56 protein-coding genes, 2 tRNA genes and 1 pseudogene (2 of these 59 running past the window's edge) are annotated in these 55858 nt (G+C 62.7%); 13 read left to right on the forward strand and 46 right to left on the reverse strand.

Going from position 1 to position 55858, the window contains the following annotated elements; translation table 11 throughout:
• The 7 genes from trbK-alt to MWU52_RS01510 all read right to left on the reverse strand — a co-directional run.
• A protein-coding gene (trbK-alt, locus tag MWU52_RS01480; protein WP_246948579.1) for a putative entry exclusion protein TrbK-alt crosses the window boundary here: on the reverse strand, positions 1-40 show its beginning. It extends 302 nt beyond the left edge of the window; the window shows 40 of its 342 coding nt (coding positions 1-40); it begins with the start codon at positions 38-40; the stop codon falls past the left edge of the window.
• A 6-nt stretch (positions 41-46) separates the two neighbouring features.
• The gene (trbJ, locus tag MWU52_RS01485; protein WP_246948582.1) at positions 47-823 is read right to left on the reverse strand and encodes a P-type conjugative transfer protein TrbJ; all 777 of its coding nucleotides are present in this window, start codon (positions 821-823) and stop codon (positions 47-49) included.
• A complete protein-coding gene (trbE, locus tag MWU52_RS01490; RefSeq protein WP_246948583.1) occupies positions 801-3368 on the reverse strand; it encodes a conjugal transfer protein TrbE in 2568 nt (855 codons plus the stop codon). Before trbE ends, trbJ begins: the two co-directional genes overlap by 23 nt.
• 3 nt (positions 3369-3371) lie before the next feature.
• Positions 3372-3656, reverse strand: a complete 285-nt coding sequence (locus MWU52_RS01495; protein ID WP_246948585.1) for a VirB3 family type IV secretion system protein — start codon at positions 3654-3656, stop codon at positions 3372-3374.
• Between the two features lie 66 nt (positions 3657-3722).
• On the reverse strand, positions 3723-4043 hold the full coding sequence (locus MWU52_RS01500) for a TrbC/VirB2 family protein (RefSeq protein WP_246948589.1): 321 nt from the start codon (positions 4041-4043) through the stop codon (positions 3723-3725).
• Positions 4040-4975, reverse strand: a complete 936-nt coding sequence (gene trbB, locus MWU52_RS01505; RefSeq protein WP_246948591.1) for a P-type conjugative transfer ATPase TrbB — start codon at positions 4973-4975, stop codon at positions 4040-4042. Before trbB ends, MWU52_RS01500 begins: the two co-directional genes overlap by 4 nt.
• 606 nt (positions 4976-5581) lie before the next feature.
• Entirely contained in the window at positions 5582-6766 is a 1185-nt protein-coding gene (locus MWU52_RS01510) for a restriction endonuclease (RefSeq protein ID WP_246948592.1), read from the reverse strand.
• Positions 6767-7109: 343 nt separating this feature from the next.
• On the opposite strand from MWU52_RS01510, the gene MWU52_RS01515 reads away from it, so the two are divergent.
• Genes MWU52_RS01515 through MWU52_RS01530 form a run of 4 tightly spaced genes read left to right on the forward strand, consistent with a single transcriptional unit; the run spans position 7110 to position 12534 of the window.
• Positions 7110-8612 carry a DNA cytosine methyltransferase gene (locus MWU52_RS01515; protein WP_246948593.1) on the forward strand — a complete coding sequence of 501 codons (1503 nt, stop codon included), beginning with the start codon at positions 7110-7112 and terminating at the stop codon, positions 8610-8612.
• Positions 8613-8619: 7 nt separating this feature from the next.
• Positions 8620-9174: a very short patch repair endonuclease gene (locus tag MWU52_RS01520; protein WP_281493879.1), complete on the forward strand. Its 555-nt coding sequence runs from the start codon at positions 8620-8622 to the stop codon at positions 9172-9174.
• A 37-nt stretch (positions 9175-9211) separates the two neighbouring features.
• Positions 9212-11266, forward strand: a complete 2055-nt coding sequence (locus MWU52_RS01525) for an ATP-binding protein (protein ID WP_246948595.1) — start codon at positions 9212-9214, stop codon at positions 11264-11266.
• Entirely contained in the window at positions 11263-12534 is a 1272-nt protein-coding gene (locus MWU52_RS01530) for a hypothetical protein (RefSeq protein WP_246948597.1), read from the forward strand. Before MWU52_RS01525 ends, MWU52_RS01530 begins: the two co-directional genes overlap by 4 nt.
• 239 nt (positions 12535-12773) lie before the next feature.
• Here the strand turns inward: MWU52_RS01530 and MWU52_RS01535 are convergent, their stop codons facing one another.
• The 11 genes from MWU52_RS01535 to MWU52_RS01585 form a co-directional block, all read right to left on the reverse strand.
• On the reverse strand, positions 12774-13202 hold the full coding sequence (locus tag MWU52_RS01535; protein ID WP_246948599.1) for a CopG family transcriptional regulator: 429 nt from the start codon (positions 13200-13202) through the stop codon (positions 12774-12776).
• An 11-nt stretch (positions 13203-13213) separates the two neighbouring features.
• Positions 13214-15229, reverse strand: a complete 2016-nt coding sequence (locus tag MWU52_RS01540) for a conjugal transfer protein TraG (RefSeq protein ID WP_246948601.1) — start codon at positions 15227-15229, stop codon at positions 13214-13216.
• Positions 15230-15343: 114 nt separating this feature from the next.
• Positions 15344-17077 (reverse strand): DUF3363 domain-containing protein, encoded by a 1734-nt coding sequence (locus tag MWU52_RS01545; protein ID WP_246948604.1) that lies wholly within the window; start codon positions 17075-17077, stop codon positions 15344-15346.
• A gap of 246 nt (positions 17078-17323) precedes the next feature.
• Positions 17324-18121, reverse strand: coding sequence for a lytic transglycosylase domain-containing protein (locus MWU52_RS01550; protein WP_246948606.1), 798 nt, complete (start codon positions 18119-18121; stop codon positions 17324-17326).
• A complete protein-coding gene (locus MWU52_RS01555) occupies positions 18121-18612 on the reverse strand; it encodes a S26 family signal peptidase (RefSeq protein WP_246948608.1) in 492 nt (163 codons plus the stop codon). The genes MWU52_RS01550 and MWU52_RS01555 overlap by 1 nt, the downstream gene beginning before the upstream one ends.
• An 11-nt stretch (positions 18613-18623) precedes the next feature.
• Positions 18624-19103: a DUF2840 domain-containing protein gene (locus tag MWU52_RS01560; RefSeq protein WP_246948610.1), complete on the reverse strand. Its 480-nt coding sequence runs from the start codon at positions 19101-19103 to the stop codon at positions 18624-18626.
• A complete protein-coding gene (locus MWU52_RS01565; RefSeq protein ID WP_281493880.1) occupies positions 19100-20173 on the reverse strand; it encodes a replication initiator protein A in 1074 nt (357 codons plus the stop codon). The genes MWU52_RS01560 and MWU52_RS01565 overlap by 4 nt, the downstream gene beginning before the upstream one ends.
• Positions 20174-20181: 8 nt before the next feature.
• Positions 20182-20469, reverse strand: a complete 288-nt coding sequence (locus MWU52_RS01570; protein WP_246948614.1) for a helix-turn-helix domain-containing protein — start codon at positions 20467-20469, stop codon at positions 20182-20184.
• Positions 20470-20575: 106 nt separating this feature from the next.
• Positions 20576-21109: a DUF2285 domain-containing protein gene (locus MWU52_RS01575; RefSeq protein WP_246948616.1), complete on the reverse strand. Its 534-nt coding sequence runs from the start codon at positions 21107-21109 to the stop codon at positions 20576-20578.
• A 25-nt stretch (positions 21110-21134) separates the two neighbouring features.
• Positions 21135-21437, reverse strand: a complete 303-nt coding sequence (locus MWU52_RS01580; RefSeq protein WP_246948618.1) for a DUF6499 domain-containing protein — start codon at positions 21435-21437, stop codon at positions 21135-21137.
• Between the two features lie 147 nt (positions 21438-21584).
• Positions 21585-21887 carry a DUF2285 domain-containing protein gene (locus MWU52_RS01585; RefSeq protein ID WP_348645514.1) on the reverse strand — a complete coding sequence of 101 codons (303 nt, stop codon included), beginning with the start codon at positions 21885-21887 and terminating at the stop codon, positions 21585-21587.
• A gap of 211 nt (positions 21888-22098) precedes the next feature.
• On the opposite strand from MWU52_RS01585, the gene MWU52_RS01590 reads away from it, so the two are divergent.
• Positions 22099-22314 (forward strand): helix-turn-helix transcriptional regulator, encoded by a 216-nt coding sequence (locus tag MWU52_RS01590; protein WP_246948620.1) that lies wholly within the window; start codon positions 22099-22101, stop codon positions 22312-22314.
• 110 nt (positions 22315-22424) lie between these two features.
• Here MWU52_RS01590 and MWU52_RS01595 read toward each other — a convergent pair whose 3' ends face one another.
• The 6 genes from MWU52_RS01595 to MWU52_RS01620 form a co-directional block, all read right to left on the reverse strand.
• Positions 22425-22748: a DUF736 domain-containing protein gene (locus MWU52_RS01595; RefSeq protein WP_246948621.1), complete on the reverse strand. Its 324-nt coding sequence runs from the start codon at positions 22746-22748 to the stop codon at positions 22425-22427.
• A 589-nt stretch (positions 22749-23337) separates the two neighbouring features.
• Complete coding sequence (locus MWU52_RS01600) at positions 23338-23790, reverse strand: hypothetical protein (RefSeq protein ID WP_246948623.1); 453 nt, start codon at positions 23788-23790, stop codon at positions 23338-23340.
• Between the two features lie 172 nt (positions 23791-23962).
• Positions 23963-24892, reverse strand: a complete 930-nt coding sequence (locus MWU52_RS01605) for a DUF2493 domain-containing protein (RefSeq protein WP_246948625.1) — start codon at positions 24890-24892, stop codon at positions 23963-23965.
• Positions 24893-25237: 345 nt separating this feature from the next.
• On the reverse strand, positions 25238-26296 hold the full coding sequence (locus MWU52_RS01610) for a toprim domain-containing protein (RefSeq protein WP_246948627.1): 1059 nt from the start codon (positions 26294-26296) through the stop codon (positions 25238-25240).
• 76 nt (positions 26297-26372) lie between these two features.
• A complete protein-coding gene (locus MWU52_RS01615; RefSeq protein ID WP_246948629.1) occupies positions 26373-28511 on the reverse strand; it encodes a ParB/RepB/Spo0J family partition protein in 2139 nt (712 codons plus the stop codon).
• 169 nt (positions 28512-28680) lie between these two features.
• Positions 28681-29877: a DUF932 domain-containing protein gene (locus MWU52_RS01620; RefSeq protein ID WP_246948631.1), complete on the reverse strand. Its 1197-nt coding sequence runs from the start codon at positions 29875-29877 to the stop codon at positions 28681-28683.
• 203 nt (positions 29878-30080) lie between these two features.
• On the opposite strand from MWU52_RS01620, the gene MWU52_RS01625 reads away from it, so the two are divergent.
• Together MWU52_RS01625 and MWU52_RS01630 are read left to right on the forward strand one after the other, a co-directional pair.
• Entirely contained in the window at positions 30081-30329 is a 249-nt protein-coding gene (locus MWU52_RS01625) for a hypothetical protein (protein ID WP_246948633.1), read from the forward strand.
• Between the two features lie 595 nt (positions 30330-30924).
• A pseudogene (locus MWU52_RS01630) lies at positions 30925-31350 on the forward strand (tyrosine-type recombinase/integrase); the annotation flags it as partial.
• A 159-nt stretch (positions 31351-31509) separates the two neighbouring features.
• Here MWU52_RS01630 and MWU52_RS01635 read toward each other — a convergent pair.
• The 6 genes from MWU52_RS01635 to MWU52_RS01660 all read right to left on the reverse strand — a co-directional run bounded on the left by MWU52_RS01635 (position 31510) and on the right by MWU52_RS01660 (position 37327).
• A tRNA-Glu gene (locus MWU52_RS01635) sits at positions 31510-31584 on the reverse strand.
• Positions 31585-31794: 210 nt separating this feature from the next.
• Complete coding sequence (gene recJ, locus MWU52_RS01640) at positions 31795-33546, reverse strand: single-stranded-DNA-specific exonuclease RecJ (RefSeq protein ID WP_246948635.1); 1752 nt, start codon at positions 33544-33546, stop codon at positions 31795-31797.
• Position 33547: 1 nt separating this feature from the next.
• Positions 33548-34507 (reverse strand): class II fructose-bisphosphatase, encoded by a 960-nt coding sequence (gene glpX / locus MWU52_RS01645; protein ID WP_246948637.1) that lies wholly within the window; start codon positions 34505-34507, stop codon positions 33548-33550.
• Between the two features lie 105 nt (positions 34508-34612).
• A complete protein-coding gene (gene mgrA, locus MWU52_RS01650; RefSeq protein ID WP_246948639.1) occupies positions 34613-35671 on the reverse strand; it encodes an L-glyceraldehyde 3-phosphate reductase in 1059 nt (352 codons plus the stop codon).
• A 7-nt stretch (positions 35672-35678) separates the two neighbouring features.
• Entirely contained in the window at positions 35679-36965 is a 1287-nt protein-coding gene (locus tag MWU52_RS01655) for a homoserine dehydrogenase (RefSeq protein WP_246948641.1), read from the reverse strand.
• A 68-nt stretch (positions 36966-37033) separates the two neighbouring features.
• Complete coding sequence (locus tag MWU52_RS01660; RefSeq protein ID WP_246948643.1) at positions 37034-37327, reverse strand: hypothetical protein; 294 nt, start codon at positions 37325-37327, stop codon at positions 37034-37036.
• A gap of 77 nt (positions 37328-37404) precedes the next feature.
• Here MWU52_RS01660 and MWU52_RS01665 point away from each other — a divergent pair, with 77 nt between their 5' ends.
• Complete coding sequence (locus tag MWU52_RS01665) at positions 37405-38025, forward strand: TetR/AcrR family transcriptional regulator (RefSeq protein ID WP_246948644.1); 621 nt, start codon at positions 37405-37407, stop codon at positions 38023-38025.
• On the opposite strand, the gene efp is transcribed toward MWU52_RS01665, so the two are convergent.
• Positions 37988-38551, reverse strand: a complete 564-nt coding sequence (gene efp / locus MWU52_RS01670; RefSeq protein WP_246948647.1) for an elongation factor P — start codon at positions 38549-38551, stop codon at positions 37988-37990. The genes MWU52_RS01665 and efp overlap by 38 nt on opposite strands.
• A 159-nt stretch (positions 38552-38710) precedes the next feature.
• On the opposite strand from efp, the gene MWU52_RS01675 reads away from it, so the two are divergent.
• Both MWU52_RS01675 and MWU52_RS01680 read left to right on the forward strand, forming a co-directional pair.
• Positions 38711-40012 carry a hypothetical protein gene (locus MWU52_RS01675; RefSeq protein WP_246948649.1) on the forward strand — a complete coding sequence of 434 codons (1302 nt, stop codon included), beginning with the start codon at positions 38711-38713 and terminating at the stop codon, positions 40010-40012.
• A gap of 245 nt (positions 40013-40257) precedes the next feature.
• A complete protein-coding gene (locus MWU52_RS01680; protein WP_246948650.1) occupies positions 40258-40587 on the forward strand; it encodes a DUF6280 family protein in 330 nt (109 codons plus the stop codon).
• A 100-nt stretch (positions 40588-40687) separates the two neighbouring features.
• Here the strand turns inward: MWU52_RS01680 and MWU52_RS01685 are convergent, their stop codons facing one another.
• The 3 genes from MWU52_RS01685 to MWU52_RS01695 all read right to left on the reverse strand — a co-directional run bounded on the left by MWU52_RS01685 (position 40688) and on the right by MWU52_RS01695 (position 43546).
• The gene (locus MWU52_RS01685; protein ID WP_246948651.1) at positions 40688-41380 is read right to left on the reverse strand and encodes a hypothetical protein; all 693 of its coding nucleotides are present in this window, start codon (positions 41378-41380) and stop codon (positions 40688-40690) included.
• Between the two features lie 122 nt (positions 41381-41502).
• On the reverse strand, positions 41503-42909 hold the full coding sequence (locus tag MWU52_RS01690) for a TolC family outer membrane protein (RefSeq protein WP_246948653.1): 1407 nt from the start codon (positions 42907-42909) through the stop codon (positions 41503-41505).
• Between the two features lie 10 nt (positions 42910-42919).
• Positions 42920-43546, reverse strand: coding sequence for an rRNA adenine N-6-methyltransferase family protein (locus tag MWU52_RS01695; RefSeq protein ID WP_246948655.1), 627 nt, complete (start codon positions 43544-43546; stop codon positions 42920-42922).
• A 159-nt stretch (positions 43547-43705) separates the two neighbouring features.
• On the opposite strand from MWU52_RS01695, the gene MWU52_RS01700 reads away from it, so the two are divergent.
• Positions 43706-43779 (forward strand) — tRNA-Cys (locus MWU52_RS01700).
• 86 nt (positions 43780-43865) lie between these two features.
• Here MWU52_RS01700 and MWU52_RS01705 read toward each other — a convergent pair.
• From MWU52_RS01705 to MWU52_RS01715, 3 genes are read right to left on the reverse strand one after another with little or no spacing between them, the layout of a single operon-like run.
• Positions 43866-44831, reverse strand: a complete 966-nt coding sequence (locus tag MWU52_RS01705) for a tyrosine-type recombinase/integrase (protein WP_246948657.1) — start codon at positions 44829-44831, stop codon at positions 43866-43868.
• Positions 44832-44878: 47 nt separating this feature from the next.
• Complete coding sequence (locus MWU52_RS01710) at positions 44879-45067, reverse strand: hypothetical protein (RefSeq protein WP_246948659.1); 189 nt, start codon at positions 45065-45067, stop codon at positions 44879-44881.
• A gap of 17 nt (positions 45068-45084) precedes the next feature.
• Positions 45085-45318 carry a hypothetical protein gene (locus MWU52_RS01715; protein ID WP_246948661.1) on the reverse strand — a complete coding sequence of 78 codons (234 nt, stop codon included), beginning with the start codon at positions 45316-45318 and terminating at the stop codon, positions 45085-45087.
• 80 nt (positions 45319-45398) lie between these two features.
• On the opposite strand from MWU52_RS01715, the gene MWU52_RS01720 reads away from it, so the two are divergent.
• Positions 45399-45833: a helix-turn-helix transcriptional regulator gene (locus MWU52_RS01720; protein ID WP_085892127.1), complete on the forward strand. Its 435-nt coding sequence runs from the start codon at positions 45399-45401 to the stop codon at positions 45831-45833.
• A 13-nt stretch (positions 45834-45846) separates the two neighbouring features.
• The gene (locus MWU52_RS01725; protein ID WP_246948662.1) at positions 45847-46131 is read left to right on the forward strand and encodes a hypothetical protein; all 285 of its coding nucleotides are present in this window, start codon (positions 45847-45849) and stop codon (positions 46129-46131) included.
• A 108-nt stretch (positions 46132-46239) separates the two neighbouring features.
• On the opposite strand, the gene MWU52_RS01730 is transcribed toward MWU52_RS01725, so the two are convergent.
• The 9 genes from MWU52_RS01730 to MWU52_RS01770 form a co-directional block, all read right to left on the reverse strand.
• The gene (locus MWU52_RS01730; RefSeq protein ID WP_246948664.1) at positions 46240-48756 is read right to left on the reverse strand and encodes an Hsp70 family protein; all 2517 of its coding nucleotides are present in this window, start codon (positions 48754-48756) and stop codon (positions 46240-46242) included.
• Between the two features lie 3 nt (positions 48757-48759).
• Positions 48760-49113, reverse strand: coding sequence for a hypothetical protein (locus MWU52_RS01735; RefSeq protein ID WP_246948665.1), 354 nt, complete (start codon positions 49111-49113; stop codon positions 48760-48762).
• Between the two features lie 17 nt (positions 49114-49130).
• Positions 49131-50996: a hypothetical protein gene (locus tag MWU52_RS01740; RefSeq protein ID WP_246948666.1), complete on the reverse strand. Its 1866-nt coding sequence runs from the start codon at positions 50994-50996 to the stop codon at positions 49131-49133.
• Between the two features lie 82 nt (positions 50997-51078).
• Positions 51079-51408 (reverse strand): transcriptional regulator, encoded by a 330-nt coding sequence (locus tag MWU52_RS01745; protein WP_085892323.1) that lies wholly within the window; start codon positions 51406-51408, stop codon positions 51079-51081.
• 1 nt (position 51409) lies between these two features.
• The gene (locus MWU52_RS01750; RefSeq protein ID WP_085892132.1) at positions 51410-51739 is read right to left on the reverse strand and encodes a type II toxin-antitoxin system RelE/ParE family toxin; all 330 of its coding nucleotides are present in this window, start codon (positions 51737-51739) and stop codon (positions 51410-51412) included.
• Between the two features lie 62 nt (positions 51740-51801).
• Positions 51802-53475 carry a DUF262 domain-containing protein gene (locus MWU52_RS01755; protein WP_246948667.1) on the reverse strand — a complete coding sequence of 558 codons (1674 nt, stop codon included), beginning with the start codon at positions 53473-53475 and terminating at the stop codon, positions 51802-51804.
• A gap of 102 nt (positions 53476-53577) precedes the next feature.
• Positions 53578-55101 (reverse strand): relaxase/mobilization nuclease domain-containing protein, encoded by a 1524-nt coding sequence (locus MWU52_RS01760; protein ID WP_246948668.1) that lies wholly within the window; start codon positions 55099-55101, stop codon positions 53578-53580.
• Positions 55095-55376 (reverse strand): plasmid mobilization relaxosome protein MobC, encoded by a 282-nt coding sequence (gene mobC, locus MWU52_RS01765; RefSeq protein ID WP_246948670.1) that lies wholly within the window; start codon positions 55374-55376, stop codon positions 55095-55097. Before mobC ends, MWU52_RS01760 begins: the two co-directional genes overlap by 7 nt.
• Positions 55377-55564: 188 nt before the next feature.
• Positions 55565-55858: the final stretch of a helix-turn-helix domain-containing protein gene (locus tag MWU52_RS01770; protein WP_246948672.1), read on the reverse strand. 570 nt of this gene lie beyond the right edge of the window; 294 of the gene's 864 nt are visible here — the last part of the coding sequence; its start codon lies off the right edge, out of view; its stop codon occupies positions 55565-55567.

Consider the following 55858-nt stretch of genomic DNA (forward strand, 5'->3'; position numbering starts at 1 on the left):
CCAGCCCCAGCGAGATCAGAACCTTCGGGAGACGCCGCATGAGGGATCAGCTCCCGCCGAACATGTCGACGGGGGTTGGCGTGTAGCCGGCACCCTGTGCGATGAAGCGGCGCAGCTGTTCGCGCGCCTGTTCCTGGCTCGCCGCCTGTCGGGCCTGTTCGAGCGATTGCGCGCGGCCCTGGGCGGCCATCAGGGCGGTGAGGTCGGCCAGTTGCTGCGATTGCAGGGCGACGAGTTGATTGCCCGCCTGCGCTGCCTGCAGCGCGCCGGTGGCGTTCTGGCTTTGGGTGACCAGGTCGGACATGGTGGTCCGGGTCTGGTCGAGATTGCCGACGACGCCGGCCTGGGTCTTCAGCGCATCCTCGAACCCCGCGACGGAATTCTGCCAGCGTCCCCGCGCGCCTGCCACCAGTTCCGGATCGCTGAGTCCGGTGAACCCGGCCGCGTAGTCGGTATCGAAGGCGTCCTCGATGCTGGCGACGTCGTAGGCGATGCGCTGCGCCTCGCCGAGCAGGTCCTGGGTGCGCTGCACCGATTGCTGGAGCTGTGCCAGCGAGGAATGCGGCAGGCTCGCGAGGTTGCGGGCCTGGTTTACCAGCATGGCCGCCTCGTTCTGCAGCGACGCGATCTGGTTGTTGATCTGCTCCAGCGACCGGGCCGCGGTCAGCAGGTTCTCCGCGTGGTTGGTCGGATCGTAGACGATCCCGCCGAAGCCACCGCCGAAGAGCCCCGCTTGTGCCGGGGGCGGTGCGATAATCGTCGTCACGGGAAGGGCGAGCAGGGCACCGGCGAGAAGGGCGCTAGGAAGGTGTTTGGCGGTCATCATCGTTCTCCTGTGATTGGTCCGGATCGGAAGGGGTCGGCCGAGCAGTTCCGCTTGTGAGTCCGATTGGCGCGGGGAGGGGATCAGCGCCGGAAACCTGCGTAGCGTCGCCATCCGGCTCGTTTGGCTCTTCGGGCAGCAGGTCGGCAGCCCAGCCGAGGCCGCGTTGGCGCAGCCAGGCGGTGGCGAATCCGGATCGGTCATGCTCCGCGACGAGATCGGAGATGGCGGTCTGATCGGCCTTGGACGACGCCGCGCAGAAGGCGAGCGCCACGTCCGAGAGCCCGAGCTCGAAGAGCCGGTTGCCGCGCCGCGACTGGCAGTAGTAATCCCGTTTCGGCGTTGCCTGGGCGATGATATCGATCTGCCGGGCGTTCAGGCCGAAGCGGTCGTAGATCGCGGCGATCTGCGGCTCCAGCGCGCGTTCGTTCGGCAGGAAGATCCGCGTCGGGCAGCTCTCGACGATGGCGGGCGCGATCGCGCTGCCGTCGATATCGGCGAGCGACTGGGTGGCGAAGACGACGCTGGCGTTCTTCTTGCGCAGCGTCTTCAGCCATTCCTTCAGCTGCGCGCCGAAGGTCGGATCATCGAGCGCCAGCCAACCCTCGTCGATGAGAATCAGCGTCGGCGCGCCGGTCAGACGGCCTTCGATCCTGTGGAAGAGATAGGCCAGCACGGACGGGGCCGCGGCGGTGCCGATCAGCCCTTCGGTCTCGAAGGCCTGGATGTCCGCATCCCCGAGCGCCTCGGTCTCGGCGTCGAGCAACCGGCCCCAGGGGCCGTCGAGCGTGTAGGGCTGCAAGGCCTGTTTCAGGTCCGACGATTGCAAGATGACGGCGAGGCCGGTCAGGGTGCGCTCTTCGACCGGGGCCGAGGCGAGGCTGGTGAGCGCCGACCAGATATGGTCGCGGGTGGCCGGACCGATCTCGACCCCCTCGCGGCCGAGCAGCCCGGCGATCCAGGAAGCGGCCCAGACCCGCTCGGACTCCTCGTCGATCCGCGCCAGCGGCTGCAGCGAGACGGGCAGGGCGTCCTCGCCCGAGATAGCGCCGCCGAGATCGTGCCAATCGCCGCCCATGGCCAGCGCCGCCGCACGGATCGAGCCCCCGAAATCGAAGGCGAAGACCTGGGCGCCTGGATAGCGGCGGAACTGCAACGCCATGAGCGCCAGAAGAACGCTCTTGCCCGCTCCGGTCGGCCCGACGATGAGGCCGTGGCCGACATCGCCGACATGGGTCGAGAAGCGAAACGGCGTGGCGCCCGCGGTCTGCGCGTGGAAGAGGGGCGGTCCGTCCAGGTGATCGTTCCGGGCGGGTCCCGCCCAGACGGCCGAGAGCGGGATCATGTGGGCGAGGTTCAGTGTCGAGATCGGCGGCTGGCGCACGTTCGCATAGAGATGGCCGGGCAGGGAGCCGAGCCAGGCCTCGACGGCGTTGACGCCCTCGCGGATGATCGTGAAGTCGCGGCCCTGGACGACCTTCTCGGCGATGCGGAGCTGTTCGTCCGCCACTTGGGGGTGCGGGTCCATCACCGTGAGCGTCGCGGTGACATAGGCCCAGCCGGCGATGTCCGCGCCGAGTTCCTGCAGTGCCTCGTCGGCATCGACCGCCTTGTTGGCCGCGTCCGAATCCAGGAGCGTCGAGGCCTCGTTGGTCATGATCTCCTTGAGGATCGCGCCGATGCCCTTGCGCTTGGCGAACCATTGGCGGCGAATGCGGGTGAGGAGCCGCGTGGCGTCGGTCTTGTCGAGGAAGATCGCCCGGGTCGACCAGCGATAGGGAAAGGCGAGCCGGTTGAGGTCGTCGAGGATGCCGGGGAAGGTCGCCGACGGAAACCCGATGATCGAGAGCGTCCCGATATGGTGGGCGCCAAGGCGCGGCTCCAGCCCTCCGGTGAAGCGCGTGTCGGCCAGCAGCGCGTCGAGATGCATCGGCGTCTCCGGAACGCGGACGCTCTGCGGAACCGGCGAGACGCAGCCGTGGAGATAGGTGAGCGTCTCGGCATCCGTCAGCCATGCAGCTTCCGGGAAGACGCCTTGCAATAGGTCGAGTAGCCGGTCAGAGCGGTCGACGAAACCGGCGAGCGCTTCGGCGGTCTTCGAGCCGGCCGCGCGGTCGCGGCCCTCGTAGAGCCAGCCCTCGGCGCGGGACGCGTCCTCGGCGGGCGGCAGCCAGACGATCGTGAGGACATACCGGCTCTCGAAATGGGCCTGCTCCTCTTCGAACTGCGCCTTCCGTTCGGCCTCGACCAATGCGGACACCGGATCGGGAAATGTGCTCTCGGGATAATCCTTCGCCGGAATGCGCCGGGCTTCCGTGAAAAGCGTCCAACCGGAGCCGAGGCGTCTGAGCGCCCCATTGAGCCGGGACGATGCGGCGACCAGTTCGGCGGGCGTGGCCGAGTCCAGATCGGGACCCCGAAACCGCGCCGAACGCTGCAGCGAGCCGTCCTTGTTCAAAACGACACCCTCACCGACCAGCGCCGCCCAAGGCAGGAAATCCGCCAGCAGGCGCGGCTTGGAGCGGTACTCGGCGAGGTTCAGCATGGCTCAGACCCGGAGATGCGCGGGATAGCGCAGATGGCGGCGCACCACGTCGACGAATTGCGCGTCGCGCTTCGCGGCCCAGACGGCGGCGAGATGCCCGGCCAGCCAGAGCAGGAGGCCGACGATCCAGAGGCGCAGGCCGAGCCCGACCGCCGCGGCGAGCGTGCCGTTGGCGATGGCGATGGTGCGGGGGGCTCCGGCCAACAGGATCGGCTCGGTTAACGCGCGATGCACCGGCGCGAAGAAGCCGGGGATGTGGTCGGACCCCTGCCATTCGCTACCACTCATGGCGTTTCTCCCTCGGAAGGCTCCACCGAAGCCTTCCGTTCAGCCGAGCTAAACCGGTCGTCACCATCAGATCAGGACCCCGCCGCCGAAGGAGAAGAAGGAGAGAAAGAAGCTCGACGCCGCGAAGGCGATGGAAAGGCCGAAGACGATCTGTACGAGGCGCCGCGCGCCGCCGGAGCTGTCGCCGAAAGCGAGCGTCAGGCCGGTGATGATGATGATCATGACCGCGACGATCTTGGCGACCGGGCCCTCGATCGATTCCAGGATCGCCTGCAGCGGCGCTTCCCAGGGCATGCTCGAGCCCGCGGCGTGCGCGGGCGAGGACATCAACGCAACGGTCAGGGCGGCAGATGCTGCGGCAAGATGATGGTTCAGTAAGCGGATCATGACGGATCTCCGAGAGGGGCAGGGACGAGGGGCGCGAGGGCATAGTCGCCGGTGGCCGTGAGACCGGTGACGGACGCGAGCTCGACGAGACGCCGCCTGCCGCCACGACCTTCGAGCATCGCGATGACGTCGATCGTCTCGGCGATCAGCGCCCGGGAGACCGTGACGACCGCCTCCTGGATGAGCTGTTCGAGGCGGCGCAGCGCACCAAGCGCGGAGCCCGCATGGATCGTGCCGATGCCGCCGGGATGTCCGGTGCCCCAGGCCTTCAGCAGATCGAGGGCCTCGGGACCGCGGACCTCGCCGATCGGGATTCGGTCGGGGCGCAGGCGCAGCGACGACCGCACCAGATCGGAGAGCGAACAGACGCCGTCCTTGGTGCGCAGGCTGACGAGGTTGGGCGCTGCGCATTGCAGCTCGCGCGTGTCCTCGATCAACACGACGCGGTCGGCGGTCTTGGCGACTTCGGCGAGCAAAGCATTGGTCAGGGTCGTCTTGCCGGTCGAGGTGCCGCCGGCGACGAGGATGTTCTTGCGGGACGCGACCGCCAGCCGGAGCGCCTCGGCCTGCTCGCTCGCCATGATGCCGGACCCGACGTAGTCCTCCAGCCGGAACACCGCCACGGCGGGCTTGCGGATCGCGAAGCTCGGTGCCGAGACCACGGGCGGTAGCAGGCCCTCGAAGCGCTCGCCGGTCTCCGGCAGCTCCGCTGACACCCGTGGCGCTCTCGCATGGACCTCGACGCCGACATGGTGCGCGACGAGGCGGACGATGCGCTCGCCATCCGCCGCCGACAGCGTGTCGTTCGTCGGCGACAGGCCCGATCCGAGCCGGTCGACCCAAAGCATTCCATCCGGGTTGAGCATCACCTCGACGGTCTCGGGATCGTCGAGGAAGGCGGCGACGGCGGGTCCGAGGGCCGTGCGCAGCATGCGCGCGCCCCGGCTCGCCGCCTCGGTTCGAAAAGGATGGATGCCCATGCGCGTCCCCGGAGATCAGACCGGTCGCGTCCTGCGTCCGGCGTTCGGGGTCGAGTAGAAGGGGCACGAAATGCGCCGGATCAACAGGAGGATGGCGGGGGTAGGGCTCTGGCGTGGAACGGCAGGGAAACGGCGGAGTTGGAGGCTTCAGTCACATGGGTTGCTGTACCGTGCGGTAGACTGGATCGCTTCTTACGTGCCCGAATTGGGCCGAAAGCGGACATGCATGACCGGCTGCACCAAATCAGAGAGCGGACACCGCGAATGAAAACGGTGCGCAATGGAACAGTCCTGTGCAATTCCAACGGTCGCTTTCGGCGGAATGCAACGCATTTCTCATTTCTGACATATCGGTTGCAATTCGAGTTTCATGCCACAACGCCGATCTATGCTCCTATCGACCGATAAATCCGCATTTACGAGACGATTGAGGCGCCGTATGATCTAGCGTATAATGTAAAGAAGTATGAATGACGTCGAAATATACGCTATTATATAACATTTTAGCACACGAACCGATAAATTCCTTGAAGACATTGCTCGTTAACAACGGTGAGCTCATCGTGCCTCTAGGGGATAGTTGATACGAAGCCACGCTAGAACAGCAGCGCGATTACCGTAGCCATGATTTTTGAGCAGCGCCACTATGTCGGCAGCCGCTATCACGACGATTGGATGTCGGTCCTCTTTGATTTCCTGATATGCCTGTCGGTCCACATAGCTAGTCGTAACCAAGATGCCGAACTGCCGGTGCCTTAGCCGCGAGATCAGTCTGGACATCGGGCGGACGCCCACGCTGCTGTTTGGCGCGTGGCATTTTGCTTCCAGCGCGAAGTCCACTAGGATTGCTGAAGGACCAGTGCCAATCCGCAGTTGTCCTATTGCGTCACGACCGCCGTCGCGTGAGGGCCTAGTCACATCGATGCTAGCAATATCGGGCATCATCAGTCTTGCCAGTCCGGCGGCGCAGTATTCGAAGTCGTATGGGTTATTCTGAAAATACTGGTGGAGACATTCGATCACATTGCGGCCTTCCGGGCTCGTCGGTAGCTGTTCATCCTTCGTTCTGTATTCAAGCGACCGGGTTGCCTGCAGCGGGCGGAAACTACCGCGATCCACCCAGTCCCGCCAGACCTGCGGAGCATTCGCGGAGTGGGCGTTGCCATTGATGATGTCGGTGACCCAGGCCCTGCTGATGACAGGTGCATCCAAAACAGTGAGCCGTGCCCGATAGTTCTGGAATCGCGCGCCCTCGGCGGTCTTCCAGACCGCCACCAAGTCCTCCGATGAAGTCAGGCTGGCCACGCCGGGAACAGCGAGGCCAACGAAACGGAAATCACGCCACTCGCCGGTGCTGGTGAAGATAAATATGGGAGGGACCTTCCGACGCTCCTCTGGACCGGCATGCGCCTGATCGAAGATCTGACGCAGGAGCTCGTTTCCGTTTCGCGGTGTCTCGTGGAGCGGACGTCCAGGCCGCTTATTATCACCGTAGTAGGTGAATACGCCGGTCTCCTGGTCGAGCAGGTCTGGCCAGTCCGGGTCCTTTAGCGACGAGGTCAGAGCGACCATTTCCAACGACTTGAGGCTACCACGATACCTAAAACCACCGCTGTTGCTAACATTGATCAGGCGCGGCAGAGGTTCGTCGCCGGCATTCCCCAGCCGGCCGCTCTGGTAGATCGCATCGACATGGAGGTCGACCTGCTCCAGTTCGGAAAAGGAGATGATCTCATCAACCACGTCTTAAATTCCTAGTTTTCAAGAGTTTCCTCTCGATCGTCGGTTGGTGCTCGAAGCTGGTCCCCGCGCCACAGCTATGCACAAAATTGCGTATCTCTGTTGAGTTCTGCACATGCTGTCTTATAGTACGGTACAAACGGAGGTAAGCGCAAATGGGCAGCCCAGTACGAATTCAGGTACTCATGCCGAAGGAGGAAGCGGACCGTTTCGGAGCTTATTGCCGTGAGAAGGGGTTTAAGAAATCACCGCTGATTGTGCGGCTCATCCGCGAACACATGGATCAGACTGATTACCGGACCCAACGCAGCCTGTTTGATGATAGTGGTAAGAGACGTTGACGGAGTTGGCGGACTCAGCAATTGAGCAGAAGCTGGCAAGACTGGGCATGGGGGCGGCTCCTAGGGTGCTGGATCTTTTTTCCGGATGTGGTGGGCTGTCTTTAGGTTTTCACAAGGCTGGTTTTGAAATCACTGCAGCGGTCGAGAGCAATCCGGTCGCAGCTGCCTCGCATGCACGGAATTTTCATGCAGGCGATAGTCGGCATGCTCAAGCGCTGGATATTACGCAAGTAAAACCGAGTCAGCTAGCATCCAGACTCGGTCTGGGCCGCGTCACAGACGCGGTTGATGTAATCATCGGCGGCCCCCCCTGCCAGGCATTTGCCCGGGTCGGTCGTTCGAAGCTACGGGAAATAGACGACGATCCGGAGGCCTTCCGTCACGATCCTCGCGCGAAACTGTTTGCCCCTTACCTCGACTATGTTCGCGCTTTCAGGCCGCTGGCCCTGCTGATGGAGAATGTCCCTGATGCTATGAACTTTGGGGGGAAAAACATTCCGCAAGAGGTTTGCGAGATTCTAATAAACCAGGGTTATATATGTGCTTACACCCTGCTCAACGCCGCCTTCTATGGGGTGCCGCAGATGCGCGAGCGGATGTTCTTGATCGCCTTTCGCCGCGAGATAGCGAATGAAATCGCCTTCCCGGCGCCTGTGAGTTGGATTGACCTGCCAGCGGGCTATACTGGCTCCCGAAACGTCGCGCTGAAGTTGATCACAGCGAAACGCAGGACTGATGAAGTCTGCAATTATGTTGACCCACCTGAGGCAGATGGTCTGCTGCCGTCCGCCGTCACAGCTCATGACGCTATTGGGGATCTGCCGGAGATCCGTGCACTCGATCTGCTTGGTTGCGGTGTTCTTAAGCGAGGAGCGCGCCGCCTCGATGAGCTCTTGGCCTATGATCCAGGGCGTCCCGTATCAGCTTACGTGCGGGAGATGAAGGAATGGTCAGGATTTGAGGCTGGGGCCGGGATTTCCGATCACGTCATTCGCTATCTGCCTCGGGACTATAAAATATTTGCTGGCATGAAGCCGGGCGATCAGTATCCGCAAGCTCGAGCCTACGCGCTTGCATTATTCGAGGATGGTGTCGCGGAGGCCAAACGGCGGGGGAGGAACATCAGGGCCGGCTCCGCCGAGTACGACGATCTTCGCCGAAAAACTGTTCCGCCATATGACCATACGAAGTTTCCCAACAAGTGGCGGAAAATGTGGCGAGACACACCGGCACGCACGATCATGGCTCATCTGGGTAAGGACAGTTACAGCCATATACACTACGATAGTGATCAGGCGCGGACAATCTCGGTCCGTGAAGCAGCTAGGTTGCAATCCTTCCCGGACGGTTTCGTTTTTGAAGGTGCAATGAACCAAGCTTTCCAGCAGATCGGCAATGCTGTTCCGCCACTGATGGCCTTTGCCTTGGCGAAAGTAATGAAGAATACACTCAGCGACGCGCGAAGCGTTCGCCGCGCAAACGAGCTCGTGCTCGGCGCGACCGGTTGAGGTGCGAATGACAGATGTGCACACGCCAGAGCGGCGACGGCATAACATGCAAAGCGTGCGAGGACGGGACACCAAGCCCGAAATGCTGATTCGGAGCGGCCTGCATGCCAGAGGCCTGCGATATCGGCTGCATCATAGAGGCCTGCCTGGGAAACCGGATCTAGTCTTCCCGAAACACCGAGCATTGATCTTGGTCCACGGATGCTTCTGGCATGGTCATGCCTGTCCGTTATTCAAGTGGCCGAAGACCCGACAGGAATTTTGGCATGAGAAAATTGAAGGTAATCGAACTCGAGATCGGCGCACGATTGAAGCGCTGCATCAAGCCGGCTGGCGAATTCTTATAGTCTGGGAATGCTCGATGCGTGGCCCAAAGCGGCTTGTGTTACAGGACCTTCTGAATGAGGCCGAACATTTCGTTGCGCAGAGTGAGCGGACGTTTCGATCTCTTGCAGGAAGTGAAGCTACAGGGGGAAGTAGCGAGAAAAGCTCTCGGTTCTCAATTAATGCTAGACCAGAAAGTATCTGTAGCGAGAAAGTGAGAAAAAATGGGACGAACTGAGACAGCTCCGTTCCGGCCACGCGCACGGTTACTTCAGTTGCTTGGCGATGAGCTAATCGGCACGCCGCGCTTGGCTGTTTTTGAACTTGTAAAGAATGCCTATGACGCTGACGCTTCGAGCGTTTCTGTAAGTATGAGATTGGACGCCTCACCAGCTCGAATCACGATACAGGACGATGGGACGGGCATGACTTTGGAGACGATCCGCGACATTTGGCTGGTCCCCGGAAACGGTCACCGCGGGGAACAGCGGAGAAATCTTCACCGATCGGAGCGCTACAATCGGCTCCCCCTTGGGGAGAAGGGTATTGGTAGGTTCGCGGCGCATAAACTCGGAGAGCGGATTGAATTGGTGACGCGCGCGAAAGACGCTCTCGAATGCCGGGTCGTTATCGATTGGACCAGACTGATTCGAAAGAAATATCTCGAAGATGCTTCAGTCAAGATTGCAGAAAGGGAACCGAAGGTCTTCACAGAAAACGAGACAGGGACCCGAATCAGGATTACCGGCCTGCGTACAACGTGGCAGCGCGGTGAGATTCGTAGGCTATACAACCAGATGCTTTCGATGACATCGCCCTTTGAAGGAGCTGGCGAGTTTCAGGCGGAGCTTGAGGTGCCTGGCTACGAAAACTGGATCGAAGATCTCTATGGACCAGATGATGTTATCGATGTCGCACCGTGGAAGTTCATGTTCGACGTTGATCAGCTTGGCCGCGTCATTTGGAGTTATTCGTTCCGAGGCATCCCAGGAATCAAAGTTTCGCCGAGATGGACTCGATCGCGAAAGCGCATGCCCATTCCTCTGCGTGGAGGAAATGAGAAATCGCGCAAGACTGCGAATGCCGACTTTATGAAAGGTATTGGGCCTGTACACGGCGTAATTTATGCATATGATCGCGATGCAAAAATAATTTCTCAGATGTCGAACGCTAAGTCGTTTACTGATTATCTCGACGACAATGGTGGCGTTAGGGTCTATCGTGATGGAGTAAGAGTTTATAATTACGGAGAAGCTGGAGACGATTGGCTTGGTCTTGATCTGCGGCGCGTCAACGCGCCTCAACGTAAGCTCAGTCGAAACATATTAATCGGTTCGGTTTCGCTCGACCTTCAACATTCGGGCGGTCTAATTGAAAAGACTAATCGAGAAGGATTCGTAGAGAACGACCGGACAGAGCGCCTTCGAGAAGTGGCATTAGGTGCAATTCAGATACTCGAGATTGAACGCTTCAAGGACAAGGAACTACTGCGCGAACGCACAAGCGCGAAGCCGGTGCAAGGACGGCCCGGTGTCGTCGGAACGATCGAAGCGTTGCGGGACCGTCTACGCGATGGCGGCGTACTGAAAACCTATGGCCCATACGTTGATAGCATAGAACACGAATATGAGACCATGCAGGAAGCTCTGCTTCAGGCTGGCATGGCCGGCGTGAACCTTGCCCTTATTTTCCACGAGGTGGAACGCGGAGTACGCTCCCTCGAAGCTCAGCTCGGTGGCGCAGATTCATCCGGCCCGTTTGGCGGGCAGGTACAAGAACTCGTGCACCTACTGCAGGGGTTTTCTGCACTTCTCAGGCAGGACAAGCGAGTTAAGCATGCGGCGAAGGATTTAATTGATAATGCTCGTTTGCGCAACGCTAGCCGCTTTCATGCTCACGGCATCCAGTTAGAATGTCCCTCCATGAATTTCACCGACCCGGGCTTCCACGCTACTTTCCAATTCGGATTAGTGATGGGTGCGCTCAATAATCTGATCGATAACGCGATCTACTGGCTTGACCTTAAGGCAGAGACCGAAGGTGCGGATTTTGTTTCGAGACTCTATATTGATTTCACGTACGATTTGCCTCAGGGCCCCGCGATCGTAGTGGCAGACAATGGTCCGGGATTTGGAGCAGATACGCCTCAGGATGTTGTCCGTCCATTCTTTTCTCGCAGGCCGGATGGGATCGGGCTTGGCCTGTATTTTTCTCGCATGGCAATGGAAAGTATGAATGGGGAATTGGTTTTTCCGGACCCCGGTCAAGTTGATCTTCCTCCAGGCTATGATGGGGCCGTAGTTGCGATAGTCTTCAGGAAAGCGTCATGAGACTTCCGCAGCCCCGTGTGCTCGCAATCGACAATGAAGATGATCATCTCCAACCGCTCGTGAGAGCATTGACCCGGTATGGTGCCGCTTGCAGACCGATTCTGTTCGATGGCAACATTGCTTCCATGGCCCCAGCGCCCTTGGCGCGGGTCATTTTTACAGACTTGCATCTGGACAGCGCGGCTACCTCCACTCAGTCCGGTAACCATTTTTCGATGATCCAGGCAATACTCGACCAGCTCGCGCCCGACGGCCCGTACCTTCTCGTCCTATGGACACGATTTGAGGATGACGCCCCAGGGTTAGCGACATACCTGCGGGATCGGATGCAGCAAGGCCGCCCCCCGTTTGCGATCCTCCCGCTTGACAAGACTACGCACATGCCGTCTCCCAATCAGTTCGGGCCCTTAGATGAAATCGTAAATGCCATCGATGCACTGTTTGACAATAATCCCCAGATCGCAGCCCTTCTTGAGTGGGAAGACCGCGTCAACGCGGCCTCTGCTGGAACGATCATAGGCGTTCTGAAAGCAGCCAAGTCGGAGGATGCTCCTGATCTCGGCAGGGTTCTCCACGATCTTGCTGAGGGTATTGCAGGTAAGGATAAAGCAGCAGGGCGGATTGGGCACTACGTGGCCGAGGCGCTGCTTCCGGTTCTTTTTGATCACCTACTCCGCGGCGATGACGCAGATGAGAAATTGTGGACAGCTGCAGTAAATGGGGCCAGAGATAGGAACAGTAGCGAGGATGCTGCGGCACACGCACATCTGAATGCGTTCAGCCATATCGATATGCAGCCATGCGAATGTTCCGCGCGCGGCGCGGTAATTTCACTTCCGGATCTCGTCCGGGAGCGTTTTTCTGATCATTTTGGGGATTTCGACGAGGCGACATTGGCTGCACAGTTTGGCGTGAAACCGGAGGAGGCTCCACTTGAAGAATGGCTACTTGTCCAGGTCCGCCCGGCCTGCGATGAGGCGCAGCCAAGACCAGGCCCGCTCCCCTATCTTCTCGCTCGAGAGTTTACATCTAATAGCCGGGCCAACTCGTTCGGCGGACTTTGGCGCTCTCCAGGATACATCCGGCAAGGAGCAGACGGGATCCGTGCTCTCGCCGTCAGTCCGAGGTTTGGGCTTAGTCTGCCTCCGGATCGGCTAAGCGGGGCAGTGGCTCGGTTTCGGCTACGCAACGAATTAGTTTTCGATCTCATTCACGCGGCAGGAAGCCATGTATCTCGCCCGGGTATCATTTCATATGGGAAGCGCTGAAGACAACGCAGTTCAATTGCCTGGGTCAGAAATGTCAGTTCTACTTTTGGCCCGGTGATGGATTTGACCCAGTGCGTTGCAGGAGGGAGCGCTTGTTTGATCCATACTTTTCGTTTGAGCCGGCAATTTTTGTGAACCCCGTCACCGCGAGTCTGCATCAATGATGGCTATCAGAATGAGTAATTGCGCATGCGTCTGTCGAGATCAGACTGGCCGAATGTCTGCTTTTCAATGGAACATCATCTAATTGCCTCATCCGATCGTGCGTCCAGCTCCTCCGCGACCTCATGCCGGTACACCGACCCTTTCGCCAGCCGCCGTCCAAGGGCTTCGACGAAGGCATCGTAGCGCTCGCCGCCCTTGGCCTGTGCGGCCTGCCGCTGCGGCTCCGGCAGGCTCGGCATCACGGTCAACCAATGGCGGACGAAGAGGGCGAGCGTCTCGAGGGCAATGGTCTGGTCGCGTTCCAGCCGGTCCTGGGTGCGGTTCAGCCGGTCGAGCCGTGCTGAGAGGGCCGCCTCGAGCCGTTCGCTCGCATCTGGCGTGACGAACGACGCGATGGCGGCTTCCGCGACAAGAGAGAGGGACCGGTCGCGCCGTTCGGCGTAGGCCGTCAGCGCGTCCAGGATGGCGGGCTCGAGATAGACGGAGAGGCGGGCCTTGCGCATCGGGCGTCTCCCTAGAGGTCGATCCCGTCGCCGGGATCGAGTGCCGCTTGCCGGGCCACGGCGGTGAAGCGCTGGTGCTCGCGGCGCAGGGCCTTCGCCCGGATCGCATCTTCATCGGCATCGTCCCCGGACGCGGTCTCGTCGAAGTCGAACTCTTCCCGTGCGTGAACGTCCTCTGGGCTGAGCGCGATCTCGACCGGCAAGTCGGGCGCGCGCCGAACGCCGCCATCCTCTTCCTCCGTTTCGGCCGTCTCTCCATCGTCCGGTCTCGCAGGGCGGTTCCGGGCCGCCGCGATCGTCGGGCGCGCGGTCCAGTCATCGGCCGGTGGGATATCGTCGCGCTTATAGTGCGCCGGGTCGGGCGGGGCCAGAATGCGCCGCTGCAACTGCCGGTCCTCGAAATAGCGCGCCTTCTTCGCCCGGATCGGCGGTGCGCCCGAGACGAGGATCAACTCGTCGGCCGAGGGCAGCTGCATGACCTCGCCGGGGGTCAGCAGCGGACGTGCCGTCTCCTGCCGCGAGACCATGAGATGTCCCAGCCAGGGCGAGAGCCTGTGCCCGGCGTAGTTCTTCATCGCGCGCATCTCTGTCGCGGTGCCCAGCGTGTCGGAGATGCGCTTGGCGGTGCGTTCGTCGTTGGTGGCGAAGGCCACTCGGACATGGCAATTGTCGAGGATCGAGTTGTTCGGCCCGTAGGCCTTCTCGATCTGGTTGAGGGATTGCGCGATCAGGAAGCTCTTCAGCCCGTATCCGGCCATGAAGGCCAGCGCGGTCTCGAAGAAGTCGAGCCGTCCGAGGGCCGGGAACTCGTCGAGCATCAGCAGGAGACGATGCCTGCGGGTCTTCGCCTCCAGCTCCTCCGTCAGCCGCCGCCCGACTTGGTTCAGGATCAGGCGCACCAGCGGCTTGGTGCGGGCGATGTCCGAGGGCGGGACGACGAGGTAGAGCGTCGCCGGGCGATCGCCTTCGACGAGATCGGCGATGCGCCAGCCGCAGCGCCTTGTCACCTGGGCCACCACCGGGTCGCGGTAGAGACCGAGGAACGACATGGCGGTGGACAGCACGCCCGAGCGTTCGTTGTCGGATTTGTTGAGGAGCTCTCGCGCGGCGCTGGCGACGACCGGGTGTGGCCGGTCGCCCAGATGCGGGGTCGACAGCATGCTCCGCAGGGTCGCCTCGATCGGGTGCGCCGGATCGGACAGGAACGTCGCGACGCCCGCTAGGGTCTTGTCTTCGCGCGCATAGAGCACGTGCAGGATCGCCCCGACGAGCAGCGCGTGGCTGGTCTTTTCCCAATGGTTCCTCCGCTCGATCGAGCCTTCGGGATCGACGAGGATGTCGGCGATGTTCTGGACGTCGCGGACCTCGCTGTCGCCCTGTCGAACCTCCAGCAGCGGGTTGTATGCCGCGCTTGCCGGGTTCGTCGGGTCGAACAGAAGGACGTGCCCGAACCGCGCGCGCCACCCGGCGGTCAGGTTCCAGTTCTCGCCCTTGATGTCGTGGACAATGGCCGAGCCCGGCCAGGTCAGCAGGGTCGGGACGACAAGTCCGACGCCTTTGCCCGAGCGGGTTGGCGCGAAGCAGAGCACGTGTTCCGGCCCGTCGTGGCGGAGATAGTCGCGTTCCCAGCGGCCAAGGACAGCGCCGTCGGGCGTCAGCAGATCGGCGGCGCGGATATCGGCCTCCGCTGCCCAGCGGGCTGAGCCGTAGGTCGCGACATCCTTGTCCTCGCGGGCGCGCCAGACGCTCATGGTGATGGCGACGCCGACGGTGGCGAAGCCGCCGGTACCGGCGATGATCGCGCCTTCGACGAAGACGCGCGGGGCGTAGGCGTCGTACCAATACCACCAGAGGAAGAAGGATGGCGGCGGATAGATCGGCCAGCCCCCGAGATCGAACCACGGCGCACCAAGCTGCGCTTGGAACCCAAGACGCCACGCCGTCCACTGCGTCGCGGCCCAGACGAAGAGAAGCGCGGTCAGGCAGGCCGTAAGGATCTGGCCCCAGAGAATCTTGGTCGCGTGCATGCGCGAGAGCAGACGCGAGCGGAGAACGGAATCAAGGAGGAAGATACAGACGTCGAAGTGCCGGGTAGCCGGGCGTAGAAAACGGATGGTACGGTAGGCCCGAATGCTGTCGGATCAGACCGATGGTCCCCTCTGGCGGCCCGGGGTCCAATCGATGCCGCCGGCCGCCGTGACCGTTCCGGACACCTGCTTTCCGATCCGGCGTTTCAGCGGCTGCGCCCAGGGCACAAGCTGGAACCCCAGCCCGTTTTCGATCATCGCGAAGCGCCCGGAGGCGAGCGTCACGCGGCGCGTCAGGAGGCCGGAGATGTGCTCGCCCCCTTCCGTGGCAAGCGGCGTCATACCCGTCTCCGTCCCGATCCGTTCCCTTGCGGCGGCGAGATCTCTCTGTCGAAGCGTCGCGATCAGGTCGCGGGAGAGGCGGAGCCGGTCTCCGCTCCGCGTCGCCAGGCCCTCTCCGGCGAGATGGTCGGTACGCGCGGCAAGGGCATTCCTGACATCCCGGCCGAACCCTGCACCGGACAGCGCGGCCGGTGCCGTTCCGACCAGTTGCCGGTCGAGCCAGGTCGCCCCGTTCGCGCGCTTCTGACGCTCAATGTCAAAGTCGGACCGCACAGCAACGACGAGTCTTGAATTGCCGCGCGTCGGTTGCGTCCAACGCGCCTCGACGATGCCGCCGATCGGCGCGTCGGAGGCCGCGTCGAGATCGGCGAGCGCGACATGGTGCGTCCGTCCGTCGACACCGTCGATCACGACGAAGGCCGAGCCGGTCAACTCGTCGTCGAGCCCACGTGCGGCCAGCCGCCCGAGGATCGATCCGTCCTTCGTCGGCCCGTCCGGCACCAACCCGGCTGTGCCGCGCGTCGCCGCCTCGGTGCCGAGCGCGTCGTGCAGCCGCGCGATGATGTCGCCGCGGCGCTGCAGCTTTCGCAGCCTCGGCTCCGCGTCCTGGGTCAGACGCCAGCGCCCGGAATCGATCGGGGCGGCGATCCCGAGGCGTTCGAGATGGCGGACGCGGCCGATCCGCAGCCGCGCGGTCTCGTCCTGAGGCTCGCCGAACCGCGGGCGGAGATCGACGACACCGTCGACCGCATCGCGTTGGATGGACCTGTCGAGGTCGGTCCAGCGGTCTGCCTGGATCTCGCGCTCCAACGCGGATCGGATTTCCAGATCGCTGCGCGGTCCGAGCTCGAGGGTCGCGCGTTCGGACGCCCGGCCGCGCAGCCCGCTGCCGATATAGTCCCGCGCGATGACGAGATCCGCGCCGGTATCGGTCCGCCCCCGAACGAGGACGTGGACATGCGGATGCGCGGTGTTCCAGTGATCGACGGCGATCCAGTCGAGCTCGGTGCCCAGATCTGTTTCGGCCGTCTGCATCAGATCCCGCGTGAAGGTCCGCAGGTCCGAGATCTCGGCCGCGTCTTCGGGCGACACGATGAAGCGGAAATGATGGCGATCATTCTCGCAGCGGGTGGCGAAGCCCCCGCTATCGACATCTACCTCATTCGCGTCGAATATCTTGCCGGGTTCGCCATCCCTGGTCACGCCGTCGCGCTTGAGATAGGCGAGATGTGTGGAGAGCGGCGCCGAGCGCCGATTATGGCGCACCACCCTGGCTTTCACGGCGACGCGGCGGGCATGCGGCCCGAGCCCGACGCCCGCGCGCAGGCTTGCGGCACCTCCGCGCCCGAAACTGCTTCTGAAGCCGGATCGCGCGCGTTCGCCGTGCTTGATCCCGCCCGCCTGGTTCGCCGCCTTCAGCGCCTGTGCCACGAAGGACTGCGTCCCTGCCGACCGGCCTTGGCGAATGCGGCCGGGTCGAATGCCGAACTCGTCCTCACGAGGCATGGGGAGATCCGTGCGATGTGCGGAAAAGATAGTATTCCGAATGCATTACGAGTGCGTGGAATGTGCAGGCGAAAATCGAACCTCGCGCAGTCTCTCGCAATATCAACGCGTCAGCGCCCGACCCATGCCCGCGCACCTCGCGGCTTTTATCTTGCCATCCATCACTCCCTTCTTCGGGTTCCCGCCCGAACGCCGAACAGCGCACGATTGCGGACGCTGGAGCACGCGCCGGGGCGAAAGCATCCCTCATCGCTGGTTCTCCGCATCGCGGCGGACGAAGAGACGATCTGAGGCCTCCGTTGCGCTTTCTTTTGGGTCGAACGGCGCAGGGCTTTCCGTGACGGATCGAGTGTCACGCCTGGACGAACCTTCGTCGACGGATCGTGGACGCTCCGCGTCCGGCGGGCCCGCGCGCTGCACGAAGATCGGTGCGTCGCGGTAATCCGACGGGCGATCCGACGGTCCGTCCGTTGCAGCGCCGCTGCCGATCAATGGCAGTATGGCGGCGATATAGGCGCGGGTCTCGCGGGGCAGGGGACGACCAGTCTGCAGCAAGTCGTCAACGCGCGCCGGTCCGGCATTGTAGGCGGCGAGCATCCCCGCGACGGTGCCGTAGCGATCATACATCTCGCGCAGATAAGCGGTTCCGGCGAAGATGTTGTCCTGCGCGTCGAACGGGTCGGGGCCCAGTCGATAGCGACTTCGAAGCTCCGCCCAGGTGCCGGGCATGATCTGCATCAGACCGATCGCGCCTTTCGGCGACACGGCGCGCGGATCGCCACCGCTTTCCCGGTGCATCACGGCCCTGATCCAGGCCTCCGGAATGCCGAAGCGCTGTGACGCGTCCGTGATGTGGATGGCGCGTTCGGTAGGATCCTCCGCTGTGGGAGATGCGGTCTGGGCGATCGTTGGCCAGACCGGTAAAACCACGGCCGCGACGACGCTCAGACCCAGTATCAAAGCAAACGCCGTCGATACGCGGCGCGGGCTCGTAGCGGGACAGGGCCTTGAGCCGCGAGAGATTGAAGAGACGAAGCGCAGCATTACGGTGCCCCCCAGGTCCGGATCGGAACGGCCCTACCGCGCAGCGCCGACATCGGCAGTGGCCCAAAATACCGCCCGTCAAGCGAGTCCGGCGCGTCCACATTCAGCAGCAATATCTGATCTTGCCGAAGTCGATCGCAGCCGGACCATCTCGGCAGCGCGCGTCCCTCCCTGTCCGCGGCGCGGGCCGCAGCAACCGCCGTCCCGTCGATCCGGACGATCGCACCGGTTCGGCAGATTGTCTGGCCCGGCAGTGCGGCGACGCGCTTCAGCATCGGCACGCCGTGCGGAAGATACCCGCGCCGATCCAGAAAGCGGGCCAGCTCCTCCGGTGGTTCGACGAGGACGAGATCCCCGAGCTGCGGCGACGAGGTCGGCAGAACGGCATAGAGACCGATGGGAACGCTGGCGCTTGCGTTCCAGATGAGTCGTGGGGCGACGTCGACGGTAACAGTCGACGCAATAGCGGCGCACAGCGTGGCGGAGAGCACATCGATAGTTCTCATGGCGTCACCGCGCGGCGCAGCAGCCAGGCGCGATGCCGATCGCGCGTGTAGGGCTCGGAAGCTCGGCCCAGGCTAAGGCGGTTGTGCACCTGCCGCCAGTGGTCCGGGCAAACACGCTCCGGCGCGATACCGAGCGCTTCGATTCCGTCGATGATCTGGAGCGCTGCCTCGACCTTCGACCAGCCGGAGAGGCGCAGAAGGGAGTGCGCGCCAAGTGTCACACCCGGGATCTCGACGCGTTCGGTGCACTCGCCGCCTGCGCGCAGGATGTCGATCCGGGAGACGACCGTGCCGTAGGCGTTGGCCTGCCACCGGACGTAGGCGAAGACGCTTCCTCCCGTAAAGCCGACGATCCGCCGATGCCGATCGACGACCCGTTCGTGCGCTACCTGACCGAAGCGGATCCACTGCTCAATGCGCCCTTCGTCCCAGATCAGCGCGACGTTCGTGAGTGCTGCGATCCCTGAAGCGCTCATTCCTTGCGCCTCTTGCCCGTCGGTGGGAGGCCGCGATCGGGGTGCGTCTTCCACAGGGCGTCGCTAGCCTTTCGGAAGTTAGATTCTCCTTTAGACTCTTTACGGTAGTCGTTCCGCGTGTCGTCCCAAAGGCTTGGCTGTGATCCGTGCGCCTGATCTGCCGATAGGGATGCGCCCGATCTGCCGATAGGGTTTGCGCCTGATCTGCCGATACTCCGCAGCACCGCGGCGACCTTATCCACAGGGCTTGCGGGCCAGAAGCGCAGCACCTCGGCCCCATTGGCATCGCACTCGATGGTGAGCGCGTAGCCGGGCAGGGGCTGCCGGGCGACGATCCGGCGCAGGTCGAGGGCGAAGTCGGAGGGCCGGGCCAGGCTGCCGGATTTTGCGTGGAGGTGGCGGACCTGGAACGCCCAGCCCCGAGGCTGGCGGCCCGCATGCTTGCGCGCCACGCGGTAGAGCCAGCGCTCGATCCCGCCCTTGAGCTGGAAATAGGCGGGGTCGATGGTCAGCACGAGGGAGCGGTCAAGGACCCCCCGGTAGAACCAGTCTGGCAGGACGAACTCCATGCCTTCGCAGCGCCCGGAGGCTAGCACCCGCTCTTCCCATTCGTTGATCCAGGAGAAGCGATGACGTCGCCATTGCGGGCCGTTGCGGATCGTCGTGCTGACGGCCGTCGATTGCAGTCGCGTCAGGGCGCGCTTCAAAAGGTGGTATTGCTGCTTGCCGGTGCCGCGTCCGACGGAGGTTAGAAGCTGGTAGGGCGTGAACCGGAAGAAGCGCGAGGTCGGCACGCCGGCATTCGCGGCATCGACGATCTGGCTGCCGGCCCAGATCAGGATATCGGCGTCCCAGATCGAGGCCATGCCGTGCTCTGGGACGGCGTGAACCTCCACCTCGACGCCCCCCGACCGGTAGAGGATCGGCGTCACCCGGCGGCTTTTCGACAGCGAGAAGAACGGCCGTTCCATTAGGTCGCGCTGGTCGCGGCGCGGTGGACCATCCTGCCGGATGGGCTCGAAGGGCAGGAGGAGCGATCGCTCACTGGACGCTTGTCGGTGCGAGGACATGGTGCGGCTCAGCCCCGGCGCGGCGCGCCAGCATAGGCCGCAAGCCGTGCCGGATGGCGCTTCGCGGGCAGCACCTCGTCGGCGCAGACATCCGAGGTCGACCGCTTCTGGCCACGGTCGGCCCAAGTCTGCAGATCTTCGACCGAATAGACCACGCGGCCACCGATCTTGCGATAGGCCGGGCCGGTCCCGTAGGTGCGGTGCTTCTCGAGCGTCCGGCCCGACAGGCTGAGGAAGCGCGCGGCCTCGGACGTCCTGAGAAAGCGGGGCGGCAATCCGGCGAGGGGATCGGGCATGGAAGTGTCTCCTGAGGGCTCTCGGCGCCTGCGGGACATCCGCAGCGCATCGAGGCGCACCATCGGAGACGGGCGACGGCGTGCTCAGGGTCGGAGTTGAAGGAGGCTAAAAGCGACCGTGCCGCTTGGGCGGACGCAGGAGGTCGCGGTAGTCCCGGGCGATATAGCGCGCCGCGTCGCGCAGGAGACGGCGCAGCGCACTGCGTTCGTGGCTCGACGCCCAGTCCGGACCCGGTATTGCGCCGAGCACCCGTTCCGCGATCGCGCGCTGGCCGAGACCGGCCGCGCGGAGATCGCTGGCGTAGAGCATGGCGGCGAGCCGTGCGTGATTGCGTTGCGGCCAGGAAACGCCGGGAGGCGATCGGGCGGTGGCCGGCTTGGCTATTGCCCGCCGGAACCGGAGCGCGATCTCCGCCCGCTCCCGCGCGTAGGCATCGGGCTGGATGTAGATGCCGAAACGCGTTCCGGGCTTCGGCGGGGTCGTTCGGTTCGGCAGCCAGAGCCGAGCCTGTCGCGCGCTGCCGACGTCGACGAGGACGTGAAGGCCATCGGCTGCGAAGAAGATCTCCGTCGGGCCGAGCCAGGTCGCGAGGTTCCAAGAGATACCGGACGGGTCGCCCGCGTGCCGCCGTTCCGGCACGAGACAGATGCAGTCGATCAGAAGTTCAGGCCGCCAGAGGGGCGTGGCCTCGTCCGCGCGCAGATGCCGGTCCGGTACGAAAATAGAGCCCCCACCGCGCGACGGCGTCGGCGCGGTGGGGGCTCTCCGGCTGTTTGCGGTGGATCCGTCGTGGGGGATCGGGCGACGGATCCTGGTCGGCGCCGATCTCGCCGCGGTTCCGGGACTTCTCGGCGTCTCTTCGGAACTCCGGATTGCGCCGCAAGAACTCCCACGCGAGATCCGCATCGTCGAGATCGAGCGCATAGCGATAGCTCGCGGGAATGCGCCAGGCTCCGGTGAGTGTCATCGGCTGTTCCCCACGGCTATGACCACACGTCGGGCGTGCGGTAATTGATGATCTGGAATTGAAAAGAAGTGGGGGAGAGGCGACCGCGCTATCGCCGCATAGGCAGAGGGCGATAACGCACGAAATTCGTATGTTAGTCGGCGGAAATCAGCTAGATCGCGCGTTTTGTAACAGCAACTTATGGCCTGCCTCGGTCATCCACTGCGCCCGCCTAAGGTGCGTATCATAGGCGCGACGGGCGGCCTGGGGCTCGTCGACCGGGTCGATCCCAAGCACGATTTGGGCGACTTCATCCCATGGCGCGCCCTCCGCGTCGGCATCGAGCATACGGAGATAGGTGATCAAGTGCGTGCGGTCGTAGAGCGTGAGATCTGGATCCGACGGAGCCTCCGGCGCGATCTCGGGTTCCAGCTCAAGTGGACCGCTGCTGTCGTCTCGAGATTTTGAGATGGTCTTAAACTCCTCAGCTACCTGAACGTCTTCTTAGCGCTGCCGGTCGCGATACTCTGATCCTTTCGCGGACAGAGTTCGCATCGTGATCACTGAGGTTGCACCAACTCTCCGCTACCATGATCACCATGCCTCGCTGACGATATCGAGGCAATACATACCATAGTTGATAAACTTATAATATGTAGGTTGCGACCGCTCGTGCATGGATATGCGGAGACTGGTCGGCCGAAACTTTGCCCGCTTGCGGCAGGAGCGGGGCCTCACACAAGAACAGGTCGAGGAATTGTCTGGATTCAGCCAGCAATATCTCAGTGGTCTCGAGCGTGGGAGACGGAACCCCACGATCATTACACTCTATGAATTGGCTCAGGCTTTGGGCGTCGATCACCTGGACTTGCTGAAGCCCGACGACGAAGCGCGCTGAGATGTCGGGTCATCCTTATTTACGCGAAGCATGTGCCTCCGGCGGGTTCATCATCGGGTTGTTCGCCTGCGTGGCCCCGCCCGATTGCGCGGGCGGGGCGGGGGCGATCCTCAGTCGCCGTTGGTCCGGCGGGCCCGGGACCAGATGAGGGAGTAGCCGTCGCCGTCCTCGTCGTCGAAGAGGTTGGCGTAGATCGGGGCGGTGAAGCTCGGATCGTCGAGCTTCAGGCCGAGATAGGCGCGGCCCTCGGTCGAGGTCTTGGACCAGGCGGCCCCGATCTCGGCGCGGCCGACGAAGACCCGGTGGGAGGGGGCGTTGTCGGAAGTGCGGCTGTCCTCGGGGACGATGCGGACGGCCTTGGCCTGGACGCTGAGGGTGACGATTTCGCCGGTATATTCGGTGCCGGACTTCTTGAAGGTGCCGATGGTCGCCATGTCTGTTCTCCTGATTGCTGTTGTTTCGAACCCGCGCCCATCGCGGCCTCGATGGTGATCGCCAGGGCCGGGACGAGCGCCGACGCAGTCTGCAAGACCCGCAGCATCGCGGAGGACGGGGCAGCCGGGGCTTTCTTGGACCCATCGGGTCTTCCGCGAGGAATTGCCGAAGGCCAGGGGAAGAAAGCTCCGGCGGAGCCGTTGCGGCCAAGGCGATCGAGGCGTCAGCCGATCCCGGCCAGATCAACACCTCGAGAGGTCCGCGTGTGGGCGGGTTCCGGGACGACACCCCGATCGGGAGACTGGCGGCCGTCGCTGCTCCGGTTCAAGTCCGGCGACCATACCGTCGCAGAAAGAGAAGCCCGGGCGTGCAGACAGCCTGGATCGCGCTGCGGAGATTTGCCGCGCTCCGAATGCCTTCTGCCACCGGATCGACGCCAGGCGCAGCGAGATTAGTCGGCACAGCAGGACCTAGACGGAGGAGAGCCACGCCCATCACGGCAGGACATTCCGGACCGCATTTCGCTCCATCCCGGCCCTTTTCGATCGGAAAGATGGCGACGTCCGCCGCTGGGCCCGGTCCTGCCAGTCAACGGGGAAGGGTCGCAGCCTCGTCCCCGACGATCGGATCGGGGCCAGTGCCGAAGAGATCGCCCATGCGGACCCACGCCGTGCTGCCGATGACGAGCCCTCCGATACCGCCGAGCATCACGCGAAAGAACTCGGTCTCGAACCCGATGCCGGACAGCCCATAGACGGCGTGGTATCCAGCGAAAGCCGCCGGGGCGGCGTAAACCAGCGCGACGCCAGCCTGCAGCCATGGATTGCGGAGGATGGCGACGAGGAACTGCCCGAGAACGAGTGATGCAACGCCAGAGAGCAGCCCGGCCGCCAGCGACTCGGCAAGGCCCGCACCGCTGTCCTGCGCGTACATCCCGACGGTCAGGCCGACGAAGAAGGGCAGCGCATGGATTGCGAGGGTAAAGAGGAGCCACAGCAGGATGCCGAGGCCGAGAAGACTGACGAGGCTGCTGATGAACATGATGCGTTCTCCCGTTCGGGCTGTCGAACGCGCACCCTCCACCGCCAAGCGCCTTAAGGCATCCTAGCAGATCATGGGCGGTCTTCGGAGGACATTGTGCGCAATTAGGGTGTTCCATCGGCGGGACGCGTGTTCCCGCCGATGGGAGTGTCGAGGCGGATCGAGGGTGCGCTTATGCGTTGCCCCGGTTGCGGAAGTCGAAGAGCGGTATCCCGAGCGTGCGGGCTTTGTCAGCCAGATTGTCGGTGATGCCCGTGCCCGGAAAGACGATCAGGCCCACCGGTAGGGTGTCGAGGAGGCTGTCGTTGCGCTTGAACGGGGCGGCCTTGGCGTGTCGCGACCAGTCCGGCTTGAACGCGATCTGGGTGACGCCACGATGCTCGGCCCATTTGGCGGCGATGAGCTCGGCACCCCTCGGCGATCCGCCATGGAGCAGCACCATGTCCGGGTGCTTGGCCTGCACCTTGTCGAGCACGGCCCAGATGCGATTGTGATCCTGACACTCCATGCCACCCGCGAAGGCGATCTTCGTGCCCTCGGGGATCAGCACCTTGTTGTCGGCGCGTCGCCTGGCCGAGAGGAAGTCCCGGCTGTCGATCGTGGCCGCGGTCAGATGCCGATGGTTTACCCGGGAGCCCGAGCGCGGTGTCCAGGGCGATCCGGTGAGCCGGAGATACCGGTCCGCGGCGCTGTCGCGGAAGACCTCCATGCTGTCGCGGCGTTGCAGGAGGGTCTGGCCGATCTCGATGAGGGTCTCGAGTTGGACCGCTGCGACCTCCGAGCCGTCCTGTTCGCGCTGCCCGCGCTTTTGCGCCTGTTCGTTGTCGTCGAGCTTGCGTTCGATCCGCAGGACGGCACGGTGGAACATATTGACGCTCGACCAAAGCAACTCGTCGAGGTCCCAGTCTAGGGCGGTCTCGGCCATCGCGGAGACGAGTACGGTCAGGATGTCGGCGGCGGCGCGGGCGGCGAGGTCGTCGTCGGGGCAGTCGCGCGGATCGGGCTCGGAGGCGGAGGGTCTATGCCCGTAGAGTTCGAGGTCGGCGAGCACCTGCGCAGTGGCGGAGGGGGCAGGATCGGCGATGTCGGGATGATCGGTCATGGGGTGGCTCCTCGTCGGGGGACCGCGCCTCGCGCGGCCTTCATGGCGACGGGAGGCGGCGGGCGGGATGGGCTTGCACCGGCGCATGCCCCCGAAGGGATGCGTTGCGGTGACCCCATTGGCGCGTCGGCCGGAGCGCAGTGGAGGATGGCGAGGGGCGGCTCTTTTGCCTCGCGATGCAAAGCGCGGCGCCTCTCGCCGCGCGGCGGAAAAGAGGGGCCCCCCGCCATTGCCGGACCGGCCCGCCTGCCGCAGACCACAGCCCCTTCGGAAGGCCGTGGGCGCGGCTCTCCAACGACCCTGGTCCCGCCACGCCAGGAACGTGCCGACATCGGCGCTTTTCGCTCAGCCGGTCCTGTCGCGCTGGACGCCGATCGGCAGGAAGCGCGCGACATCCTCGGGCGCGAGTTGACTCTGCAGGTGGTGCCGAAGCCCGTCCGAACCGAACGCCATCAGATCCTCGTTGAAATCCTCCCGCGATGGGATGAGCGGGATCAATTCGATGCCGAGGCTCTTGGTTCGAACGGTCAAGGCGGCCTCCGCGGCGTCGCCCGCCGGATCGACATCGCGCAGAACATAGAGGCGGCGGAGCGCGGGGGACAGGTCGATGGCGGCGAGATGCGCGGCGGAGAGCGCCGCGATGCCCGGCAGGTCTGGAAGGGCCTGTCGGACAGACAGGACGGTTTCGATGCCTTCGCCCGCGGCCAGGATATCGGTCGCGATACCGAACCGGACGCCGCCACCACGCAAGCGACCCAGGGCCCGCCGCGGCGTATCGACGGGCGCCTTGCCGAGGCTGGCGCGGCTGAACCCGTCCGGGTCGAGCCAGGTCCGATGCACGCCGGTGATTGTGCCGGTCGTATCCGTGACGGCTGCGATCAGGGCCGGCCAGGTCTCGGTCGGGCTGTGGCGATCCGGGCGATAGTAGCAGGTCGGATGGAAGCGCAGCCAATCGGTGCCCGCAAGATCTGCGATGCCGCGCGCATCGAGATAGGTCTCGGCCAGGGTCCCCCGGATCGGACGCGCCATGGCGAACAATCGTCGCGCGGCATCGGGTGATCCGGGCGCTACGCGCTCGGTCTTCGGTCGGCCCTCCGGCTTCGGCAGGTGCAGGAAGCGCCGCGCCTCGTCGGCCACATCCGCAAACTCGGTCAGGCGGCAGGTCTCGCGGATGAGGTCGAGCAGGTCGCCGTGCTGTCCCGTCGCGGCGTCGGTCCAGCGTCCTGCCGCGCCCGTGCCGCGGGCGGGCCCCGTCAGCCGGACGAAGAGGGATCGGCCGGGATGGTTAGCGAGATTTCCGACGAGCCAATACGACCCCTGCCGTCGGCCGTTCGACAGGTATTCCCGGCAAACTTCGTCGGCGTGGGCCGCGAGGTCGGCGGCGAGGTCTGACGCGCTTTGCATGGATCGGCCTCCTGTCCAGAAAAAAGAGGCCCACCGTCGGTGACGGCGGGCCCAAAGGGAGTGGGAGGGAGAGGCGTTACTCCGCCGCTTGGAGCGCATCCGTGGGCTCGTCCCCATCGTCGCCGACGTCCGCGTCGGGGTCGATGGCCAGTTCGCCGTCTTCCGCCGCCGTCTCTGCGATGTCGGGGCTGTCGGGATCGTCAGACAGTGTTTCCCGATCCTCGGACGGGATCTCGGCGTCATCGATCGACGTGTTCAACACTACCGCCTCCACGCGTGGCGTGCGCAGCGGCTCGGGCACCCAGCCGCTCTCGGCGAGCAGCGTTTCCGCCTCGCCGGCCATCTCCGGTTTCTTGAGGTGATCGATGAGTTGCGCCTGCGCGCTGCCCTTCGCCTCCACGACCGCTTGAAGGATCCGCGCCTTCGTCACCCGACCGAGATAGGTATCCACGGTCGGTCGCCAGCCCGCCGCCGCCATGTCGAGCCCGGTGGCCTGCGCGATCCGGTCCGCATGGGCGAGCGCGCCGGGACGGCGATGGTAGGCCTCGTCGACCGCATTCACGGTCAGCCCGACGCAATGGGCGAATAATGCGGTCCGGCTCTCCGCATCGAAACCCGCCAGCGCGTCCCAGAGATCACCGGACGCCTTCGGCAGCTGTGCCGCCCAGCTCTCATGCCGCGCGTCGATTTCCTGCGCCGACGCGCTTTCGGCGAGGCCGGGCGCCTGCGCGCCGAACCCGGCCGACTTCGCGTCGATCTCGAGGCAGGTATCCGGCGCGTAGCGGTAGAAGAGCTTCAGGCACATTGCGTGCAGCGCGGCGCGGAACGCCAGGTCCGGATCGCCCGCCAGCGCGTTGCGCAAGGCCAGCGTCCGATGGGCGGTCAGTTCGGCCACGAGCCGGTCCGGCAGCGGCTTGATGCCGTCTTCCTCGGGCGCATCGTCCGGCGCGGGCGTCTCGGCGTCGTGAGGCATCGTCGCCTCTCCGTTCGCCATCCGCGCCCCGGCATCGTCGGCACCTGCCTCCGGTTGCTCGATCGGCACCTCGTCTTCCGGCCGCACATAGCCGCGCTCGATCCGCAGAGTGCCGTCGTGGTCCAGGCTGACGAAGGCGCCCCCGCGGGCCATCTCCTCGGCATCGAAGGTCAGGGGACGGTCCCGGTAGGCCTCCATCGCGTCCTCGATCTCGCCGAGACGGGCATCGACCGCGTCGGGCAGTTCTTCGGCGCCGTCGTACTGATCCTCGAGTTGATCGTATTCCGCCTGCAGCGCCTCATAGGCGGCGGTCTCCTCGTCGGTCGGCTCCACGGGGTCGCCGATCAATCGGCGCAGGCCGAAGCTGTGGCCATAAGCGAAGTCCGGGGCGGTCTCGACCCATTTCCAGCCCTCGGCCGCGATCTCAGTCGCGGCGTCGCTCAGCCCTTCGGCGACCATCCGGTCGAGCAGCCCCGCATCCTGCAGCCAGCCGCCATCGTCGGATTGGAACAGGTCGCGCAGGATCGCGCCACCGGCCTCCACGTAGGCCTCCAATCCGACGAACCGGGCCCGTTTGTCGGACGCGCGCACGGTCGCCTCGGTCAGCATCCGCCGGATCGTGTAGGGCTCCTTCGAATAGCCCTGCGCGATGGCGGCCCAGACCTGTTCCTGGCGTTCGTGGTCGGGATTGACAGTGAAGGCCATCAGCTGCTCGAGTGTCATGTCATCCTCGGCGTAGATATCGAGCAGGGCTGGAGCGACCGAGGCCAGCTTCAGCCGCTGCTTCACGACGCCGGTCGAGACGAAGAACGCGGCCGCAATCTCCTCCTCTCCTGTGCCGCGCTCGCGCATGGCCTGGAAGGCGCGGAACTGGTCCAGCGGGTGCAGCGGTGCGCGCTGGATGTTCTCCGCGAGACTGTCCTCCTCGGCGATACCGTCCGTGCGCAGGATGCAGGGGACGGGGGCTGTCTTGTTGAGGCGCTTCTGCTTGACGAGCAACTCCAGCGCCCGGAAGCGCCGTCCGCCCGCGGGGATCTCGTAAAGGCCGGTCTTGGCACCGCTATCGTCCAGCAGGGGCCGCACGGTGAGGCTGGCGAGCAGCGTGCGTCGAGCGATGTCTTCGGCCAGCTCTTCGATCGAGACGCCGGCCTTGATGTGCCGGACATTGGCCTGGCTGAGCCGTAGCTTGTCGAAGGGGATGTCGCGCGAGGCGCTCAGGGTGATCTTGGTCTTGGCGGTCATGGACCTTCTCCGTGACGGATCGGCCGGGAGCCACCCTCCCGACCTTTCGAACCCGTCACGAAAACCCCCTCCACCCTCTTTCTCTCCGGCCGGGACCCGGCCGCGAAGAATACGCCCGGGATCGGAGGGCGAAAGGCGGAGGAGGCGACGCACCGGCTGGCGTCCGGGCTCAGGCCGCGCGTTCGAGCAGCGCCTTCGCCCGCCCCTCCATCGCGAGCCGCGCATCCTGCTGCGTCTTCGTTCCCGCGACCGCCGTGATCCCCTGCACGAAGTCGAAGACGCTCTCCGGCGGATGGCCTTCCTCGGTCAAGACCGTCTCGACGATCTTCGAGGTCTCCGCCTTGCCGAAACCCCGCTTGCGCAGGAAATCGGTCCGGTCTTCGTCGGTGCGGGCGACGATCCGCTCGCGCGCGGCCCGGATGCCCTGGATGAAGGGCGCGGGCGAGGACTCTGCGAAGGACGCGAGGGCAGGGGCCGCCTCGCGGGCGAAGCGGTTCGCGGCGTGCTTGGAATGTCGGATCCTGATCTCCTGGAAGTCCTCGACGCCCCAGAGATTGCGGTTCTGGCACACGGCGCGGAGATAGAAACTGGCGATGCCGAGCGTCTTCGCGCCGACCTCCGAGTTCCAGCAGTAGAACCCCCGGAAGAACAGGTCCGGTGAGCCGTCCGGCAATGTCCCGGCCTCGATCGGATTGCGATCGTCGACGAGAAACAGGAACACGTCCCGATCCGAGGCATAGAGCGTCGTCGTGTCCTTGGTCACGTCGACATTCGGATTGTAGATACCCGTCGACCAGTCGAGCACGCCCGGAACCTTCCAGCGCGTATCGCTGACGCCATCGCCCGCGATCCGCTGAACGGCCGACACCAGCTCATGATCGTAGATCCGGCCGTAATCGGGACCGGTGACGGCCCGCAGTTCGGCGCGTCCGTCGGTGGTCTCGAGCATTTTGACCTGTTCAGCGTGATGCGAGGTCAGGCCGTATTGCAGGTTGATCCCCGCAAGCGCCGCCGGCAGCTGGCGCAGATAGGTCGCCGGTGCACCCACGAGGCTCGTGAGCTGGCCGAAGCTCCAATGGGTCGGGGCAATCGGCCCGTCGGCTCCGGGCACGATCAGCGCCAGCGCCTCGGGGTCGTCGCGACTGGCCTCGACGCGGATCGCTGCGCTCTCGACGATGCGCGTCCGGCTCCGCTCTGCGCGCCCCTTGACCGCCGCCTGCAGCGCCGACAGCGACAGGTAGCGCTGGTCGTCGGGGCGCGCGAACCATTCCGACGAGACGCGGCCGTCGTGGCCTCCGCGGGACACATCCACCCTGTAGCCGCTCGACGCGTTGCGAGGGCCGTCCTGAACTTCGATATCGGTCATGTCGTAATCTCCGTGACGGGCGGCCGCGAGGAACTCTCCCGACCTCCAGACCCGTCACGGCGACAGCCGCAGGCCTCTGACTCTCGGACTGAAACGCGCGCGCTACGATCAGTTTCCGTACTACGACGGGAGATGCCTTCTCGATTTAATGATCAAGCTGATCGACAGTCTCCATCGAGGTTGTCGAAGGAGACACTCTTGATATGCTGGAGCGAAAGTCGGCGAACAGTAGCTATTGCTTGCCCCCGGAGCGGCGCGGCCTTTCCCGGCGCGAGGCTGCCGAGTACATTGGAGTGGGTGCGTCGAAATTCGACGCGTTGACGGCGGATGGCCGGATGCCGCCACCAAAGCGCATCGATGGCCGCCGGGTCTGGGATCGAAAGCAAGTCGACCGAGCCTTTGATCGTCTCGAAGGCGGAGCAGAAATGGTAGATAACCCGTGGGACAAATAGGCCTCTCGCTGACATGAAGATGCGCCGCATGAAATATGTGGTGGAGGACACCGATCGTCATGGCAACGTTCGCATTTATTATCGGCCGCCGGGACAGCGGAAGACCAGGTTGCGAGGTCCGGTCGGTTCGCCCGAATTTCTTTCAGATTATCAGGCAGCCGCATCGGCACAGAAACAGTCTTCCAGAAATCGTGCTGCAACGGGGGCCAAGAAGGTTCAGCCGAAGACGCTTCGTTGGCTCTGCGTCCAATACTTCAAATCGCCGATGTATCGGCAGCTTGATCCCTCGACGCGCCGAACCCGTCGTTCCATCCTCGAGAGATTTTGCGATACGAACAACGATGGCGATAAGCCTTACGCGTTTCTCCTGCCGCGACATGTGAGATCGCGCCGAGATGCGATGATGGATACGCCGTCAGCGGCGAACACGATGATCAAGACCCTGCGCCAGCTCTTTAGATTTGCCACGCGTTACGACCTTCACGACACCAATCCAGCTGGGCAGGTCGAGTATCTTGCGACGAACGCCGATGGATATCATTCATGGACGCTCGACGAAATCGAGGCCTACGAGCTGACCCACCCGGTTGGAAGCATGGCCCGGCTGGCGTTGTCTTTAGCGCTCTACACCGGCCAGCGCCGATCCGACCTGGTTCGGTTTGGCTGGCAGGATCTCCGGCAAGGCAGCGATGGGGTCCTGTGGTTGTCGTTCACCCAGCACAAGGGACGCAACCGGCATCCGATCACCCTCGAGATCCCGATCATCCCGGAATTGCAGTGCCATCTAGCAACTGAGGGGACTGGCGATACGACGTTCCTCGTGAACGATTATGGCCGTCCATTCACGGCGGCTGGGTTTGGCAACAGGTTCCGCAAATGGTGTGACGCGGCGAACCTGGGAAACTGCTCGGTGCACGGTCTCCGCAAGGCCGCCGCTGCGCGTCTGGCGGAGCTCGGGTGCAGCGAGTTCGAGATCATGGCGATCACCGGCCACCAGACATCCAAGGAGGTGACGCGCTACACGAAGGGGGCGTCCCAGAAGTTGCGCGCTGCCAGCGCGCTTCGGAAGCTCACTGGACCGACATCCGCCACGAAAAGTGTCCCACTTTTCACGGCCCAACCGACCGGTGGGACTATTTCTAGTCCTAAGCCTATGATAATAAAGGATAATTTTGAAAAGTGGCAGCCCGTAGGGGAATCGAACCCCTCTTTCCAGGTTGAAAACCTGGCGTCCTAACCGATAGACGAACGGGCCACGTTTCGGCGTGAGGGGTGTTTAGGCGAGGGGTTGGGGCGCCGCAAGGCTTTTTCTCCGGTTTTCGCGAGGAGATTCGACGCTCTGCGCGGCAGCGATCCGGTGCCGTCATCCGCGCCCTGACCGGCGGCATTTCGGCGGAGGAGAGGGTCTTCGTCCTGATTGGTTTCCGGGCCGTTGGTCCACCGCGCGAACGGGATGGACCCTGCGTCAGGTATCTTCGAGTTCGGACACCACGGCGACGTCCTCCAGTTTCAGCTGGATGGCTTCGCGCCCTTGCCACCGATTCATCTCCAGACGTCCCGCGACATGCAGGGGGGCGCCCGCGGCGCGATCGATGGCGTTCGACACGCCGTTTCCGCCGGCCCCGAAGGCGATCGCGTCCAATCGAGTTGGCCCGCCATCCGTGAACGTCACCTTCAGATGACCGTCACCGACCGGCCGCGCATGCGCCACACGCAGATCGGGAAACGCGAAACGCGGGGCGGGGGCGCCCTGTCCGAAGGGGCCGGCGGTCTCGAGCATATCTACCAGATCGCGCGTCGCCGCACCGGGCATCAGCGTCCCGTCGAGATGCAGGTCACGCGGGCCATCGCGGCCCGCACCTTGGCGGGCGAGCAGTTCGGCCAACCGTTCCATCGCCGGTTCGAGCTTGCCCGCCTCGACCGTTAACCCGGCCGCCATTCGGTGCCCGCCGCCCTTGAGAAGCAACCCTTCGGCAACCAGACGCTGCACCGAGGCGCCGAGGTCGACGCCCGCGACGGACCGGGCGGATCCCTGACCCTTTCCGTCCTGGCCCAGGCCGATGACGACCGCCGGACGATTCAACGCCTCCTTCAGGCGCGAGGCGACGATGCCGACCACGCCGGGATGCCAGCCGTCGCCCACCGCCCATGCCAATGGTCCGCCGCGTGCCTCGGCCTGGGCCAGTGCGGCTTCGGTCACCTGCATCTCGATGGCGCGGCGTTCGGCGTTCAACGCGTCAAGTCGCTGCGCCAGGGCCTCGGCCTCGGCATCCGAGGTCGTCGAAAGGAGGCGCGCGCCCAGATCGGCGGCACCGATCCGTCCGCCGGCATTGATGCGCGGCCCGAGGAGATAGCCGAGGTGATATCCGGTCGGCGGCCCGTCCATACGGGCGACGTCGGCCAGCGCCCGCAGGCCCGGCCGCGCGCGGTTGCGCAGCACGCGAAGGCCTTGCTGCACCAGCGCGCGGTTCACCCCCAGCAGCGGCGCCACATCGGCCACGGTCGCCAGCGCCACAAGATCCAGAAGCGCCATCAGGTCAGGGCAGGGAGCCCCCTGCGCGCGGCGGCGGCGGTTCGCCTCCACCAGCGTCAGGAAGACGACGGCGGCCGCGCAGAGATGGCCCAGCTCTCCGGTCTCGTCCATGCGGTTGGGGTTCACCACGGCGAGGACCGGCGGAAGCGTTTCGCCCCCGAGATGGTGGTCGAGCACGATGACGTCGGTGCCCTTGGCCGCCGACAGCGCCGCATGCGCGAGGGTTCCGCAATCAACGCAGACGATCAGGTCATGGTCGGCCGCCAGGTGCGCGATCGCCTTGGGGTTCGGCCCATATCCCTCGTCGATCCGGTCGGGAACATAGAGCGTCGCCGCATGCCCCAGGTCGCGCAGCCACCAGACCAACAGGGCAGCGGACGCGCCCCCGTCCACGTCGTAATCCGCGAAGATGGCGATCCGATCGCGGGCGTCGACGGCGCGGCACAGGCGTTCGGAGGCGACATCCATGTCGCGCAGACCGCGCGGATCGGGCAGCAGGTCGCGCAGCTTGGGGTCCAGGAACGCGGCCGCCTCGGCCGCATCCACGCCCCGACGCGCGAGGTGGCGGGCCATGGCCAGCGGCAGGCCGGTCTGGGCGATCGCCTCGGCCGCGCGGTCGGCGGCCGCATCCGGCCCGACCCAACACCGGCCGGTCGCCGAACGCGCGACGCCCAGCCAGCCCATCTCAGACGGGGTTGCGATAGACCATCCGGCGAACGGACCCCGTCTTGGACCGCATCAGGATCGTCTCGGCGGTCAGGTACCCGACCTCGCGCTTGATGCCGGCCAGGATCGACCCGTCGGTCACGCCCGTGGCGGCGAAGATCACGTCGTCGGTCACCATGTCGTCGCGCGTGTAGACCCGGTCCAGGTTCGTGATGCCGGCCTTCGCCGCACGGCCCCGTTCGTCGTCATCGCGGAAGGTCAGACGACCGAACATCTGTCCGCCCATGCATTTTAATGCGGCCGCGGCCAGCACGCCCTCGGGCGCACCGCCGGAACCCATGTACATGTCGATACCGGTGGTCGCGGCCTCGGCACAATGGATGATGCCGGCGACGTCGCCGTCGGTGATCAGACGGATGGCGGCGCCTGTGCCGCGGATCTCGTCGATCAGGTCCTGGTGGCGCGGCCGTTCCAGCACGCAGACGGTGATATCCTCCGTCGAGCATCCCTTCGCCGCCGCAAGCGCGTTGACACGTTCGGCCGGCGACATGTCCATGGTGACCACGCCCGTGCGATAGCCGGGACCGATGGCCAGCTTGTCCATGTAGACGTCGGGCGCATGCAGCATGGATCCGCGCGGACCCATCGCGATGACGGTCAGGGCGTTCGGCATGTCCTTGGCGGTCAGTGTCGTTCCCTCCAGCGGGTCGAGCGCGATATCCACGTCCGGGCCGTTGCCGGTTCCGACCTTCTCGCCGATGAATAGCATGGGGGCCTCGTCCCGCTCTCCCTCGCCGATGACGACGGTGCCCGAGATGTCCAGCAGGTTGAGCTGGTCGCGCATGGCGTTCACGGCGGCCTGGTCGGCGGCCTTCTCGTCACCGCGGCCGATCAGCCGGGCCGAGGCGAGCGCGGCGGCTTCGGACACGCGGGCGAGGCCCAGTGACAGCATCCGGTCGTTGAAATCGGTCTTTGGCATCGAGGCAATCCTGGTGGGGGGCGGGTCACCGCCCTGTTAGCGGGCCGAGCAGCCCGATACAAACCCGATAGCGCAACCACGAGCCAAAGCCCCGGCTTGCAGAGTTCAGACGCCTTCGGAAGAGGCCGCCCAGAGGTTCACGCCCCGATCTCCGGTCAGGGCGTCGATCCGGTTCAGCTCGTCATCCGTGAACGCGAGGTTGTCCACCGCACCGGCGCAATCCACGACCTGTTCCGGCCGCGACGCGCCGATCAGCGCGCTGGTGACGCCGGCGCGCAGAACCCAGGCCAAGGCCATCTGCGCGAGCGTTTGCCCGCGCGCGACCGCGATGTCGTTCAACTCATTCAGGGCGGCGACCATTTCGGGCGTGACGCCGTCCGGATCCAGCGACTTGCCCTGCGTGGCCCGGCTGCCGGCGGGCACGCCGCCGAGGTACTTGCCGGTCAACAGTCCCTGCGCAAGCGGCGTAAAGGCGATGGATCCGATGCCCAGGTCGCTCAATGCGTCGAGCAGGCCGTCCCGCTCCACCCAGCGGTTCAGCATGTTATAGCTGGGCTGGTGGATCAGGCAGGGCGTACCAAGGTCCTGCAGGATCGCGGCGGCGGCGCGGGTCCGTTCGGCGTTGTAGCTGCTGATCCCGACATAAAGGGCGCGGCCCGACCGCACGATGTGATCCAGCGCCGCCATCGTCTCCTCCAATGGCGTGTTGGGGTCGAAACGATGGCTGTAGAAGATATCGACATAATCGAGCCCGAGCCGGCGGAGCGAGGCGTCGCAGGATGCGATCAGGTACTTGCGGCTGCCCCATTCGCCATAGGGTCCGGGCCACATGTCATAGCCGGCCTTGGACGAGATGATCATCTCGTCGCGGTAGGGCGCGAAATCCTCGCGCAGGAGGCGACCGAAGGCCAGTTCCGCACTGCCGGGCGGGGGGCCGTAATTGTTGGCCAGATCGAAATGCGTGATCCCGTGATCGAAGGCCGCGCGACAGATGTCGCGTTTGCGCGCATGGGGCGTGTCGTCGCCGAAATTGTGCCAAAGCCCGAGCGAGATCGCCGGCAGCCGAAGCCCGGAGGTCCCGCACCGCCGATAGGTCATCCGGTCATAGCGATCGGATGCGGCGCGATAGGCGGGTTCGAAGGTCTTGGGCTTGCGCGCGGTCATCGGAACCTCAGGGCGTCTGGATCTGCAGGGCCACCGGGTCGCCCGCCACGACCCCGGTGGCGGCGACGTCGTCCAGCGCGCGGGCCAGGTCGCCGGGCGCGCAGGGATGCGTGACGATCAGCACGGGGGCATCCGTACCCGGGTGGTCGTACTGCCGCATCCGGTCGATGGAAATGCCGGACCGGCCCAAGGCGGTCGCCACCTGCGCCAGGGCCCCGGGTTCGTCACGCAGCGACAGGCGCAGGTAATGCGCGCATTCCGTGGTTGCGTTCGCCCGCACCGGCGCCTGAAGGGTAGCGGCCGGCTGGCCGAAGGGCGGCAATGCCATGCCGCGCGCGATATCGCAGACGTCGCCCATGACGGCGGAGGCAGTCGGCCCTTCGCCCGCCCCGGCGCCGCGAAGGACGACCTGGCCCACGGCATCCCCCTCGATCACGACCATGTTCGTTCCACCCTCGAGCTGCCCCAGCGGGCTGTCTTCGGGAACGAGGGTGGGCCGCATCGACTGTTCGATCCCGCCGGGCGTGCGCCGCGCCTCGCCCAGCAGCTTGATGCGATATCCCATGTCGCGGGCGCGGCGGATGTCGTCGATCGTCACCCGCTCGATCCCCTGAAGTTGCACGCCGTCGAAATCGACCCGCGTGCCGAAGGCAATGGCGGACAGGATGGCCAGCTTGTGCCCCGCGTCGATGCCGCCCACGTCCAGCGACGGGTCGGCCTCCAGATAACCCAGCGCGCGAGCTTCCTCGAACACGTCGGCATAGGGCAAACCGGCCGATTCCATCCGCGTCAGGATGTAGTTGCAGGTCCCGTTCATGACGCCGGACACGCGCGTGATGCGGTTGCCGGCCAGACCTTCGGTCAGGGCTTTGACGCAAGGGATGCCGCCCGCCACCGCCGCCTCGAAGCGCAGGGGGGCGTCGTTCTCCTCGGCCAGTTCGGCCAGCGCCTGGCCATGCAGCGCCAGCATCGCCTTGTTCGCGGTGACCACGGCCTTGCCGGCGGCCAGCGCCGCCTCGGTCGCCGCCTTGGCCGGGCCGTCGGACCCGCCCATCAGTTCCACGAACACATCCACGTCGTCGCGGCGCGCCAGCGCGACGGGGTCGTCCTCCCAAACGAAACCGGACAGATCGACGCCCCGGTCCTTGTCGCGCGATCGGGCCGAGACGGCGGAGATCGTCACGTCCCGCCCGGTGCGCGCGCGCAGGATGTCGGAATTGTCCCGCACCATGCGCAGGACGCCGACGCCGACGGTGCCGAGGCCCGCGATTCCGAGGCGAAGGGGCGTGGTCATGTCGTTGGCTCCGGGGGTTGTGCGTGTGGGCTGGGGTTAGCGGCTGGCGGAGGGCGGTGCAATGCGGCTCAGATCTCGACCGCCCGCAGGCGTTCGGCGCGTTCCCGCAGGCGACGCCCACGTTCGGCCAGATCGTCGGTTTCGGGTGCCGCGACGCCCGCTTGCGAAAGGGCCGCGCCGCGCGCGCGCAGGTCGCCCTCCGCCGCGGCGGCACGCGACACCCGCCGGCCTTCGGCCAGAAGCGGGTCGAGCGGCGCAAGCTCCGGCGCCGGTTGCCGTTGCGCGGCCGCCGAGATCGTCCCTTCCACCGGCGGCAATTCCGCGCAGGCCGACAGCATCAGGAAGGGAAGAAATCGGATCATGCCGCGAACCGTAGGGCCGTCGCAGCCGCCCCACAAGGCGACTGGAATTGAACGCCCGTTCGGTTTATTCCGGGGGCATGGCGAGGCCAAGTGGATCCGATGCCGGCGTGACCGGCCCGCGTGTGCGCTCCGCGGCCGAGCGGCTGTTCGCGCGCTACGGGTATGCCGCCGTGTCGATGCGCCAGATCGCCGCCGAGGTCGGGATCGGCGCGGGCGCGCTCTATCACTACACGCCCGACAAGCAGACCCTTCTGGTCGGCATGATGCGCGATCATCTGCAGGCGCTTCTGACGGCTTGGGCGAAGGCCGACCCCGGTGGGGCGGCCACCGGACGGTTGGAGGCGTTCGCCCGGTTTCACATCCGTTTCCACCTCGACCGGCCGGACGCGGTGTTCATCGCCTATATGGAATTGCGCTCGCTGGAGCCCGAAGCATTCGCGACGATCGAGGAACTGCGCCGACGCTATGAGGCGATCCCCGAGAAAATCCTGCGCGATGGCGCGCGGGACGGCACGATGCGTGTGCCGGACGTTCGGCTGGCCGGCATGGCGCTGATCGCCATGTTGACGGGGGTGACGACGTGGTTCCGGGACGGCGGGCGCCTCGACCGTGGCGATGTCGAGGCGATCTATGCCGATATGGCTCTGGGCATGGTCGGGGTCACGCCCGTTCGGCGTATTCCATCGTCTCGGTGTTGACGACGATCTCCTCGTCCTGGCCGACGAAGGGGGGCACCATGACCCGGACGCCGTTGTCCAGAAGGGCGGGCTTGAAGCTGTTGGCCGCGGTCTGACCCTTCACGACCGGCTCGGTCTCGACGATCTTGCAGGTGACCTTCTGCGGAAGCGACGCGTTCAGCGCCTCGTCCTCGTAATATTCGATCTGGACCATCATCCCGTCCTGCAGGAACGGGCGCCGCTCGCCCAGGATGTCGGCGTCCAGCTCGATCTGGTCGTAGGTCGTGGTATCCATGAAGACGAGCTTGCCATCGGTCTCATAGAGGAACTGCTGGTCCTTCTGCTCCAGCCGCACGCGTTCCACCTTGTCGGCGGACCGGAAACGCTCGTTCAGCTTGGACCCGTTGCGGAGATTCTTCATCTCGACCTGCGCGAAGGCGCCGCCCTTGCCGGGCTTGACGTGGTCGACCTTGACCGCCGACCAGAGGTGGCCGTCGTGTTCGAGCACGTTTCCGGGACGAATTTCGTTGCCGTTGATCTTGGGCATGTCTGGCTTCCGCTGGGCTGTTCGGGCGTGTGTCGCCCCGGGCTTTAGCCTTTGGGCCCGTTGCAGACAAGCCGGCCCCGCGTCCGTCTTGCCAAGCGCGCCGTGGTGCGGAATAGAGCAACGTCAGACGCGCCGGTGGGGCGGGGCCGGGGGGACGACATGAAGACATGCATCCTGCATATCGGTGGCCCGAAAACGGGTTCGACCGCCTTGCAGGACACGTTCCGGGAGGCGGCGCCCGAGCTGTTGCGTTCGCATGGGATCCTCTATCCGACGATCTACAAGCAGCACACGCCGTTCTGGTTTGCGCATATGCCGCAGTTCCAGACGAACACCATCGCCAGCCGCCGCGACCTGGTCCATGTCCGTCGCGATGGCGGGTCGTTTCACGAGGCGGTGCTGCGCGACTATGCCCGCCTGCTGGACGAGACGCCGGCGTCGACGGTCGTCTTTTCGGCCGAGGCGATGATGCGGGTCCGCGATTCCGAACAGGTGACGCGTCTCGCGGCGTTCCTGCGCCCCCGCTTCGATGCGATCCGCGTCGTGGGCTATGTAAGGCCCCCCATCGAATGGGTGTCGAGCATGGCGCAGCAACTCATCAAGGCGGGCCGGACATTCGATGAGATCCGGTCGCTGATGCGGCAGCGCGATCGCGGGGCAGGGGGCATACGGATCGACTACCGCATGTGGGTCGAGGCCTATTCGGACGCGTTCGGGCCCGAGAACGTGCTGATCCGCGATGGCCGCCGGGGGCAGCTCGTGGGCGGCGACGTGGTCGAGGATTTCGTCTCCGTCGGTCTGGATGCCCGGGCCGATGCGCTGGGCCTAGAGAACCGGAACGCGAACGAGTCGCTGTCGGGCGAGGGGGCGCATTTGCTGGAACACGTGAACCGTCACCGTTCGGTCCGGCTGGGCGGACCGGCCCGTCGCAAACGCCGCGCGAACCGTCTGATCGGGCATATGCGCCGGACGGGCCGTGGAACGCGCTTCGTGCTGGATGGGATCGATCTGGCCGCCTGGGCCCGGCCGTTCGGGGAGCAGCTGGCCTGGCTGAGCGATCGGACCGACGGGCGCATCGATTTCCGACCGACGATCACGGACGCCCCCGACGTGCCGGCGCCGCGTATCGACGACGTGGACCGGGACATGGTCCTGGCCCTGAACGATGCGTTGGCCGAAGGGGAGCGGTTGCGCGCGCAGGCCAACGAGCGTCAGGCGTGGCAGGCCTTCTTGCGCGGTGCGCAGGATGATCCGCTGCCGCTGTTGCGGGCATTGGCGCAGTTGGACGACGGGCGCGTCACGCTGGACCGCGCGCGACGGCTGATGGATCGCGGGCACCCCGAATGCGCGCTGCAAGTGCTCGACCTGATCCTGAACCCGACAGGCGACCCGGTCGGAGCGGCACTACAGCGCAAGGCACGACGATTGCGGCAGGAAGCCGAAGCTGCAGCCGACGCCTGAACGGGTCAGGCGCCGTCCTCGACCGTTGTCAATACGTCAAAAAGTTGACGGAAGGTTGAAGGATTCACGACGAACCCCATATCTAGTCGGAAGTTTGCCCCGTGGCGGCCTAGACTTGGTATATGCGTGAACGATGACATGATCCCATAGCATATGGGGTATTCCGAGAACGCATAACCGCACGGGCGAGGTCGTGTTAGTTCGGCCCATCGGGGAAGAAGCAAGAGCACTACGGAGAGAGCGGTATGACTGATTTTGTCGATGCAACGGCGTTCAATTTCGAACAGGGACAGCGGTCCCGCAAGCTGTTTGCTGCCGTGGTCCTCGCCGCTCTGGACGATGCGATCTCGGACGACAAGAAATTCGGCAACGGCCCCGAGCAGATCGCTCGCTGGGCCCGGTCCCGCGACGGCCGTGAGGTCCTGTCCTGCGCTGGCATCGACCCGAACGAGCGTGTCGTCGGCGGCTTGATGGAGTTCGTCAGCCGCGGCGTCCGCACCTCGGTCGCCCTGTCGCGCGAGGAGAGCGAGCGTCGCCAGGCCGCCGAACTGGCGGAGGCGGCCGAAGCGGCCTGATCACGTTCCGATCGTTATCATCCCGAAGGACCGCGTCGGTACGCCCGGCGCGGTTTTCGTTTGCCTGAAGGGGCCGGTTCAGTTGCCTGAAGGGGCCGGTTCAGTCGAATTCGCCCGAGGCGAGCGTCTGCCGTATCTCGCGCCGAACCAGCTTACGCACGTTCCGGGTGATCCGCTCGCCCAGGTCGCCGGCCAGTTCCTGCCTCACGATCTCGACTATCAGGCGGCGCAGGGCTTCGTCGTCCGGCGCGCGCCGCGCGATCTCCTCGAAGCCCTCGGACATGTCGATGGCTTCCTCTTGCGGCGCCTCGTCCGATGGCTCGCCGCTATCTTCGACGGTCTCGTAGTCCGTATCCTCGGCATAAGCGTCGGGGACTGCGGCCGCGGTTTCGATCTCGCTCGTCCAGGTCGTCGCGTCCTGCTCCGCCTCGCGGTCGGTTCCATCCAGCGTGGTCTGCCGCGTGTGGGCCTCGATCTCGGCGGCGGTCTCCTGCTCTGCCATGGCCTCTGTCAGATCGCGCGCGATGTCCGCGATGTCGTCGGACACGGCATCGGTGAAATGCTCGGCATCGCGCCCGTCACGCTCTTCCTGTTCCAGGGAGCGGATCATCTGGAACGGGTCCTCGGGCTCGGTCACGCGCTGCGCGGGGTCCAGCACCAAGGTCGGGCCCTCGGAAACGGGACGGGCGGCTTGTGCCGCCTCCACCGCGCTCTGAACCTGGCCGGTGTCGTTGGCCACCAGGCGGCGGATGGAGGACAGCACATCCTCGATATCATGATTGTTCTGCGTCATCGGCCCGTCCCCCGCGATCTGCCCCGTTCGTCGGGCGGTCTTCGTCGCCGCCCATGCCGCACGCTAACACGCGGTTCGCGCCACCCGAAAGGCGATCCCCGCTGCGGCGCGGGGATCGGCTGTCAGTTGCGACCGAAACGACGCAGGACCCGGTCGAGCCGGCCGCCGCGTTCGGTCGGCTGGCCGACCCCCGTGACCTGCGGGGCATTGGAGGCCAGGTTGTAGTAGACCGACGGATCGTAGCGTTCGACCGACAGACCAAGATGCTCGGTCGTCAGCAGACCGATTGCGGCCAGTACGTTGTAGACCGCCAGTTGGGCATCGCTTTCGGCCTGAAGTTGATCGGTCCGCGCGTCGAGCAGTTCCTGTTCCGCGTCCAGCACGTCGAGCGTGGTGCGCGCGCCGAGCTGCGCCTCCTCGCGGAACCCCTCGAAGGCCAACTGCGCAGAGCGGACGCCCTGGCGCGTCGCGACGATCTGTGCGCGCGCGACCTCCAGGCCGGCCCAAGCGCGCCCGACGCCATCGACGATGGTGCGGCTGGTCTGCCCCAGATCGCTGCGCGCGGCTTGCGCCACCGCGGTGGCCTGTCGTTGCAAGGCAGGCAGGCGACCGCCGGTGTAGATCGGAATCCGTCCGGTCAACTCGATGCTGGCCGAGTCGCTGCGGCGCCCGCCGATGGGAAGGTTGTTGTTGCGCGAACGGCCAAGCTGACCTTCCAAGGCGACCTGCGGCAACCGGTCGGCGGCGCGCGCATTCGCCAGCAGGCTGGCCGACACGACCTCGTGCTGTCCGGCCGAAATCAGGGGGTGGACCTGCAGGGCGAGTTGCTGCGCACGCTCGACCGTCGGCGGCAGAGCGGGCGGCTGCGGCGGGTTGGCGAGCGTCCCCGTCGGCAGCACGCCGATGGCCAGGCGGTACTGTTCGCGCGCGATATCGACCTGTCCGCGTGCCGCGGCCAGCGCGGACCGCGCGCTCGCCAGCCGGGATTGGGCGATGGCCACATCCGTCCGCGTCACCTCGCCGACCTCGAACCGGTCGTCGGCGGCGCGCAATTGCTGCGTGATCAGCCGGACGTTGCTTTCGCGGACGTCGACGATGCGCAGCGCGAGGCGCAGGTTCAGGTAGGCCGTCACCGCGTCCAGCAGCACGCCCTGTTCCGCCTGGATGAGCGAGAAACGCGCGCCGAGAACGGCCTCCTTGGCCGCGCTGACGCGCAGGTGCCGCTGGCCCCCATCGAAGAGCGTGTAGTCGAGGACAAGGCCCAGCGACGCCGTCGTGTTGGTCGACTGGCCCGAAAAATCGTTGAATCCCGTGACCTTGCCATAGCTGGCCGCGAAATTGATCGCCGGGCGCAGGGCGGCCACGGCAATGGCCACGTCCTCGTCCGTGGCGCGCAGCAGATAGCGCTGCTGATCCAGCAGCGGCGAACTGCGATAGGCTTGGACGAACGCGTCGCTGAGGGTCTCCGCCCGGACGGGCAGGGCGGCGATCACGGCGACCGAGATGATGGCTAGGGTCCGACGCAACATCGTTGACCTCCTAAAGGGCGAAGCCGCGTGCGGCGGCGAAACCGGGCAGCACTGGGGCACCGGCGTTGAATGCGAAGCGCCAGACGACGTGGCCTTCGATGCGGCGCCCGATCCGGACCTCGCCCAGGGCGCCCTCCTGGAAGACGGCGGCTATGCGGCCGCCTTCGGCAAGTTGGTCCAGGATGGTATCGGGCACGGTCTCGACCCCGCCTTCGATCAGGATGATGTCGAACGGGCCGGCCTTAGCCGCACCGGCGACCGGATCGCCCTGCAAGACGACGGCGTTGTCGGCCTCGACCGAGGTCAGGGCGGCTTCGGCCTCGGCGGCGAGCGCGGCATCCGGCTCCACCATGACGACGGACTCGGCCATTCGGGCCAGGATCGCGGCCGAATAGCCCAGCCCGCCGGCGAGGATCAGCGCCGTATCCGTACGGCGGACGTCCAGCGCGTCCAGCATCTTCGACAGCGTACGCGCATCCGGGATCTCGCGCCCTTCGCCCAGCGGAACGGGCGCATCCATGTAGGCCACGGCCTTCGAGGCGTTTGGCACGAACACCTCGCGCGGGACATCGAGCATGGCCGAGATGATCGGAAACTTGGTGACGTCGGATGGTCGGACCTGCGTATCCACCATCATTGTCCGGAGGTCGTGGGAGGCGGCCATCGGCAACTGAACCTATCGGTCTATTTATGTTTCGTTCCAGAAAGCACGTCTTCCGAAACCCTGCAACGCCTAAGCCCGAAGGGGGCGCTTGCGGGCCGTCGGAACTGGCGCTAATGCAACGGTATCCCCGGCGGCGAGTTGGCGGAGTGGTTACGCAGCGGATTGCAAATCCGTGTACAGGAGTTCGATTCTCCTACTCGCCTCCAATAAAATCAATGGGTTAAGAATATTTCTGCTCATTGGGTATCACCTCTAGTATCAGTTTCACGTTCTGTGCCTGTTCTGTTCTGGGTCATTTGCGTTTAGCTACCGCCTGTCGCGCTCGCATGATTTGGCGCGCTTCCCCAGCATATTTGATAATCATCGCTTTGGATGTGTGGCCGCTGTAGCTGGCGATTTCATCATCAGTACATCCAGCCCACGCCAATTCCATCACCCCGCGATACCGCAGCGCGTGCTGATCATAGGCCATCAGGCCCAACCGTTTGCGCTCACGAACCATGACACGCGCCATCGCGTGATAGTCCATTTTAGACCCATCAGCGCGCGTCAGGATATGGCGCGATGGATGAGGCGCGAACCCTAGATCAGCCTTCGCAACGTCCAGTGCCGCCTTGAGCGCAATCGTGCAAGGCAAAGAAAGGGCTGTGTCAGTCTTGTTTTGGCGCAGCTTGAGGGTGTCGCCGTCATAGTCGCCCCACTGGAAGTCCACCCAGTCACCGGGGCGCTGCACACTGCCCACGCCAATCTCGAAAATCAGCCGGGGCAATGGCTCGCCCTCTTCCCGCATCTTCTCCACCGCCCAATCTGTCCACGGCAGGTGTGGCTTCTTGCGGTCCTTCGGAACCCTCAACGGCTCGATATCAATCGCGGGATTGTCGCTGCGCCAGCGCTTGCGCATCGCCATTTTGGATAACATGCTGATCGCGGTCGGGATGTAATTGGCGAACCTGACCCGATGTCGGTTCTTTTCCATGGCGTCATAAATGTCAGCTTGGGTCAGGCGTGCCACGTCAGCGCGCCCTATCTTTTCGGTCAAATACTCAAAAACTTGCTCAAGGTCGCGCCGATAGCGAGGCGAAAAATCTTTCCATTTGTCGGTCTCACGCAGCGCGTCAATCAAAGCGCCCCATGATGTCTTGGAGACCGCTTTCTTCCCGCTGACGATCTCCCAGTACTGCTGGTCGAACTCTGCCGTGCCTTCCTCCGCCGTGATCCGCCCCAGATAGAACATCTTGCCGTTGACGCTCTTGCGCACATACCAACGGCCCGACGGATGCTGCCAAAGGTATTTCTTGCGTCGACCTACCACTGAATTTGATCCCATAGCTGCGTCACGTCCCCTGCTGATATCCGTTTGAGAACCTCGGTATCCGAACGAACAACGCCGGGCGCAATTTCATGCCCGGGCGGTAGGTGACCTTTATCGACCAAAGCCTTGAACTCGTTTGTGCGCAGATCGAGCAAGCGGGCTGCGGTCGTCTCGCTGGCCATGATGGGGGTGTGTCGTGTCATTTGTCAGACCCCATTTCTTGGCCGGCTCTGCGCGGCGCAGGCTTTTGCGCTTTGACCGTGAATTGAGAGACATACTTTTCCCAAGCGCCGCTCGGAATCTTGGGGTTTCGCTGCCCGGGCGCGGTAAAGATATGGTCCAGCATATCTTCGCGGATCAGATATCGGATGTTGGTCACGGGCAGACCAACGCGCTCGGCCAGTTCCTTTGGTGTTTCGAGAGGTTTGGTCACGGCTCACCTTTCCGTTGGATTTCGGTTGAAAACACTGCAAGAGTGAACAGGATCGCCCAAATCACTCTAGAAGTGCACATATGGGTGAATTATTAACTCATAGGTGCATCGTGTCAACGGACTTGAGCGGCATTGGCCTTCGTTTGCGAGAAATTCGCAAAATAAACGATATTACTCAGCCTGTTATGGCCGCGGCCATCGATGTGTCTGACCGCGCGTATAAAAACTATGAGCAGGAAAAACGGGATTTGCCCGCGCTTACAGCTCTGAACATCAGCGAGGCGTTCAGAGTGAATCTTGACTGGCTGCTGGCGGGGCGCGGCAAAATCCACAAGAGTGACGACCCCGAACTGGCTGAGGCAAGTGCCATCGCTGTCTTGTCCGAGGCTGAAAGGCGCGGAACAAACCTGCCTATCGCCAAGCTCGGCAAAATCATCGGGTTTGTCGCCGCGCAGGCCGCACAGACGGGCGAAAGCCCCGCGCAGGTCGCCAGCCACTACTTTGAAACCCTTTAATCAGGAGACCGACATGACCGACACATATCAGCCGCTGAAATCCTCAAAGTCAGACTTGGACCCCTGCGACCACGACGTGTTCACATTCGCCCGCCAAATCGGTGTTGTAGGCGCCATTTCACTTTTGGTTGGCGGCACCGGGATGATCGCGACATCAGGTCAGCCGGATTGGGATATCGCACGATCGCTCTATCTGGCGCTGGTCGTCCTCGGTCCTGTGGTCATTATGATCGCACAGAAATTCTTGCGAATTTTAATGAAACATCGGCGCAGAGAGCTAAACATTTTCGAAGGCTAGAATGCGCTTTCTGTCTCAACTCGCCGAAATGGTGCTGGCAATGCCAACACCATCGGTAGCGATTGAGACGGACCAACCCATAGGTGGAAACTGATCTCCGTTGCCAGATCAGCTCCCCAATAGGTGGGCCAATTCGACGATTTCGGTCGCATCCGCTCCGGTCGAGACCCTATTACCAAACATCTGCCCTATGATCATCCGCAGCCTTTGCACATCGCCTGATTTTGCGGCCTCGACTCCTGCGTCGACCAATTGAGCATGAAGCGCTTCATCGACTGCCAGGTAATGCTCTTCTGCCAAGCGCCGGAAGATTTCGATCAAGAAATCAGGGCTTTCAGAGAGCACCTTCATGCGAATGCCCTGCATCTCATCAAGTGATCGGCGCGCGGCATCATAGTTCTTTTCCCGAATCGAGCGACGGGTCGTCACCAAAAGCTTGTCGTGCCGCTCAGTATCTACTGGCTGCGCAATGTCTCGCAATTCGTCGAAAGAAGTTTCAGCCTTGGCGACTTCATCGTCCAGCACTCGCTCTTCGTTCTCAGGTGACATTCTCAGCAACGCCACCTCCTGGCGCAGTTTGCGCGCTTCTTCGGCTACCGAGCGATGTGTGTCCGCGTCAACAGAGGTCGAAAGTGCCGCGTGCTGGCGCTCAATCCGCTTGCGGATGTCACCGCTGGGATCAGCATCTTCATCGAGCGTGGTTTCAAGCTCGTCTAGATCACTCTCAACACGGGCGAGCATAGTTGTGGCAACCTCTGCCCCGCGCTGGCCGTCATAGTTAATGCCGCCATCTTCGGATCGGTAAAGATTGGTGGCGTCGATAACACGTCCCAAAGATGGCAATTCGACCGAAAAGCTGAGCGTACCATTGTCACTCATTCTCCAATCGATGACAAAATCATCCCCACGATTGATCCGCTCGCCACGTTCCAATTCGTCGCGGCTGTTCAAACGGAAGTTGCCGATATGTAGGTTGTGCTCTGGTGTGTCGATGTCATCTGCCATCTCATAAAACTCGACCGCGATGAAATCATCTTCGCCTCCGACTAGTGTCTTGCCAGTTCGGAAGGTTTGCTTGCCTTGTGCAGGCAATGCTGTCCCTTTCTTCACAAGGACCTCTAACTTGTTCCGCTCGTATCCGACAAAGCCATGCTGAATCTTGACCGCGAGAGTGTAGGTCATCGGGACACTTGCAGCACTTGCTTCCGCTCGGGTAATGACGATTTCGCGTGACGCGTCCTCGACTGCCTTGCCCTGTTGGTCGAATACGGTCACTTTGAACCGGTTTTCGCCGTTCTTGCGAACATTTACGTTGATGCTGAGCGGCCCATCAATTGGAATTCTGCCTGTCGAAGACCCTTCTTCGTCAAGGATTTCCACCTCATGCCCCGTAGGCATGTCCGCCGCCGGTTTCAGCCGGACCTTGGCCGCTTCACTTGCGACGCGGGACTTAAAGTCTAGGGCCAATGAGACGCTGCCAGTGACCGCTTCCCTTTGTTTCCCACTCTTCTGCGTAGAGCTTTCACCAGCCCATTCCCGGCTTTCCGCAAAAATTGCAGCGCCGGTCGCAACTGCGGTCATTGGATCAAGTCCGCTTTCCACTTCGATTGCGAGACCGGCCTCTAGCATGTCTCGTATGATAGGCATCTTTGACGGGCCGCCAATCGGAACGATTTTCGAGATGTCGTCATTCTTGTATCCGTTAGCCGTGATAATCTTTCGGCAAAGAGCTATCGAGTCATCAATCCGATCTTTGATCAGGTCGGTCATCTGCTCTCTCGTCAAATCGATTGAAATATAGATTTCTTCACCGTCTTCATCAGTCGCGCGCACTTCATCCTCTGTCGCAAAGATTGAGGCCGTCGAAGACGCCGAAAGCTGGATCTTCGCTTTTTCTGCGGCATGGCGGCAGACGTCCGTCAGGTGCTTGTATTTTTCGTTGCGCTGAAAATCCGCTGGAAGGTTGAAGGTCTGTGAAAGCCAAGGCCGCACAATGCTGTCGAATATGATTCTGTCGAAGTCACGACCACCAAGCATGTTTATGCCCTCATGAGCGATCACGTTGACCACGCCCGCGGTGCTCATAACCAATGCCAAGTCAAACGTCCCGCCTCCGAGATCGTAGACCAAGAAAACACCGTCCTTTTGTTTGCTGTGTGCGATTGCGGCCAAAGCGGCGGCAACTGGTTCCTGCAACAGGCTTACTTTCTCCAAACCGGCCAATCGCGCGGCGGCAATCGTGTCCTCGCTCTGCATTTGGTTGAATGCGGCGGGGGTCGTGATGACCACGCCCTCAACTTCCTGGTTGCCAGCCTCGGTCATCGCTTGACCTACCAGCGCTTTGATTATTTCGGCACTACACTCAACTGGCGTCCAAGTTTGCCCAGCAAAGGAGATCGGATTCTTGGTCCCCATCGAGCGCTTGAAGCCTTGGGCGACATTCTGCGGAGCTGAAAGCAAGCGGTCATAGGCCGATTTCCCGATGAACCTATGCCCGCGCTTGTCCAGATAGATGACACTGGGCAACACATCAGTGCCGTCCGATGTCTTGAAGAGACGCGTCGCACCATCGATATGGCCAACGACTGCTGAGTTCGAAGTTCCGAGATCAATACCAAGATACAATTCTTATTCCTTTTCACTTTTGGCTGGCTCAACAAGAACGCGTCCTAGCCTTATTACTTTCATATCCGCCATTACGGTCGGCTCCAGTGTTTTTGAGACGATGAGATCAGCTTCATCGGGATAGTCTCCGGCATTATCGGCGGAAGTGGCCAATCCAGCATGGAACCCCTCCGTTTCGAAATCGATTAGCTTTAAACCGAGCTGATCGACAAGCATAGCCAACTGGCGATCTGAGAAGTTCAACTGGCCCTTCAATCGGCGGCTTTCACTTTCGGGAAGGCGCTCGATAGCCTTCTTGGTTGCGTTTGATAATTTCCAAAACTCAACGCACAACTGCGCAACACTTTCAGCGTTCATGGACATAGGAGGCGAGCTTACCATGAAGAAACGATCCTTCTTGCATCTGCTCGCAAATCAGCGGCATTTTCACGGGCCTCGCGCTCAGCAGCGCTTAGATCGCCGCTTCTATATCGAAAACTTGAACATCGTGAATTGAAGTCGCCAATCAGCGCATTGAAACGGTCAATTTGATTGTCCGTTGTGGTCAGTGTTCTGATGATATCAAGCCGTTGCCCCTGAAAAACACAGTAGCGGATTTGAGAGCGATTGAGTGTTAGGCCCTGCCCGACCGGCGGGATAGTCTCAACCGCCGCGCTTGTCGCTGGCGCGGGCGTTGGGGTTGGCGTCGCGACACGTGGAGCGGATGGCTGATAGGTTGAACGGTTAGATGGTCTGTCCATCTCATCTGCAATCACAAAGAACCCTATGACTGCTGCGATTGAGGCATAAATTCCCCACTTCACCTTTTTGCCGAGCCTCTTTCGATCCAGCTTAGTCTTTAGCTGCTGAAGTTCGGCACGCTCCGATCCACGTGCATATTTCAGCAAATCCTCCACAGTTTGCGACATCGCGGTCAAATTGCCCGAATTCTTTTCAAGCTCGTTCATTTTCCAATTTCGGTGCAAAACCGCCCGCTCTTCTTCAAGCGTTTTTTTAAGTTCCTGAGGCGGTCGAGCGCCAGCAAATGTCAGAGCCCCGTCAAGCAGTTTGAAAGCGGTCTGCGGGTCATTGCAATCGTTGTTGATGTGCAATGCAAGGTCGCGCAGGATGTTAAAGGCAATGGGGTCATTTCCCCCCTTGGATACCGTATCCTTGAATATCTTGAGGACAGTGGAAACCGGTGTCGGCAGCTTTGTTTTAGCCGCCTCGCATGCATCAATAAGCGGCTTGTATTCCTCGTGTAGTTTTTGTTGTTCGTCTAAGTTTTCAAGTGCCGCCACATCCCCTTTCAGGACTTCGGCGACGGATTCAAGCTCAGGGAAGGTCCGCAACAAAGCCTCAGAAAGCCTACGTGCTTCAGTAAATTCGCTGCGATTGTTGGCGAGATCCAAGCAAAGCGATCTCAGTTTTTCGTAGATCCGCTTTGATCGCCCTTCTTCATGGCCTTGATGCTGTTCATAGACCTGAACCGGCTGATTCACGTCATCCCAACGAACCAGAAGGTCAGATGCTCTTGTTACAAGTGCTGCTAGATCGGCGTCGGTATTTTCAGCGTCCGATATGACCTCGTCGATCTCATCGCTTATGCGGGCTAAGTCAGGTTCACTTAACGTATCATAACCGCGAACAAACTGCTCCAAGAACGTACTCGAAGGATGCCTTCTAAGCTCTGCTTCGACAATTCGGTCCATGACTTCACCAGGGCGATCTAGGCTCCAAATCCCCACCGCCGCCGATCTGGCATGCTGTCTTTCGAGCTCCACAAGCGCGTTCCGCATCTGCGGGCGCTCGACACTTGGAAATCCTGCGCTCAGACGATTGTCATTGAGGAAAGTGAGGATGTTCTCTTGATCGATCTCGTCCCACGCCGACACCAGTGCATGAAACAGGGTGTCGTTAACGTTTCCCGTGCCCGCGAAATGTGCCAAAATGTTAGCCTTGGCCAGTTCAGGGGCGTGCTTTGATGTTTCAATAAGCGCCTCAAGGTCACCAGAACCGACAAGGCTCAGGACATTGGTCGTTTGAGCTAGGCTCAACTCTGGCAGCCATGAGATTTCTTGTTCTAATCGAGAATTTGGTGCCAACAGGCTTTGCTGGGCGCGTTGGATTTCTTGAGGCGCAAAAACCTCATCAAACTCGGCATCTTCAACTAATTCGGCGATGTCTGATCTATCTGCGTCGTAGCCTGCCTTCAAAATATGATACGCGTTACTCGTAAGGTCGAAACATCCGTTATTCATCAGTAATTTCTCAAGTCAAAATTGGCCAAGCTTGCTCAGACCGTTGCACGCAAGCGTTGTATTGAAAACATCCAAACCGCGGCTATGCGTGAAATTCAGTATTCTGAGTGATTGAAAAGGACATACCCTCACGCTGCTTCAACCGCGATACCATCGCCAGCAAATTGTCCGCGCGCGGGTTTCCCTTGGCGCTGAGCATCCGCATCAGGCTCTTGGGGTCTTTTTGCATGTCTTGGGCCAAGGCCTCGAACCCCACCGTGGCGTTGACATAGTCGCGCAGCAGCACCTTACCGGTCTCCAGATCGTCGCTGAGCATCGCCTCGATAGCTTCGCGGAACAGACCCGCGCGGAACTCAGGATCGCGATCGGCGCGGGCTTTGATCGTGTCTTTGAAGTCTTTGGTCAGTGGCATGTCAGTCATCTTTCTCTTTGCGGGCCTTGTAGTCGTCCCAATATGCTTTTGCCTGCTCGATATCTTTCGACTGGCGCTTTTTCGTGCCGCCACAGAGCAGGATCACAAGCGTATCGCCGTCTTTGCCAAAATAGACGCGGTAGCCGGGGCCGAGGGTGATGCGCCGCTCTGACACGCCTTGCCCGACTGGCTTCACGTCGCCAAGGTTTCCAGTCTCGATCCGTGCAAGCGCCGTTCGAACCTTCAATGCCGCCGCCGTATCCAGACCATTGAACCAATCGTCGAACGGAGTTTTCCCCGTTTCGGTGACATAGACAACAAGCTTATTCATCTGACCCCTTAGTGACACATGTGTTACCAAATGTCAAGCGCGTGAGGTTCTTGTCATACACCTCAGTCAGCCCACACATCTTTTACGAAAGCCTCGATTTCATCTCTCCTCCGAGCAACATCTGCTTTAGTCCACTTTTGGCTTTTCGTGATTTCCTTCCCAACCTGGATCGTCCCGCGCAGCCCAGAATCTGTATACCGCTCCGCCTTTTCACTTGGCGACTTTCCACCCAGAGATGAATTTACTTTAGGCGGTAACATCGTCAAATTGCCAATGTTGTGAATGTCGGAACGGCCACTGTTTTGTGGTACAATGTGCTCAATCGAACTTGATGCGTCGTTTTGCCAAATTTTTTCCCACTGAAGCGCATTGATCTCTTCCCCCGCGTTTGCCGCTAGATGTTCATCATATCGAAACAACACGTATCTCAACTCTTCCGTCCAGCCCTTGTAGCAGTCATCCCAATATTTAGGGCCAGTTATGACATCATCTATCTGATAATCTTCACCAATCTCCCGTATGGCTTCGAGGATTTCGCTTGCAGATTTAGTTTTCTTATGAACTGCAAACCCCAACATCACATAGTCAGCGATCTTATTCCGAGCATCTGCATCGCCCAGGCCAAAAATACGAAATGTCACACGCTCCCATGCATTGAGGAGCTCTTTCTCTTTGGCTTTATCAAATTTGCGAAGCAAGATCGCCACGGCCAAAAACCTTGCATGCAAGATTTTTGCAGGGGCCCTAAGCCGAGGGTTGTCGTGTAACTGCTTCACCACCTTAACCGTCTTTTGCAGGTCGCTAGCACAGCCAATAAGTGTTTTGATTTCCTTACCCGCAACCCGCTGGAGTTCTTGAGAAGCTTTCTCTTCACTCAGTATCTTTCTGGGATCCTCATCACTTTTTGCAAATGTCCCTGCAAATCTTAGAGCCTCATCTCCAAGGTCTTGTCGAAGGCCAAGGTTTTGATAGATGGCCTTCCAAATTGTGTGCATCTCATGAAGGCCGTCCACTTGCCCCTTTTGGTCATTGGAGTATTCGAAAATCGACGCCATTAGCTGGCTTTTGGTCTTATCGATCCATTTTACGTCTAGGCCACGACTGTTAAGTACCTCAAAGACCCGATAGACGATTGCTTCGTCAGCGATCTCGTGAAAAATGACAGATAGGCGGTTGCGGATCGTACCATAAAGTTCAATCAGATTGTCATTCTGCTGCCAATTTTCGACGAACCTCGCGCACTCTTTCGCGGCGTCAATCAAATTTTGATCAGCTGATGTTGATCTTTCATCTTCACTAACTTCTCCAGTCTTTATGTAATCTTTGAAAACTGAACTGCTGTCATGATTGGTTTGAAGTAAGATCATTTCATGATCGTCACTCTTGACGAGAAGTTCGGACAGGTCAGCCTTCATCTTAGCGGTTTGCTTGTCATCCGCAGACAACGCCTGTTCAATCGCCTTGAGAAGCACGACGATAGTTGTGATACGTTGCTGACCATCGACCAATTCAACAATTTTATACTCATCAGCTCCGATGGCTTTGGTATCTCGCGACAGCGCGACAATTGTCGCCATAAAGTGCTCGCGCCCTGAATTGTGAGCTTCTTGGATATCTTTGAATAGGTCTGCGCGTTGCTTCTTTTGCCATGAATAGGCGCGTTGATATTCCGGTATACGGAACAACCGCCCGTCCAGAAGCTTGGCGACTGTTAAATGCATCGGGTTCAGTTGCACTGGGAAACTCTCCTACGAAAAAATGCTCTTTGCTGGCTTCATAGGAAGTCACTAGAGCCCGAAAGACAATGGATTAAGCCACCTTTTCGCGCAACCTGAGCCCTAGTGCGTCATCCCTCGGTCCATCTCGATCTCCCGCGTCTCTAACTCTGTCTCAACCTCTCTTCGGCGGCTTTCACTAACTTCAAGCTGGTCTCGAGTTGCGTGCGCAGCTTCCCGTAATTCGAGCCCTCGCTCAGCAAGCCGTGCAACGCAGCCACGGACGCCGTTTGCGATTGAATGAGCACCGACACGCAGGCGGTCAATCCATCCATCTGGCTCTGCATCCTGGTCGTCGAGCGTGCCTCTAATCCGCTCAATTCCTTTGCTGAGACCTCGCAGGCCGTCACCAACCGCTCGACGCAGGCGAGTAAGTCGCGTTCCAAGGCTGTCAGGGGTGTCGTCATCTATTCCTCCTCGATCTTGATGCAGGTCACTGATCTGCCGCCCAGCGTGCAGGTCCTCAGGCGCGTCTTGGTCGGGTCCAATACCAGCCAGGTCCCGTCCTCCCTGTCGATCCGCGTCAGGCCCAGTTCGGTCATCTCCGAGCTGGCCAGCATCAGCGTCCAAAGCAAGCTCGCGGCCATCATCGAGACGATCCCCACCAAGAATGTCCCCGTGATCAGCCAGGGCGAGATCGTCAGCCAGCTCTTGTTCTGTCGCAGAAAGCTGCGGGTATCGCTCTCGATTGTACGATGCGCGATGGTCGCAATTTTGCTCAAATCGGTCTTGAAGCTCTCCAATTGGGATGCCATCGAGGCGGCGTAGTCCTGCCGGATCGTGTCCAGTTCCGCGTTCAGCTTCTCGCTCAGCCGCGTCGGCTTGCCAGTCTTCATGGAAGATTTCTCCTTTCAAACGCCACCGCTCGCCAGTGTCGGGGTCTTGGGCGGTTAGGTAGGCCTTGCCCGCACGGGGGATGTCGAAGCCAGCATCGGTCAGGGCGTCCAGCATGCTGGCGCGATCGGTGACATAGCCGACGCTGATCTGGTCTTGCAGCCACGCATGCAGCTCGTCGCGACCTTGGGCGCGAGTTGGTGTTTCGATGGTGTCGCGCACCTCTTGGGTGCGCTCCAGCTCCATCGGATCGGCCCAGCCGTGACGCTGGTTCATCACATCGCGCAGGCTGTCGAAGGCGTTCTGATATCCGGGTGGCGCGATGTTCAAACTTCTGTCCGAGGTTAGCTCCAAGCGCGGCGTGCAGAAGTGGAGCTCGACGCGGTCTTCGTGGGTATGTCGGACCCAGAGCACCTCATATTGCGTCGGGTCCAGCCCCGCGAAGGCCAGACGCTCGAAGTGGTCCATGACCTCGGCTTGTTGTTCCTCGGTTGGGGCATCGGTGGCGGCAAAGCTGATCACGCCTGCACGGTAGGTCCATTGGTGGCGGCTGGCGTCGATCAGGGCTTCTGTGCGGTCGGGATTGCCGCGCAAGACCTCGGGCAAGGGTTCGCGGGTGACGGTCATCGGCTGGCCGTCTGCATCGCGGATCAGGTCCCGGTTGTCGTCATAGGCCAACACCTTGTCCGCGATGAGGTAGCCAACTGGACCAGCGCCCGCGCCTTTGCCGTTGCGGAAGAACTTGATCAGCATCGGCGTGCGGCCTCGACGATCTGGGCAAGCTGGCGTTCGATGGTCAGCAGGCGACGGGCAACGGTGAGCGCGTCGAGGTCAACGCGGCCCGCCAGCATCGCGCGGTTCAGCCAGCGGGCCATCTGGTTGAGGTTGCCGCCGATGCGCCCGACGGCCAGAACGAGCGCCGGATCGACGCGCGGGATCGGCTTGCGGCGACGGGCCTCAGTCAGGCCAAGCGCCTCGCGCAGCAGGGTCGCGGCGGGCAGACCAGCAGCCTCGGCCTTGGCGCGCAACTGGGCCTTCTCTGCGGCGCTACACCGGAAGACGAAGGTCTCGGTCAGCGGCTCTTTGGTGCGGGCCTTTACCGCGCCGGTGGGGTTCGAAGGGGAGGCGTGCCGCCCCTCGCAAGGTCCCGTGTCAGCAGCGCCAGCGTATGACATGGGTCGCCTTGCTGTTTGCTCTCCAGTCGGATCGGCAGCATTCATGATCTGAGGCCTGCGGCTTGGATTTGCGCCTGCGTCACCAGCTTCGAAGCCAGCAATCCGTCAATCTGCCTGGCCGTTATGTGTTTGCACATCGGGCTGCGATCACTGATCCAGCAGGCCAGCCGCGCATGGTGATCGGCCGCCAATGCTGCCGCCTTTTCTCGGTCTTCTGCTTGTTTTTCAACATAGGCCTGCCAGCGCCGTGAGTGAAACCAGTTGTCGGAAAAGCAAACCTTGGAACGTGTGAAACCTGCGCTGTCGGTGGCATAAGCTTGGACGGCCAGCAGCAA

The organism is Jannaschia sp. S6380 (assembly GCF_023015695.1).
Taxonomy (GTDB): Bacteria; Pseudomonadota; Alphaproteobacteria; order Rhodobacterales; family Rhodobacteraceae; genus Jannaschia.

Excerpts from the sequence above, each read along its gene's own strand:
- trbJ (WP_246948582.1), bottom strand. The coding sequence starts at position 823 with ATGACCGCCAAACACCTTCCTAGCGCCCTTCTCGCCGGTGCCCTGCTC.
- trbE (WP_246948583.1), bottom strand. The coding sequence starts at position 3,368 with ATGCTGAACCTCGCCGAGTACCGCTCCAAGCCGCGCCTGCTGGCGGAT.
- MWU52_RS01495 (WP_246948585.1), bottom strand. The coding sequence starts at position 3,656 with ATGAGTGGTAGCGAATGGCAGGGGTCCGACCACATCCCCGGCTTCTTC.
- MWU52_RS01500 (WP_246948589.1), bottom strand. The coding sequence starts at position 4,043 with ATGATCCGCTTACTGAACCATCATCTTGCCGCAGCATCTGCCGCCCTG.
- trbB (WP_246948591.1), bottom strand. The coding sequence starts at position 4,975 with ATGCTGCGCACGGCCCTCGGACCCGCCGTCGCCGCCTTCCTCGACGAT.
- MWU52_RS01520 (WP_281493879.1), top strand. The coding sequence starts at position 8,620 with ATGACAGATGTGCACACGCCAGAGCGGCGACGGCATAACATGCAAAGC.
- MWU52_RS01530 (WP_246948597.1), top strand. The coding sequence starts at position 11,263 with ATGAGACTTCCGCAGCCCCGTGTGCTCGCAATCGACAATGAAGATGAT.
- MWU52_RS01535 (WP_246948599.1), bottom strand. The coding sequence starts at position 13,202 with ATGCGCAAGGCCCGCCTCTCCGTCTATCTCGAGCCCGCCATCCTGGAC.
- MWU52_RS01540 (WP_246948601.1), bottom strand. The coding sequence starts at position 15,229 with ATGCACGCGACCAAGATTCTCTGGGGCCAGATCCTTACGGCCTGCCTG.
- MWU52_RS01545 (WP_246948604.1), bottom strand. The coding sequence starts at position 17,077 with ATGCCTCGTGAGGACGAGTTCGGCATTCGACCCGGCCGCATTCGCCAA.
- MWU52_RS01550 (WP_246948606.1), bottom strand. The coding sequence starts at position 18,121 with ATGCTGCGCTTCGTCTCTTCAATCTCTCGCGGCTCAAGGCCCTGTCCC.
- MWU52_RS01560 (WP_246948610.1), bottom strand. The coding sequence starts at position 19,103 with ATGAGCGCTTCAGGGATCGCAGCACTCACGAACGTCGCGCTGATCTGG.
- MWU52_RS01565 (WP_281493880.1), bottom strand. The coding sequence starts at position 20,173 with ATGTCCTCGCACCGACAAGCGTCCAGTGAGCGATCGCTCCTCCTGCCC.
- MWU52_RS01570 (WP_246948614.1), bottom strand. The coding sequence starts at position 20,469 with ATGCCCGATCCCCTCGCCGGATTGCCGCCCCGCTTTCTCAGGACGTCC.
- MWU52_RS01580 (WP_246948618.1), bottom strand. The coding sequence starts at position 21,437 with ATGACACTCACCGGAGCCTGGCGCATTCCCGCGAGCTATCGCTATGCG.
- MWU52_RS01590 (WP_246948620.1), top strand. The coding sequence starts at position 22,099 with ATGCGGAGACTGGTCGGCCGAAACTTTGCCCGCTTGCGGCAGGAGCGG.
- MWU52_RS01595 (WP_246948621.1), bottom strand. The coding sequence starts at position 22,748 with ATGGCGACCATCGGCACCTTCAAGAAGTCCGGCACCGAATATACCGGC.
- MWU52_RS01600 (WP_246948623.1), bottom strand. The coding sequence starts at position 23,790 with ATGTTCATCAGCAGCCTCGTCAGTCTTCTCGGCCTCGGCATCCTGCTG.
- MWU52_RS01605 (WP_246948625.1), bottom strand. The coding sequence starts at position 24,892 with ATGACCGATCATCCCGACATCGCCGATCCTGCCCCCTCCGCCACTGCG.
- MWU52_RS01610 (WP_246948627.1), bottom strand. The coding sequence starts at position 26,296 with ATGCAAAGCGCGTCAGACCTCGCCGCCGACCTCGCGGCCCACGCCGAC.
- MWU52_RS01615 (WP_246948629.1), bottom strand. The coding sequence starts at position 28,511 with ATGACCGCCAAGACCAAGATCACCCTGAGCGCCTCGCGCGACATCCCC.
- MWU52_RS01620 (WP_246948631.1), bottom strand. The coding sequence starts at position 29,877 with ATGACCGATATCGAAGTTCAGGACGGCCCTCGCAACGCGTCGAGCGGC.
- MWU52_RS01625 (WP_246948633.1), top strand. The coding sequence starts at position 30,081 with ATGCTGGAGCGAAAGTCGGCGAACAGTAGCTATTGCTTGCCCCCGGAG.
- recJ (WP_246948635.1), bottom strand. The coding sequence starts at position 33,546 with ATGGGCTGGCTGGGCGTCGCGCGTTCGGCGACCGGCCGGTGTTGGGTC.
- glpX (WP_246948637.1), bottom strand. The coding sequence starts at position 34,507 with ATGCCAAAGACCGATTTCAACGACCGGATGCTGTCACTGGGCCTCGCC.
- mgrA (WP_246948639.1), bottom strand. The coding sequence starts at position 35,671 with ATGACCGCGCGCAAGCCCAAGACCTTCGAACCCGCCTATCGCGCCGCA.
- MWU52_RS01655 (WP_246948641.1), bottom strand. The coding sequence starts at position 36,965 with ATGACCACGCCCCTTCGCCTCGGAATCGCGGGCCTCGGCACCGTCGGC.
- MWU52_RS01660 (WP_246948643.1), bottom strand. The coding sequence starts at position 37,327 with ATGATCCGATTTCTTCCCTTCCTGATGCTGTCGGCCTGCGCGGAATTG.
- MWU52_RS01665 (WP_246948644.1), top strand. The coding sequence starts at position 37,405 with ATGGCGAGGCCAAGTGGATCCGATGCCGGCGTGACCGGCCCGCGTGTG.
- efp (WP_246948647.1), bottom strand. The coding sequence starts at position 38,551 with ATGCCCAAGATCAACGGCAACGAAATTCGTCCCGGAAACGTGCTCGAA.
- MWU52_RS01675 (WP_246948649.1), top strand. The coding sequence starts at position 38,711 with ATGAAGACATGCATCCTGCATATCGGTGGCCCGAAAACGGGTTCGACC.
- MWU52_RS01680 (WP_246948650.1), top strand. The coding sequence starts at position 40,258 with ATGACTGATTTTGTCGATGCAACGGCGTTCAATTTCGAACAGGGACAG.
- MWU52_RS01685 (WP_246948651.1), bottom strand. The coding sequence starts at position 41,380 with ATGACGCAGAACAATCATGATATCGAGGATGTGCTGTCCTCCATCCGC.
- MWU52_RS01690 (WP_246948653.1), bottom strand. The coding sequence starts at position 42,909 with ATGTTGCGTCGGACCCTAGCCATCATCTCGGTCGCCGTGATCGCCGCC.
- MWU52_RS01695 (WP_246948655.1), bottom strand. The coding sequence starts at position 43,546 with ATGATGGTGGATACGCAGGTCCGACCATCCGACGTCACCAAGTTTCCG.
- MWU52_RS01710 (WP_246948659.1), bottom strand. The coding sequence starts at position 45,067 with ATGGCCAGCGAGACGACCGCAGCCCGCTTGCTCGATCTGCGCACAAAC.
- MWU52_RS01720 (WP_085892127.1), top strand. The coding sequence starts at position 45,399 with ATGGGTGAATTATTAACTCATAGGTGCATCGTGTCAACGGACTTGAGC.
- MWU52_RS01725 (WP_246948662.1), top strand. The coding sequence starts at position 45,847 with ATGACCGACACATATCAGCCGCTGAAATCCTCAAAGTCAGACTTGGAC.
- MWU52_RS01735 (WP_246948665.1), bottom strand. The coding sequence starts at position 49,113 with ATGAACGCTGAAAGTGTTGCGCAGTTGTGCGTTGAGTTTTGGAAATTA.
- MWU52_RS01740 (WP_246948666.1), bottom strand. The coding sequence starts at position 50,996 with ATGAATAACGGATGTTTCGACCTTACGAGTAACGCGTATCATATTTTG.
- MWU52_RS01745 (WP_085892323.1), bottom strand. The coding sequence starts at position 51,408 with ATGCCACTGACCAAAGACTTCAAAGACACGATCAAAGCCCGCGCCGAT.
- MWU52_RS01750 (WP_085892132.1), bottom strand. The coding sequence starts at position 51,739 with ATGAATAAGCTTGTTGTCTATGTCACCGAAACGGGGAAAACTCCGTTC.
- MWU52_RS01760 (WP_246948668.1), bottom strand. The coding sequence starts at position 55,101 with ATGCTGATCAAGTTCTTCCGCAACGGCAAAGGCGCGGGCGCTGGTCCA.